At 43.0% G+C, this 57,671-nt stretch carries 42 protein-coding genes (2 of these 42 cut by a window edge); 15 read left to right on the top strand and 27 right to left on the bottom strand.

The annotated features are described in order from the left end of the window. The 3 genes from porN to ACYIB7_RS00440 all read left to right on the top strand — a co-directional run. Positions 1 to 838, top strand: partial view of a type IX secretion system ring subunit PorN/GldN gene (gene porN / locus ACYIB7_RS00450; RefSeq protein ID WP_103983220.1) — the 3' portion only. Its footprint begins 251 nt before the window's first position; 838 of the gene's 1,089 nt are visible here — the last part of the coding sequence; the start codon falls outside the window, past its left edge; the stop codon is at positions 836 to 838. A 553-nt stretch (positions 839 to 1,391) separates the two neighbouring features. Next, positions 1,392 to 2,066: a DUF6261 family protein gene (locus ACYIB7_RS00445; RefSeq protein WP_480337754.1), complete on the top strand. Its 675-nt coding sequence runs from the start codon at positions 1,392 to 1,394 to the stop codon at positions 2,064 to 2,066. Between the two features lie 21 nt (positions 2,067 to 2,087). Next, on the top strand, positions 2,088 to 4,226 hold the full coding sequence (locus ACYIB7_RS00440; RefSeq protein WP_480337752.1) for a hypothetical protein: 2,139 nt from the start codon (positions 2,088 to 2,090) through the stop codon (positions 4,224 to 4,226). A 322-nt stretch (positions 4,227 to 4,548) separates the two neighbouring features. On the opposite strand, the gene ACYIB7_RS00435 is transcribed toward ACYIB7_RS00440, so the two are convergent. From ACYIB7_RS00435 to ACYIB7_RS00370, 14 genes are all read right to left on the bottom strand, one after another. Next, positions 4,549 to 6,405, bottom strand: coding sequence for a glycoside hydrolase family 127 protein (locus tag ACYIB7_RS00435; RefSeq protein ID WP_480337751.1), 1,857 nt, complete (start codon positions 6,403 to 6,405; stop codon positions 4,549 to 4,551). Between the two features lie 18 nt (positions 6,406 to 6,423). After that, positions 6,424 to 6,576, bottom strand: coding sequence for a DUF5989 family protein (locus tag ACYIB7_RS00430; protein WP_099463965.1), 153 nt, complete (start codon positions 6,574 to 6,576; stop codon positions 6,424 to 6,426). Positions 6,577 to 6,588: 12 nt separating this feature from the next. After that, a complete protein-coding gene (locus tag ACYIB7_RS00425) occupies positions 6,589 to 6,957 on the bottom strand; it encodes a hypothetical protein (RefSeq protein ID WP_480337750.1) in 369 nt (122 codons plus the stop codon). After that, entirely contained in the window at positions 6,947 to 8,509 is a 1,563-nt protein-coding gene (locus tag ACYIB7_RS00420; RefSeq protein WP_480337748.1) for a hypothetical protein, read from the bottom strand. Before ACYIB7_RS00420 ends, ACYIB7_RS00425 begins: the two co-directional genes overlap by 11 nt. Before the next feature lie 135 nt (positions 8,510 to 8,644). Then, complete coding sequence (locus ACYIB7_RS00415; protein ID WP_103982791.1) at positions 8,645 to 10,264, bottom strand: RagB/SusD family nutrient uptake outer membrane protein; 1,620 nt, start codon at positions 10,262 to 10,264, stop codon at positions 8,645 to 8,647. Positions 10,265 to 10,276: 12 nt separating this feature from the next. Further along, positions 10,277 to 13,333 (bottom strand): SusC/RagA family TonB-linked outer membrane protein, encoded by a 3,057-nt coding sequence (locus tag ACYIB7_RS00410; protein WP_103982792.1) that lies wholly within the window; start codon positions 13,331 to 13,333, stop codon positions 10,277 to 10,279. Positions 13,334 to 13,757: 424 nt separating this feature from the next. Beyond that, positions 13,758 to 14,207 carry a YqaA family protein gene (locus tag ACYIB7_RS00405; RefSeq protein WP_103982793.1) on the bottom strand — a complete coding sequence of 150 codons (450 nt, stop codon included), beginning with the start codon at positions 14,205 to 14,207 and terminating at the stop codon, positions 13,758 to 13,760. Next, on the bottom strand, positions 14,192 to 15,196 hold the full coding sequence (locus tag ACYIB7_RS00400) for a DUF6427 family protein (protein WP_103982794.1): 1,005 nt from the start codon (positions 15,194 to 15,196) through the stop codon (positions 14,192 to 14,194). Before ACYIB7_RS00400 ends, ACYIB7_RS00405 begins: the two co-directional genes overlap by 16 nt. Positions 15,197 to 15,225: 29 nt before the next feature. After that, entirely contained in the window at positions 15,226 to 16,497 is a 1,272-nt protein-coding gene (gene purD / locus ACYIB7_RS00395; protein WP_480337744.1) for a phosphoribosylamine--glycine ligase, read from the bottom strand. 247 nt (positions 16,498 to 16,744) lie between these two features. Next, positions 16,745 to 18,886 carry a S9 family peptidase gene (locus ACYIB7_RS00390; RefSeq protein ID WP_480338489.1) on the bottom strand — a complete coding sequence of 714 codons (2,142 nt, stop codon included), beginning with the start codon at positions 18,884 to 18,886 and terminating at the stop codon, positions 16,745 to 16,747. 40 nt (positions 18,887 to 18,926) lie between these two features. After that, positions 18,927 to 20,363 carry a THUMP domain-containing class I SAM-dependent RNA methyltransferase gene (locus tag ACYIB7_RS00385; RefSeq protein WP_103982797.1) on the bottom strand — a complete coding sequence of 479 codons (1,437 nt, stop codon included), beginning with the start codon at positions 20,361 to 20,363 and terminating at the stop codon, positions 18,927 to 18,929. Between the two features lie 87 nt (positions 20,364 to 20,450). Beyond that, on the bottom strand, positions 20,451 to 21,344 hold the full coding sequence (locus ACYIB7_RS00380) for a serine acetyltransferase (protein WP_103982798.1): 894 nt from the start codon (positions 21,342 to 21,344) through the stop codon (positions 20,451 to 20,453). A gap of 50 nt (positions 21,345 to 21,394) precedes the next feature. Further along, the gene (locus tag ACYIB7_RS00375) at positions 21,395 to 21,844 is read right to left on the bottom strand and encodes a hypothetical protein (RefSeq protein ID WP_103982799.1); all 450 of its coding nucleotides are present in this window, start codon (positions 21,842 to 21,844) and stop codon (positions 21,395 to 21,397) included. Between the two features lie 21 nt (positions 21,845 to 21,865). Continuing rightward, entirely contained in the window at positions 21,866 to 22,339 is a 474-nt protein-coding gene (locus ACYIB7_RS00370) for a pyridoxamine 5'-phosphate oxidase family protein (RefSeq protein ID WP_099463978.1), read from the bottom strand. Between the two features lie 408 nt (positions 22,340 to 22,747). Here ACYIB7_RS00370 and ACYIB7_RS00365 point away from each other — a divergent pair, with 408 nt between their 5' ends. From ACYIB7_RS00365 to ACYIB7_RS00335, 7 genes are all read left to right on the top strand, one after another. Further along, complete coding sequence (locus tag ACYIB7_RS00365) at positions 22,748 to 23,446, top strand: succinate dehydrogenase cytochrome b subunit (RefSeq protein WP_103982800.1); 699 nt, start codon at positions 22,748 to 22,750, stop codon at positions 23,444 to 23,446. 58 nt (positions 23,447 to 23,504) lie between these two features. Beyond that, positions 23,505 to 25,448 (top strand): fumarate reductase/succinate dehydrogenase flavoprotein subunit, encoded by a 1,944-nt coding sequence (locus ACYIB7_RS00360; RefSeq protein WP_103982801.1) that lies wholly within the window; start codon positions 23,505 to 23,507, stop codon positions 25,446 to 25,448. 25 nt (positions 25,449 to 25,473) lie between these two features. Beyond that, entirely contained in the window at positions 25,474 to 26,229 is a 756-nt protein-coding gene (locus ACYIB7_RS00355; RefSeq protein WP_099463982.1) for a succinate dehydrogenase/fumarate reductase iron-sulfur subunit, read from the top strand. Positions 26,230 to 26,346: 117 nt separating this feature from the next. Next, complete coding sequence (locus tag ACYIB7_RS00350) at positions 26,347 to 27,297, top strand: nitrilase family protein (RefSeq protein ID WP_099463983.1); 951 nt, start codon at positions 26,347 to 26,349, stop codon at positions 27,295 to 27,297. Positions 27,298 to 27,431: 134 nt separating this feature from the next. Beyond that, complete coding sequence (locus tag ACYIB7_RS00345) at positions 27,432 to 29,738, top strand: glycoside hydrolase family 3 N-terminal domain-containing protein (protein ID WP_103982803.1); 2,307 nt, start codon at positions 27,432 to 27,434, stop codon at positions 29,736 to 29,738. 501 nt (positions 29,739 to 30,239) lie between these two features. Next, entirely contained in the window at positions 30,240 to 30,992 is a 753-nt protein-coding gene (locus ACYIB7_RS00340; RefSeq protein ID WP_103982804.1) for a LiaF transmembrane domain-containing protein, read from the top strand. A 4-nt stretch (positions 30,993 to 30,996) separates the two neighbouring features. Next, positions 30,997 to 31,806: a LytR/AlgR family response regulator transcription factor gene (locus tag ACYIB7_RS00335; RefSeq protein ID WP_103982805.1), complete on the top strand. Its 810-nt coding sequence runs from the start codon at positions 30,997 to 30,999 to the stop codon at positions 31,804 to 31,806. Between the two features lie 508 nt (positions 31,807 to 32,314). Here the strand turns inward: ACYIB7_RS00335 and bamJ are convergent. Both bamJ and ACYIB7_RS00325 read right to left on the bottom strand, forming a co-directional pair. Further along, a complete protein-coding gene (bamJ, locus tag ACYIB7_RS00330; RefSeq protein WP_103982806.1) occupies positions 32,315 to 32,839 on the bottom strand; it encodes a BamJ family beta-barrel-assembly machinery protein in 525 nt (174 codons plus the stop codon). Positions 32,840 to 32,849: 10 nt separating this feature from the next. Then, positions 32,850 to 34,394: a glycine--tRNA ligase gene (locus ACYIB7_RS00325; protein ID WP_103982916.1), complete on the bottom strand. Its 1,545-nt coding sequence runs from the start codon at positions 34,392 to 34,394 to the stop codon at positions 32,850 to 32,852. Between the two features lie 164 nt (positions 34,395 to 34,558). Here ACYIB7_RS00325 and ACYIB7_RS00320 point away from each other — a divergent pair, with 164 nt between their 5' ends. Next, positions 34,559 to 36,832: a DUF6259 domain-containing protein gene (locus ACYIB7_RS00320; RefSeq protein WP_480337740.1), complete on the top strand. Its 2,274-nt coding sequence runs from the start codon at positions 34,559 to 34,561 to the stop codon at positions 36,830 to 36,832. A gap of 2 nt (positions 36,833 to 36,834) precedes the next feature. Here the strand turns inward: ACYIB7_RS00320 and ACYIB7_RS00315 are convergent, their stop codons facing one another. Further along, positions 36,835 to 37,353 (bottom strand): GNAT family N-acetyltransferase, encoded by a 519-nt coding sequence (locus tag ACYIB7_RS00315; protein ID WP_480337738.1) that lies wholly within the window; start codon positions 37,351 to 37,353, stop codon positions 36,835 to 36,837. 244 nt (positions 37,354 to 37,597) lie between these two features. Between ACYIB7_RS00315 and ACYIB7_RS00310 the strand changes: the two genes are divergently transcribed. Then, positions 37,598 to 39,037: a Gfo/Idh/MocA family oxidoreductase gene (locus ACYIB7_RS00310; RefSeq protein WP_103982810.1), complete on the top strand. Its 1,440-nt coding sequence runs from the start codon at positions 37,598 to 37,600 to the stop codon at positions 39,035 to 39,037. 322 nt (positions 39,038 to 39,359) lie between these two features. Here the strand turns inward: ACYIB7_RS00310 and ACYIB7_RS00305 are convergent, their stop codons facing one another. From ACYIB7_RS00305 to ACYIB7_RS00280, 6 genes are read right to left on the bottom strand one after another with little or no spacing between them, the layout of a single operon-like run. Beyond that, entirely contained in the window at positions 39,360 to 41,456 is a 2,097-nt protein-coding gene (locus ACYIB7_RS00305) for a glycoside hydrolase family 127 protein (RefSeq protein WP_480337736.1), read from the bottom strand. A 15-nt stretch (positions 41,457 to 41,471) separates the two neighbouring features. Beyond that, positions 41,472 to 42,596 carry an aldose epimerase family protein gene (locus ACYIB7_RS00300; protein ID WP_480337734.1) on the bottom strand — a complete coding sequence of 375 codons (1,125 nt, stop codon included), beginning with the start codon at positions 42,594 to 42,596 and terminating at the stop codon, positions 41,472 to 41,474. A gap of 20 nt (positions 42,597 to 42,616) precedes the next feature. Next, complete coding sequence (locus ACYIB7_RS00295) at positions 42,617 to 45,022, bottom strand: glycoside hydrolase family 127 protein (RefSeq protein ID WP_480337732.1); 2,406 nt, start codon at positions 45,020 to 45,022, stop codon at positions 42,617 to 42,619. A gap of 12 nt (positions 45,023 to 45,034) precedes the next feature. Further along, positions 45,035 to 46,351 carry a sugar porter family MFS transporter gene (locus tag ACYIB7_RS00290; protein ID WP_480337730.1) on the bottom strand — a complete coding sequence of 439 codons (1,317 nt, stop codon included), beginning with the start codon at positions 46,349 to 46,351 and terminating at the stop codon, positions 45,035 to 45,037. A gap of 20 nt (positions 46,352 to 46,371) precedes the next feature. Next, a complete protein-coding gene (locus ACYIB7_RS00285; protein WP_480337729.1) occupies positions 46,372 to 48,441 on the bottom strand; it encodes a pyruvate formate lyase family protein in 2,070 nt (689 codons plus the stop codon). Continuing rightward, positions 48,438 to 49,211, bottom strand: a complete 774-nt coding sequence (locus ACYIB7_RS00280; protein WP_199163397.1) for a glycyl-radical enzyme activating protein — start codon at positions 49,209 to 49,211, stop codon at positions 48,438 to 48,440. Before ACYIB7_RS00280 ends, ACYIB7_RS00285 begins: the two co-directional genes overlap by 4 nt. A 650-nt stretch (positions 49,212 to 49,861) precedes the next feature. Here ACYIB7_RS00280 and ACYIB7_RS00275 point away from each other — a divergent pair. Next, a complete protein-coding gene (locus tag ACYIB7_RS00275) occupies positions 49,862 to 50,839 on the top strand; it encodes a GntR family transcriptional regulator (RefSeq protein WP_099463998.1) in 978 nt (325 codons plus the stop codon). Positions 50,840 to 50,928: 89 nt separating this feature from the next. Here ACYIB7_RS00275 and ACYIB7_RS00270 read toward each other — a convergent pair whose 3' ends face one another. The 4 genes from ACYIB7_RS00270 to ACYIB7_RS00255 are packed head-to-tail and all read right to left on the bottom strand — an operon-like array spanning position 50,929 to position 57,016. Beyond that, positions 50,929 to 52,218, bottom strand: coding sequence for a S28 family serine protease (locus tag ACYIB7_RS00270; RefSeq protein ID WP_480337727.1), 1,290 nt, complete (start codon positions 52,216 to 52,218; stop codon positions 50,929 to 50,931). A 4-nt stretch (positions 52,219 to 52,222) separates the two neighbouring features. Beyond that, complete coding sequence (gene queG / locus ACYIB7_RS00265; RefSeq protein WP_103982816.1) at positions 52,223 to 53,140, bottom strand: tRNA epoxyqueuosine(34) reductase QueG; 918 nt, start codon at positions 53,138 to 53,140, stop codon at positions 52,223 to 52,225. Next, positions 53,141 to 53,752: a polysaccharide deacetylase family protein gene (locus ACYIB7_RS00260; protein ID WP_099464001.1), complete on the bottom strand. Its 612-nt coding sequence runs from the start codon at positions 53,750 to 53,752 to the stop codon at positions 53,141 to 53,143. A gap of 6 nt (positions 53,753 to 53,758) precedes the next feature. Beyond that, positions 53,759 to 57,016 (bottom strand): DUF2723 domain-containing protein, encoded by a 3,258-nt coding sequence (locus ACYIB7_RS00255; RefSeq protein ID WP_103982817.1) that lies wholly within the window; start codon positions 57,014 to 57,016, stop codon positions 53,759 to 53,761. A 243-nt stretch (positions 57,017 to 57,259) separates the two neighbouring features. Here ACYIB7_RS00255 and ACYIB7_RS00250 point away from each other — a divergent pair, with 243 nt between their 5' ends. Both ACYIB7_RS00250 and ACYIB7_RS00245 read left to right on the top strand, forming a co-directional pair. Then, a complete protein-coding gene (locus tag ACYIB7_RS00250) occupies positions 57,260 to 57,565 on the top strand; it encodes a GNAT family N-acetyltransferase (RefSeq protein ID WP_103982818.1) in 306 nt (101 codons plus the stop codon). Positions 57,566 to 57,580: 15 nt separating this feature from the next. Then, positions 57,581 to 57,671, top strand: the start of a protein-coding gene (locus tag ACYIB7_RS00245) for a (4Fe-4S)-binding protein (RefSeq protein WP_103982819.1). It continues 128 nt past the right edge of the window; only the first 91 of its 219 coding nucleotides appear in the window; the start codon lies at positions 57,581 to 57,583; its stop codon lies beyond the right edge, outside the window.

Below are 57,671 nucleotides of genomic sequence, written 5' to 3'. Positions count from 1 at the left end.
CCTGACAAAAGAGCAAAATGCCCCGCTCTACTATCCGGTACGTCCTATGAACGGACAAATGAATCTTTTCTCCGTTATCTTCCAGCTATTGAGCGAGAATAAGATTAAGGCATACGAGTATCTCGATGGCTACGAACAATTTGACGAAGCCCATCAGGTAAACTTCAAAGAATTGTTAGACCGTTTCTATATCCTGTATGAAGAAGTACCGGCTAAAAACGGAGGCGAACCGATGTTTGTTATCAACGAAAGCGACGTACCCTCCGAAGATGTCAGATCCTATTACATAAAGGAAGCCTGGTATTTCGACCAGAACAACTCTGTATTCGATGTAAAGACACTGGCTATCTGCCCGATCCTTACTTCCAACGGAGACATGGGAGAAACTACCATGCCGATGTTCTGGCTACCCTACGAAAACATCCGCCCGTATATCAATACGGCTTACATCATGACATCTAACATAAACAATGCCATGACGTTTACGATGGACGACTATTTCCGCCGCCGCATGTTTGACGGCGAAATCATCAAGACTCAAAACCTGATGAACCGTCCTTTGCAAGCCTACTGCCCTACCCCCGACTCTTTGAAACGCGAACAAGACCGTATCGAGGGCCAGTTGGTAGCATTCGAGAAATCCCTTTGGTTGCAACCCGACACCGCACAAGTAGTAGATGCCAAGGCCGACAAGAAGGCACGCAAAGCATCCGTTCGCGGCAACTCAGGTGCTTCAGCCGAAAAAGCCCCGAAAGCAAGCAAGGAAAAAACAGTAAAGACAAAAGCTCCGAAAGCCGAACGTTCCGCTCCCGTAAAAAGCGTACGCCGCAGACGATAATAATTTATAAATCCCTATCTTTGCCCCCGCAACATCTCATAAACAAGATGAAATACATTCCTTGTATAAGACATATATCTGCGGAACATGTATGTTCCGCAGTCCTTCTTCATGAAGAAGGAAATTTTGCAAAAAAAACGTAACCTTTCCTCCACCCGCCTTTTTCACGTAAAAAACAATCAAAACATAGCAGGCTGCCCTTGCAGCCTGCCGAAAACGTGTGTCCGTACCACACGGAAAACCTCCGTACACCTACAAAAGTATCACCAACACACCGGCGGAGCCTCCGTACACCTACAAAACCATTACCGGAGTAGCTGCGGCCATTTTGTAGGCCTACAAAACCATTACAGACGAGCCGGCAGCCATTTTGTACCCCTACAAAACCCTTGCCGGAGCTCCGGTGATACCTCCGTACACCTACAGAGCCTCTACAGAACAGATTTCTCAATTTTCAACCTAATATTAACTCTTTAAATTCAAAGTTATGGAACAAACAAAAGCGATCGGAACCGTTTCACGCTCACGACTGAGCAACGCGGCACACCTGGGTATGAACGAGGAAATAAACCAACGCCTTACACCTCTAAGCGTGGCAGACACCAAGATCAGCGAAATGCGAAAAACCTACGCCGATGCCATTGCACGGGAACAAGACTGTGTGAACCGCATCACAAAAAGCGCAAGCACAGAACAACTGGAAAAACTGGACGCAGACAGAGACCTCACCTTCCGGTTCATGGTAAACATAGTGGAAGCCTACTGCATCTGCCCCACCGAACAACTGCAACTGGCAGCCAAACGGCTGGATGCCATCTTAGGAGCCTATCACGCACTCAACGAAAAAGCCTTCAGCGAAGAAACAGCCGGGATAGACGGACTGCTGAACGACCTGGGAGGAGATGCTGCGAAAGCGGACATCGAACTGCTGAAACTGGAAAACTTCGTAAGCCTGCTGAGCCAACAAAACCAAGACTACAAAGACCTGGACCGGACACGCACGGACGAATACACGGCACGTGTAAAAGTAGAAACCTCCGAAGCACGCAAAGCAACAGATGAAGCGCTGGATGCGATAGTACGCCGCGTAAACGCCATGCAAGAAATGGAACCGACACCAGAAACCGTAGCCTTTATAGACGCCGTAAACCAGATCTACAAAAAGTACTCGGACCTGATTGCGGCAAAAGCCGGCAAAAACAAGAAGCCAGACACGCCGATTGTATAACCCCCTTTACACACATTTTATATGAAAAAGAACAACAACCCTCGGAACCCGGCCCTCGCGACCGGTTTCCTGATAATGCTGGCAATGCTGCCTGCATTGACCGCATGCAACGACGACGACGAACCGGAAAAAGACCCCACAGCAGGACACACCCTGACACTTACGCTCAAAACCGGCGTAGAAGCCATACCGGAGACGAGAGCGCTGATCCGAGAAGCAGCCCCGAAAAGCGAAGCCGCGCAAGCTGGCTTCTACTACGAACTGGTATCGAGTGATACTGACAGTTGTTCTGCGGATATGCCTTCCACCAAAGCGCCAACAACGCTGAAGAACGTCTACGCCCTCCTTTTTAAAAGTGACGGAACGTTCAACGGCAGAGCCAACATCGGAACCATGACGGCAAACACAAACAAAGTAGTAACCTTTACAAACGTAGCTAATCCGGCAGCAACAAGTTGCCGGCTGGTGATTGTAGCAAACGACAATGCAGCAACAAACAACTACGCCAGCACAGGAGGAACAGGAAACTTTGCGAACTTCACAGGAAACTATGCAACCTTTCAAACACTGGTGATGACGAACAATATAGCCGCAGACGCGGACGTACCCTACGCGGGAACAGCAACGGCCAATCTATCATCCGGTTCTTTTGATGGCGTTGTTTCTGTCTCATTATACCGCACGCTGGCGAAAGTAACGGTGGTGAATCAAACCTTCTCCATACCCTATACCTCACAAGGCGGAGGAAACATACCGCGCACAGGAATCCAACTCGTAAACGCAGGAAAAAAGTGCTTCGGAACAAAAAACAACTACGACGGAACAGGAAGCAACACTAACACCGCAGGAGTGGAGAACTCCACCTCCGTAAATGCTAACACCGTAACCTGGTATGTAGGAGAGAATGTACAATCCGGCTACTCGGCCACTAACGCCACCGAAAGAAACAGGCTGAAAGCACCCGATGCTGCGAGGGTAATGCTGACAGGAAGCAAAACCCTGGCGACAGACGATGCCTACACATGCCACTTCGACGTCTTTATGGGCAAAAGCGGCAGTGTGGAAGACTTCTCGTTACGCCGACACACAAACTACACGCTGACGGTAAACATCAACTCCCCGCTCGAATTCATTAGAAACGAAGTAACAAACTACACCGGTAACTTATACTACAAGAATGACGATCCCCGGATATGGCACAGCGTAGCTTCTGTATGGGTATCGGTTAATCAACCGTTGGCTACGGCTTATAAGGCGAAACTGGAAGCCCTGGGGAAAAAACTTACTTATTACCCTCCATTCAATTACGATGGTGGCGCTCCTTCCGGTACGGGTTCCGATTATATGGGCGTTTCTTCTACCGCTACTGTAAATACGCCTTATTCTTTCGAGGTTGCAAAATCCGATTTGGGTTATGGTCCATATAATACTTATTATAATCAGTGTCCTTCCGGTTGGCGTATTCCAACAATGATCGAGTTGTTCGCAATGTATCAGAATAAGGCGACATTGGAAGCAACAAGCGGCTTCACTGCGTTCATCAGCAAGTACTACTGGAGTAGTTCGGTCACCAATGGTTATGCCGGCACACGCTGCCTACTGGGCTTCAGTGATGGCAGTTTCAATCACGTCGGCACGGACGGCGGTTGGTATGTCCGCTGTGTGCGGGATAACTTGCCTGTGGTCACCATCAACCAGGCCTTGGCCGATGCTTATAAAACTGCCATACCTTCTGGGAAAAACCTTACTTATTACCCTCCATTCAATTACGATGGCGGTGCGGTTTCTGGTACTACAGGTTCCGATTATAAAGGTGTATCTTCTACCGCTACTATAAGTACACCTTATTCTATCGAGGTGTCTAAGACTCAGCCTTCGGGTGCTTATTATTACGGTACTGGTGCAGCTAAGGCAGAATGTACTAAGCTCGGTAGTGGTTGGCGTCTTCCTACTCAGATCGAGTTGTTCGCCATGTATCAGAATAAGTCTAAACTAGAGTCCATATCCGGCTTCGCTGCGTTCATCAGCAATTGGTACTGGAGTAGTTCGGTCTACATTGGTAGTGCCGGCGAACGCTGCGGACTGTACTTCGGCAATGGCGGTTTCGGTGACGGCACCACGAACGGCAGCAACTGTGTTCGCTGTGTCCGGGATATCTGATTGGTAGATAGAATATGGCTTTAGCCTGGTTTCAATTGCCGTCGGTTTTAACCGATGGATAGTAGAGCCATCCTCTTTCAAGGGCTTTAGCCCAACCGGAAAGAAATTTGGCTAAAGCCAACAAGAATGTACATCCCTTAATCCGTCCACTAAAGTAGACGGCAACCGAACTTAGGCTAAAGCCAACAAAGAGAACATACTTTAGGCCGTCCGCTGAAGCGGACGGTAACTAAAACCAGGCTATAGCCGACAGTGAATGTACATCCTTAATTTCGACTTTAGACACACCTTCTTGTCTTCATTTGAATTGTCTACCGGCTACTTACTCCTTATAATCTATCCACACTTTCATCTTACCGGCGTCGCGGTTATCCCAAGTATAGTAAGGAACCAAGCGGATGTTTTCGTTGCCATTGGCAGCCTGGATAGCTACTACTCCATCCAACAGGTTTGCATCGAATCCTTCGGTAAAAGTGGTTGCCGCAGAGACGGCCAATTTATCAAAACCTTGCTTATTGTCGGTTTCTTCCATACAATAAACAAGCGGTCCGCGCTGAATGGCACGTTTGCCAATGTTCTCTTTCACACGGGAATCGGCTTCAACCATTTCGACAGGCATAGCCATATCCAATGTAATGATATCGCCGGACTTCCATTCGTTATCCAACACTGCATATCCCTTTTCTATCGCAGGGCTAACCTGTTTACCATTTACAGCAAGCGTATATTGTTTACACCAACCCGGAATACGCATACGTATCTCTTTCTTCAATGGAGAAGATGTAGAAACCGTAAGTTGTACTTGTCCGCTCCATGGATAGGAGGTTTCCTGTTTCAATACGATATTACCTTTGTCGGTCGGAACTTCGGTGGTATTGCCCATATACAAGTTAACCCATATAGCCTTGTCGGAAGTACCATAAATATAGTTACCGATAGAAGGCAGGAAGCGTGAAATCTGGCTCGGACAACATGCACAACCATACCATGCCTGGCGGTGGTGCTCGCCTTTCGATTCCAACGGATTTACATAGAAGAAACGGTCACCCGCCAATGAAATACCAGCCAGAGCACCGTTATACATCGAACGTTCAAGCACGTCTATATACTTTGAGTCGCCGGTGAACTGGTTCATACGCTGATTCCAGTATACCATACCCACCGAAGCACATGTTTCGCAATAGGCATCCAGATTAGGCAGATCATAGTCTTCGGTAAAGCCTTCGTTATGTCGCGACGAACCTATACCGCCGGTAATATACATATTGCGCAACACCACATCATCCCAAAGGCGGTCTAATGCCTTTATATATCCTGTGTCTTTCTTCAGGGCAGCCACGTCGGCCATGCCGCAATAAAGATACATGCAGCGTACGGCATGTCCGGCAATATCCGTCATCTCTCGCACCGGCATTTCATCCTGGTAATAGTAAGGATTCCATTCACCCTCGCCTCCCATTGTTCCGTGGCCGTGGCCGCGTTCTTCGATCAGCCAGTTGGCAAAGTCGAGATATTTCTCCTCCTGTGTCACCTCATAGAGCTTGACAAGCGCCAGTTCTATCTCCTCGTGCCCGGGAACCCAATGGCGTTTATCAGGGCCAAACTGCGTCATCATGTGGTCGGCCATGCGGATGCAGACATCCAGCAGTTTACGCTTTCCGGTGGCTTTGTAATAAGCAACACCGGCCTCGGTCATGTGTCCGGCACAATACATCTCGTGCTTATCCATATTGGTCCACCGCTTATCCAGTCCGGTGAGGGTGTAGAACGTATTGATGTAACCATCCGGTTGTTGGGCGGCGGCAAACTTGTCGATCCATTCATCGGCTTTCTTTTCAAGTTCGGGATTGGGGTTATTGATAAGGCTGTAAGCTATGCCCTCAAGCGCCTTATAAACATCGGAGTCGTCGAAGAAGATACCGGAGTGCTCCCCTTCACCTTTCGCGGCATTCTCGAAGTTGCGGATGCGTCCCGTCTGGTTTTCGATCTGATCGATACAAACCGGAAGCGTGGCCGATATGTGTTTAGCCAGGCGCGGCGACCAGAAGTTATCCTGTATCTTTACATGTGAGAAGTCTACTTGCTCAATCATCTTAAGCGGCGCTTCCTTTGTAACTTGCTGTTCCTTGCATCCCCACAACGAAAGGCAGGCAAGGGATAATAATACGTACTGTTTCATGCTATTAGAATTAAGTAATTAAAAAATGGTATAAATAAACGGAGCCAAAGCCGTGCCCTGCGTGAGCACAACCAACAACGAAATAAGCAGCAGGATGATAACGAGCGGTATCAACCAATACTTCTTCCGGTGTACCAGAAAACCGAAAAATTCCTTTATAAAGTCTGTCATCTTATCTATGTGTTAATACTGTTTTTCCAAATCCGAAGCTTCATATAGCTTATTGCGCACCACAAACACGCTACCGGTATCTTTCTTAAACTTCCGGAGGCACAAGGCATCTTTGCCCAATATTCTCCGTAACAAGCCAACCGGAGTTACGACAATGCAGAAGATCAGCAAAAGAAGTATTTTGGTAACTACCACATTCAATATCTCGCCCAGACGAAACCACAGCCACGTAAACGGGGTGAAAAGCTTCGGAAAAAGCAACGTGATCAACAGCACTATAATAATAACGGCCGAAAGCTGCAAATCCCTAAACCGGCCGGCAACCAATAATACCAATGCAGCAAGAAGACCAAACTCCATATTCTTCCGTCTATCCGCCATAACCTGCCTGTTTTAAATAATAAGACGCTTTTTCCTGTTGCTGCAAACGAAGAGCCAAAGAGGCCGCCTGTTTCAGGAAAACCTTTTCGTGCGGAAGTTCCAGACACATCTGTTCAACAATGCGAAGGGCACCGGCATAATCCTTATTCTGTATATAGTGATTATTCAACTGCTGCATGGCTTGTCCCCAGTTCAGTTTGCGAACAAAAAACTGTGCAGCTGTTCTGTACTCGCGGTTGTTTTTATCATAATTCAGTTTTGAGGCCGGCTCGTTGAAAGGCCATTGCTGCCGGAGCTTCCATATTACCAGATCGCCGTAGATGGTATCAAAAGAAGTTACCGGATATTCCGTAGCCAAATCGACAGTAGTACCCACCTGTGCAGAAGTTTTGAATGCCGGAAAATCGGCTAGCAAAGCATCATAGAAGGAGTCGGCAATGAGCCGTTGCCCCGCCAGATTAGGATGCACATGTTCTAGCATAAGTTCATTTCCAACAATGCCGTTGGGCGAGTTGGCGGCAAAACGGGCGGCAATATCTGTCACATAAACATTCTGTATCTGTTTACCATACTTGCGAATAATGTCATTGAATGCCTCAGGAGCACGAAAACGCAAGCCGTCATACTCTTTGGCCAGCATATAATGCTGCTGTGCTTCGTGCCATGACGAGTCGGCATACGCCTTTTCCGCCAAATTATATTCTTGTATGGCATTATTTCGGACAGAAACAGAGTCTTTGCTTAATGGTTTTTGTCCTTTCAGATTGCAGGCTAATGTTCCGATAAAAACAGGGATATGATGTTGCTCAAACAAATACAGCATATCACCCAGATTGCGGTCGAACTGTTCGATCCCGTCCTGCCATGCTTCGGATTGGTAAGGAATTTGCTGACGTGCAGCCATACGTTCCATTAAAGTCAGGTCCTGGTCAGTAACAGAAGTATCTTTGGGTTTGAAACTACCGGCCAGTTGAGAAAAGGCTTGTATCAGTTTCAGGTTGCGGGCAGCAAGCATCGTCCGTATTAATAACGGGTTACGGCCTATCCGGCTCGAAGAAGCAATACCCAACGCACCGTAATATTCGTTATGTCCGGCATAAACAAGAACACCGTCGGGTTCATAATCTGCCAACTGTCTGGAGAAGTCGTATAAGGCATATGTATTAATAGCGGTAAGGGAAAGGTTAATGATTTCGATATTGTTCTGTGGAAAACGGAATTGCAGTTTATATTTCAGCATCCGGGCAAAGGAGCCGTTGTGCATATAAGGAAATCCGATGGAGGAAGATGCACCAAGTACAAAGAAGCGAAACGTACCGGCCGGTTTCTTTTTATAGAATGTTTCCCGGTTGCCAATAGTGGCATTCTGGTGTGCGGTAAAGTATTTTTTAGAGATGTCGTGGTTCATCACCCAAAAACGGGCGTCCTGATCGGTAACAAACAAGCGGGTATCATATCCGTAATTAACTATACGCAAAATGATTTCTACCACTGCCACCAGGATGAACGGCAAAAGTATGGCAATCAGTTTATATGTGTGTTGTCTTTTCATACTATGTTTCACTTTGTTTTATGCCTGTGAAACTTTTGTTTCGTCCTAACAAAACTTTTGTTTCATGCCGATAAAACTTTTTTGCATCGGCATGAAACAAAGTTACATTGAATTTATTTCAGAAGCAATCTGCTGTTACTTTGAAGTATAATTCGGATTTTGTGTCAGATTCGGATTGGATGTAAGTACACTTTCCGGAATAGGGAATACGGTACGGTAATCGCCTTGCGGTTCGTGTGACAGCCAACTCTTTTTCGTATAAGTTCCGAAGCGGATCATATCGCGGCGACGGTGGGTTTCCCAAGCAAACTCCCAACCCAATTCGTCATACAGACGTCCGAACTGAACAGGATCGGTATTGCCATCTTTCACAATCTTGTAGTTTTCTACAAAGCCATAGCGATAAGAGGTGTTTGCTTTCAACTGTTCGTCGGTAACGATAGCCTTTTCAGGATTATCCTTAAAGTTACGTTGACGAACTTGTGTTACCAAAGCCCCTGCACCCGGTTTGCCTGTGCGCAACAAACATTCGGCCTTCATCAGCAACACTTCTGCATAACGCATCAACGGGAAGTCGGTATCGGAAGAACCCGGTGTACGTGGCAGAACTTCAAACTTGTTCATACGGTAACCGTCTGTTTCGTTTGTATAGTTTCCGCTCATTACCTCTTTCTGGAAGCTCAGTGGCTGGCCTTTCTTATCGTATGTACACATCAACAGCGTTGTTCCGTCGTATGAATATTGGTCACCCATCAACCATGTGTCCGACAAACGTGTATCGGCAGGATCATAGGTGTCGATAAACTGCGTAATACCCATAGCCGATCCGCTGCCCCAAGGAGTTGCTTCCAAGTCGAACTTCTTCTGCAATTCACCATGCCAAGAAAACATGTGAATGCTTTGGCCACCGGCCAGTGTCTTGTCATACGGAATGGTAAACAGGATTTCTTTTGAAGATTCGGTTCCTGTTGCACGGAACGAGTCTTTGTAATTTGGAGACAATGCGCATTTGCCGCTGTTGATAATATCATCGCACTGAGCAATACAATCATCCCAATGGCTCTCGCCAACATACACTTCTGCATTCAGATATACGTTTGCCAACACACATTTGGCAGCCCATTTATTAAGACGTCCGTACATCTTGCCGCCTTGTTCTTCGCTCAAGTCAGGAATTGCTTCATTCAACTCGCTTACCACGAAATCAAAAATTTCTTTACGTGTTACCTTTCCCGGTAAATCTACGGTAGGTTCGGTAAGCAACGGAGCATCGCCGAAATTATCACAAATCAACCAGTAGAAATAAGCACGCACGGCTCTCAGCTCGGCAATACCTGCTTTTTTTTCTGCATCGGATGCAGCCGGCAATTTGCCTGAAGCAATCTGAGAAAGTACGGTGTTTGACAACACAACGCCCTGATAGAAACTATTCCACATGTGCAACGGATGCTGCTGTTCGGATGTCCATTTATGATAGTGCATCATACGATATGTCCCACCATCATCCCAACCGGAAGAGTTGGGTGGCATAACAATTTCGTCGGAACTGATTTCCTGTGCAGCCCAATATCTCTCGTGGGCAATAAAACGGAAATAACTGTACACACTTGCAACCGTAGGCCCGAAGTCTTTTTCGGTATAGTTATAGTTTTGTTCGGTTACCTTTGAGAATACTTTCTCATCCAGATTATTGCTGCAGCTTACGGCAGAACCCATACAAAACAAAGCAACAGCTAATTTAATATATGTCTTCATATTCTTCACGTATTAAAATTTAACAGATACACCTAACGTATACGTTCTTGCTGCCGGATAACGACTCTTATCATCAACACCCGGAGTAAGGCCACCAATGCTGACTTCAGGATCGATGCCCGAATATCCGGTGATGGTAGCCAGGTTAGAGATTGTTCCGTAAACACGCAAGCTCTTCACCCAGGTATTAAAGTTGAATGTATATCCCAACGTTACATTGTCGATCTTCCAGTAATCACCCTTTTCTACATAATAACTTACATATTGCAAGCCCTGATCGTCGGCCAGAGGAGTTTTGCCATATACTTTATCATAAGAAGTATTGAGGATATTACCACGAGTCAACATGATAGGAGCGCCAAATTGCAACTTAGCGACATTCAGGATGTCGAATCCGAATGCACCGCGCATCGTTACATTCAAGTCGAAGTTTTTCCATCTGACGGTATTGTTCCAGTTCAGATAATGCTTAGGAAGACCATTACCGATTACCTTCTTATCATCGGGAACCTGATCGGCGATAGGTTTCGGATTGCCGTCGGCACCTTCAATAATCCAGTGTCCGGTTTCATCAATATCAATACTCTTATATCCGTAGAAATTACCGATAGGCTGGCCTACTTCAATACGGTGTGTGGCCATCTGCATAGGTTCGGGCAACCATCCCTGATCTGAATAATCATTAGACACATACATATCGCTCGACAAAGAAAGCAACTCACTCTTGTTGGTAGAGTAGTTCACAGATGTCTGCCATTGCCAGTCTTTTGTCTGTACAGGAAGAGCAGAAACCGTTACTTCAATACCTTGGTTACGAACCGAACCACCATTTGCTGTCATATCAGAATACAAATACGGAGGAAGAGGAACTTGGTATCTCCACAACAGGTCGCTTGTTGTACGATGATAATAGTCTACCGTAGCCGTCAAACGGTCGTCCAAGAAACCGGCATCGATACCCACGTTGGCCTCTTTCTTACGTTCCCATCTTAGGTTTGGGTTGGCATTGGAAGCCGGACGGATTGTTTTAATAAAAGAGCCGTTATAATATACATACGTACCGAAATCCAACGTATTCAATGACATATAAGCCTCTTCCGGAGCCGTACCGGTTACACCATAACCCGCACGCAGTTTCAACTGGCTTAACGGTTTAACATCCTCCATGAAATCCTCATCCTTAATGCTCCATGCACCTGATACCGATGGGAATGTACCCCATTTATGGTTAGCACCGAACTTAGAAGAACCTTCGTGACGCACACTGGCAGCCAACATATATTTGCCCTTGTAGCTATAGTTGAAACGACCGAAATAACCAATCAATAAACTTTCGGTTTGTTCAGAATTTTCAGCAGCGCGGCCGTCTTTCAATGCTTGCCCTGTCTGCATACCATTATAGGTGTAATCGTCAGAAGGGAAGTTGAAGTTCTGCATCCAATAGAACTGATAGTTTGTACGCATCCAGCTATAACCTCCCAGTAATGAGAATGTATGATCTTTAAACAAAGTCTTTTTCCAGGAAGCAGTCACTTCGGACAGATCGTCTACTTTACGTTTTGTACCTCTTGAAGCAAAACCGGTTCTGCCGTTTTTATATGAAGCAATATGATTTGTTGTTTCATAATAACCGCGTGTCTGGTTATAAGTATTGGATGATACAAGGTATTTAATATCCAACCCCTCAATCGGAGTCAATGTAGCGGAAGCAAACATACGGAGGTTGGTCGCCTGGTTTTCACCTTCTACCTCTTCCAAAAGAGCCACCGGATTCAAATAGTCTGTTTTTGAAGGGCTTTCAGACCACTTACCATCTTCCCCCCTAACCGGAGTAGTTGGGTTATAAGTAATTGCATTACGGTATACTTCTTTATTATAACCGTTATCATCATCCGAACCGGCAAAATAAGATTGTTTGTATCCGCTCAAACTAGCATTCAATTTCAACATATTGTTAAACATGCGGTGAGTAACTTCCACACGCGGATAATACATCTGGTTCTTGGTACGTTTAATAATACCTTCGATACCACGATATTCGAAACTGGCCACATAATTAGTAGTTTTCGTACCGCCACGCAAGCTGATATTATATATCTGGGTCAGAGGAGTCTGCATTACTTCGTCCAGCCAGTTCGTACTTGAACCGTCATCCTGTGCTCCCGGTTTTCCCTGAGCCACCAGATTACGGTATTCGTCGGCAGTGAAGAAAGGCAGTTTTTTTGTTATCTGCTGAGTGGCAAGATAAGCATTTACATCTACTGATGTAGGCATTTCACCTTTAGCATTCTTTGTTGTGATAAGGATTACACCGTTTGTACCACGGGTACCGTAGATGGCCGCAGCCGAACCGTCCTTCAAAACGTCGATCTGTTCGATATCGTCCGGTGAAACCATATTCATATCACCTGGTATACCATCAATCAGCACCAGAGGTGCTGCACTTTGCAGCAAAGTGTTGGCTCCACGCAATGAAATCTGTGAATTCCCCACCGGGTTAGCATCAGGAGTAACAATGCTCAAACCGGCCACCTGGCCACGGATAAGCTGAGCAGCATCCGAAGTCGGAACCTTCACAAAATTATCAGATTTAATGGTAGAAATAGCGCTGGCTACTTCACCCTTTTTCTGTGTACCATAACCTACAACAACCACCTCATCCAGACTTTGCGTGTCATCAACCAGACGGATAGTCATCACATTTTGATTACCTACAGGAATATCCTGTGTCAAATAACCGATATAAGAGATCTGAAGAATTGCTTTATCAGGAACATCCAGGGCGTACTTTCCATCGATGTCCGTTACAGTTCCGTTTGTAGTACCTTTTACTACAACATTGGCACCAATAACAGGTTCGCCGGATTTATCAACCACAGTACCTGTAATCTGACGAGTTTTTTGCTGTGTAATCATAGGACTCGCTTCGTTCTGTACATTACTGCCATCTGCAGCATATGTACCAGTAGCAAAAATAAAAGGAGCGATTAAAATTAATTTTGCTATTCGTTTTTTTTCGTTGTGCATTTTTCGGAGAGGTGGTAAACTCTCTGTACAAATTCTTTCCATACAATTGTAGTGTTTTTATTTAATACTCAGATTTAAGGAGGAGAGTCTTGTACTGATTTTAAATTAAGTAGTATGACTATTCTCTTTGATTCAAATTTTGTCACTTCCTTACTCCATAGGCTAACAAATTATAAGTTTATATTTATCTCATTTCAGATGAAGCATACATAAATATCATTTGTTCTACAGCGTCCTATTCATTATCATGAATTATGGTTTATCCACAGCAAATCTTTTATTCGTTTAGAACTTTACAAATATAGATAATAATATTCCAAACTGATACGAACTGGTATGATTAATTTACAATGTTATACAACATAGACCAGTTCGTACCTGTTGAAAAGAATAAATTATAATTTTGTAGACTAAAAAGGAAGTTTTATTTTTTCAAAAATTCCACAAAGAAAGGTTAACACTTGATTTACAACATATCTTGCACTTTATATACAAATTCCATCCATACCCAATAACGAATGGCTTTTCCTAAAAACATGGAGATAGCAACAATCCATATATTTGCCCGAAGAAATCCTAAAGCTACTGCAATAAAGTCTCCTATCCCAGGAAGGAAAACAAAAAACCCCATCCAAGAGCCTTTATCTTTTATCCAATTTTGCACTTTTTCAAGTTTCGAGGGATCCAACTTCAAATACTTTTCAATCCACTCTACCTTACCGAGCATACCCAGCCAATAGCAGCTCATACCTCCCAGGAAATTTCCTAAAGTAGCAGCAACCATACAAGGCCAGTATGCGGCTCCGGCAAGCAATACTCCCGTCAGAACAACCTCACTGCTAAAAGGCAATATAGTTGCAGCTAAAAACGAAGCTACAAATACGCCGATATATCCATATTCTATAAGAAATTCCATAAGCGGATAAATAAAAGTGCAATAAACAGCAATACTGTAAAATGAAACAACCAGAATATATATTTGTTATGTACTACAGTAAAGAAATGCGCCATTAATATAGAAGAAGGAACACAGGCCATTTCCAAATATTCTTCAGATGATTGTTCATATATAAAAAACAAGACAAATGACCATATAGCCAAAACAATAACAAAAGACAAAAACTGCCGCGTACGTAAATTATCTTCATACTCATGCGCTAGGATGTTAATGGAAGCAATAATTGTTATCAATGCCACATAGATAAGGCCTATCCAATCTATAAAAGTTCCTTTTATCTGCAAGAAATGTATTTTAAACAATGAAGTAAAAGGAATAATAAATGGTGAAAAATCTTTTTGCCAGACACACCATCCCAAAACAAACCAATAAACAGTACTAACTCCTAAAAAGGATGCCATAAACGTACGGACATTCAACGAACGAAACCGATACATCCCATACCAGAATAATGGCAGAAACCATAATATGTGTATCCAAAGCAGACTACCTACTCCGATTAACAGAGCGGCATTGTATGCTTTATCCATTGATTCCGGATTATGATAAGATGTGAACAATTGATAAACAGCAAAAATCAGACAAAAGACTCCTAAAGAAGTAGATTTAAGAGGGAAAAAGTCCGGGTTTGTACTAATAAGCAAAATAAAAAAAAGAAACGGGAGCAACGTCTTTTCCCTGATAAGCATAAGAGCATAATTAGCTCTATGTAAAAGAAACGCACCTCCAATCATTAACGCCATACCGATTACATAGGTAAATGCCTTATTAGGCAAAAGCTGGCAAATAGCATTCCAGAGAGGAGGAGCAGCTACCTCGCCATATACAGGATAGCCTATTGAATAAACATAGCTCACTATCCAACTGGCTATACATGCAATAAATGCATATAAATAGGCAGTTGGAGTAGCAATTGTATATTTACGATATTGTGACGTTCCTCTCATTTATACAGTATACAGAACTTCCGCCAATTCTATAAGTCAAAACCAATATCACTCCGGAAATATTTCTTTTCGAAGTTTATTGCTTTTGCACCTGCAAACGACCTATTCAAAGCATCCGCTTTATCTTTACCATACGAACTAACTGCAATAACACGGCCTCCGTTTGTCAGAATCTGTTCTCCGGAAGCTTTTGTGCCGGCATGGAAAATTATATTTTCCGACGATACTTTATCCAGTCCGGAAATAACTTTATCCTTTTCATAAGTTTCAGGATAGCCCCCGCTGACAAGCATCACAGTCACGGCTGCACGAGGGTCGTGTACTAATGTGCGCTTTGCTAAATTTCCTTCGGCAATGCCTTCCAACAACTCAACCAGATCGCTCTGAATACGAAGCATTACTACTTCTGTCTCAGGATCACCCATACGGCAATTATATTCTATTACCATCGGTTCGTTCTTTACGTTGATAAGCCCTAAAAAGATAAAACCTTTATAATCGATCTTTTCAGCCTTCAGCCCTTCGATAGTAGGACGGATAATACGTTCGTCCACCTTTGCCATAAATACTTCATCTGCAAAAGGAACCGGAGAAACAGCTCCCATACCACCCGTATTCAAACCTGTATTGCCTTCTCCTATACGCTTATAATCTTTAGCAACCGGCAGGATTTTATAACCGTTGCCATCTGTCATTACAAAAACAGAACATTCTATCCCATCTAAAAACTCTTCAATAACGACAGTCTTACTGGCATCACCAAACATACCGCCCAGCATATCGCCCAACTCTTTCTTTGCTTCATCCAGACTATCGATAATCAAAACCCCTTTTCCTGCTGCCAAACCATCAGCTTTTAATACATAAGGAGCAGACAACGATTCAAGGAATGTATATCCTTCCTGCAGATTTTCAGCAGAAATACTTTTATAGCGAGCTGTCGGGATATGATGACGCATCATAAAAGATTTGGCAAAGTCTTTGCTTCCCTCCAACTGGGCACCTTCTTTACTTGGTCCGATCACAGGAATAGTAGCCAAGGCAGAATCTTTTTTAAAGAAATCGTATACACCTTTTACCAGAGGATCTTCCGGGCCAACAACAACCATATGAATATCATTTGCCAAAACAAATTCTTTAATAGCAGAGAAGTCATCGGCCTTCATATTTACATTCGTACCAACAGAAGCTGTACCGGCATTACCGGGAGCAATATATAACTTATCCGTTTTCGGACTTTGTGCAATCTTCCAGGCTATTGCATGTTCGCGGCCGCCGGAGCCCAATAATAAAATGTTCATATATCCTTTCTTAGCTTTAATAAATTGGGGCAAATGTACAAAATCTATTTTGAATACCCTCTGTTACCGGATAATAAGGTCGGTTGTTACTGTCCGTTTCAGCGGTATCCACAGGATTAATTTGTCGCCGTAGTCTTCCAGGCTCTGATCTGTCATCCAGATATTGTTTTCGCTCACAATTGCCGGGATATATCCTGCACCTTTCCAAAAGATATACTTGATCGGTTTATCAGGGAGCAGTTGCAGACTATTTCTTCAGATAGTCATCGAAATACCGCGTGATTTTCTCATAAAGATGCGGACGGTCTTTTCCGGTTACATTATGAACATGGCGCGGATAAACAAAATAATCAGGATAAGTATCTGCATCCACACATGCCTTCAAGAAACCTAAACTATGCTGCCAGACAACTACCGGATCAATATCACCATGTATCAGCAACAAATGCCCTTTCAGATTTCCTGCTTTCAGTTTCAGATTGGCATTCTTATATCCTTCCGGATTATCCTGCGGACGATCCATATAGCGTTCACCGTACATAATTTCGTAATTGCTCCAATCGATCACCGGACCACCTGCTACTGCTACTTTAAACACGTCTGGATATGTCAGGATCAGGTTTGTCGTCATAAAACCACCATAGCTCCAGCCATGCACACCAATACGGTCAGAATCTACGTAAGACAGACTTTTCAGGAAATCCACACCTTTCATTTGATCTGCCATTTCATTCACTCCTAAATTACGATGGATCACACTTTCAAATACATGTCCACGATTAGCAGAACCCCGGCTATCCAATGTAAAAACCACATATCCGCGTTGTGCCATATATATATCCCAACCACGCACACCATTCATCCATTCCCCTGTTACCAGCTGTGTGTGCGGACCACCATATACATATATAATAGTAGGATATTTCTTTGTCCTATCAAGACCTAACGGTTTTACTAACCGATAATTCAAATCCGTAATCCCGTCATCAGCTTTAATTATACCTGTTTCAATCTCCGGCATTGCATATCCTTCATACGGATTCTTTGCTGACAACAGCGTTTTAACAGATTGTCCGTCCTTCGTCCTGATAACATCTATGTCACGGGGAACAGACGGGGAAGAATTACGATCTATTGCATACAAACCGGAAAGGCTGACAGACACGTTATGCACACCTTTCTTTATATTCAGACAGGTCCGTTTGCTATTCTTCAAATTTACTTTCCAAGCATACACCTCCATCGGGGTCCCGTAACTGAAAGAACTTAACGGGTGCGGAGCTGTTGCGGAAATAAAGATATTTTCTCCTTTTTGATCGAAACCAAGTATATCCAAAACCACCCATTCACCAGAAGTCAGTTGTTTTAGTTGTTTGCCAGTGGTGTCGTATAAGTAAAGATGGTTATATCCGTCTCGCTCACTTTGCCAAATAAACTTGCCCGGATCATTTGGCAAGAAAAGAACCGGATGCAAAGGATCAACATAACGTTCATCCTTTTCCGTAAATAACTCAGCTTCTTTTTCTCCGGTCAGAGCCGAATAGCGGACTAATTGCATATCGTTTTGATCACGATTCAATTCGGCAATATAAATACTCTTTTCATCCGGACTCCAAGCTATATTTGTAAGATATTTTTCTTTGGGTAACCCCGTCTTAAGCCATATTGTATTTCCTGTAGACAAATTATAAACGCCCACTGTTACCTCATGGCTTTTCATACCTGCCATCGGATATTTATGCGGTTCAACCACTGCACAACGGGCATCAATATTAACAAAAGGATAATCGGTAACCATACTTTCGTCCATCCGGTAAAAAGCCAGTGCAGAACCTTTAGGAGACCAAAATGTCCCTTTCACAATACCGAATTCATTCTGATGTACCGACTTACCACAAACAACTCCATCCTGTGTTTCACATGTAACAACACTTACTTCATTATCGGGAGAAAGGATACGAAGATTATTTCCTTCCGTAAAAGCAAGATAACCATTAGCCGGACAAAAGTCATAATTCGCTCCATCCTTAGGCAAACGATAGTCTGCAACTATTTTATTCTCTTTAAAGTTATAACAAATCCGATGTCCTTTACTTTCAAAAGAAACAACCGGCTCTCCGGCATAAGGCAAAGATAACACGGGTAAATTTCCTGTTGTTTGCAAACCTACTGCAACCAAGGCGTTATTCAACTGTTCACGTGTAAGCACTACCTTTTCTGTATTACCAGGAACAGTTCCCAGCAAACTATCACCTTTGGCATATATATACATATCACCACACCACTGCAACTGTTCCAGGTTTCGGGGAACAAAACGATTATACGTCTTTCCTCCTGGAATCAGATCATGTAAGGTAAGAGTATCTTTATTTTGAGCTATAAGCGACATAGATACAGAAACGATCAGCAGACAGACCAGCCTTATTCTTTTAATCATCGAAATCATTCTTTCCTCCCCTTCTAAAAGGTTTTTTAAATGAACGTTTATCATCACGACGCCGACCTTCATCACGATAACGCATTTTTCCAACCTTTTTACCCGGGATAAAATTAGAACGTTCTTCATCATTCTCACCATGAGCTGCTGCAAAACGGCGATCCGGACGATCCATGCGTGCAGTACGGAAATTTGTATTTTTAACCGTTTTCGAACCATCAGAACGCTTCACTACGGGAGAACGGCCGGAACGATCTTCATCTTTTCCTTCATTCAAAGCTTTCTTATAGTCTTTATTCTTTCCATCAAACATTTCATAGCAACGATATTCACATTCCAATGAGCCATTCATCAACTTCATCTTTTCACTCGGACGAAGTCCTATCTTATCAAAACATTCGTCTTTATAGCTCAAGATCCATGCCTGATAACCTGTAAATACATGCTTCAAACGTTCACCTATCATATTGTATAATCCCAGTAGGTCACGAGACGAAATACGTTCTCCATAAGGAGGGTTCATAACCAGTATACCAGGCTGTGGTGCTTCATTATATTGCTGTAAAGGCACTACTTTCAGATCAATATATTTTACTAATCCCGCACTCCGGATATTTTCCAAAGCAATATCTATAGCTGCTTGCGAAATATCGGAACCGTAACACTTAAACGTGAATTCCCTCTCTTTACTTTCATCATTATAAATACGATCAAATAACTCCTGGTCAAAATCGATCCATTTCTCAAAAGCAAATTCCTTACGATGAATACCTGGTGCAATATTAAGAGCAATCATGGCAGCCTCTATCAGCAGCGTACCCGATCCACACATCGGATCAACAAAATTAGATTCTCCTTTCCAACCTGTTTTCATAATCATACCGGCAGCAAGCACTTCATTCAGCGGAGCTTCTGTTTGATCCACACGGTAACCGCGTTTATGCAAACTTTCGCCCGAGCTATCAATAGAGAGCGTACAATCATTATGCGAGATATGAATATTAATATATAAATCAGGATTATTCACACGGACAGAAGGACGCTTCTGCATCTTTTCCATAAAATAATCGACAATAGCATCCTTCGTGCGATATGCAACAAATTTAGAATGGTTAAAATCTTCGGAATAAATCACAGAATCTATTGCAAACGTCTTGTCTAACGACAAATATTTTTCCCATTCTACTTTCTTTACTTCATTATATACGGTATCTGCATCTTTGGCTTTGAAGTGATAGATCGGTTTTAGGATACGAAGTGCCGTACGACAACAAAAGTTTGCCTTATAAAGCAACTCTTTATCTCCTGTAAAAGAAACCATACGACGACCTATTTGCAAATCGTTGGCACCCAAGGCTAATAACTCACCGGCCAAAATATCTTCTAACCCATAAAGGGTTTTGGCCACCATTTCAAATGTCTCGTTCATTTCAATTGAAAGTTGAAAACAGATTCACAAATCTGCATTTTGATTATTTATATTGTTTTTAAATTCATCCATCCAAATCAACAGCCATTAACCAACGATCTGCTGCACTATCGCTCCGGCCGGAACATCTTCCGATATCCATACGTTACCGCATATTGTAGCGCCCTTGCCAATTCGTATCTTGCCAATTAATGTTGCATTCGAATAAATAGTAACATGATCTTCCAATACCGGATGGCGTGCCACACCTCGTATTGCATTGCCATTCTCATCCGGAGGCAATTTTTCTCCTGCCAGACTGACACCCTGAAATATACGAACAAAGTTCCCTATCACACTTGTCTCGCCAATCACTGTACCTGTTCCATGGTCTATTGAAAAATGATGGCCGATCCGTGCTCCGGGATGGATATCTATTCCTGTCTCAGAATGAGCCATCTCTGCAATGATTCGTGGAATATAAGGAACATTCTGTTTGTAAAGCTGATGAGCAATACGATAATTGACTATTGCCCTAAAACCGGGATAACAAAATATAACTTCACCCGGATTTTGCGCAGCAGGATCACCATTAAAAGTAGCTTCTATGTCTGTTGCCAAAACAGCCCGTATTTCAGGAAGATTAGAAATAAATTCTTCAGAATGCTTTTCCGCAATCCGAAACACTTTTTCCTCCGGACAAGTAACACAAGAAGCATCTGCGAAACAAAGTCCGGCATAGATTTGGCGCGAAAGTAAAGCGTGAAGTGTTTCCACATTCACACCCGTATGAAAACGAATGGTTTGTTTGTTAATACGTGCATTTCCATAATATCCGGGAAATAAAACAGACCGGCACAAATCTACGATTTCCTTCAAAACCTCAGCCGAAGGAAGCGCCTCTTCATCCCGGTAAGCATGAAACAATTGCTTGTACGATGCCTCATCCGATAGTTTATCCACCGTGTCACCCAGTACTTTGCTATGCTCCTGCAAATTCATTGTTTCTCAGAATATTCTTTATGCTTCGCAAAGATAACTTATTTTTCAATTCAATAATTCAAGACTACCCTAAATTGCAATTCCCCCGGCGGTACATTAACTGCAAAATCACTATATGTTACATAGAAAGCAATTGACCCCGGCATAAAATCGAAGTTAATAATTTCAGACCATCTTGCATCCTCTGTATTTTCCAAAGGTAATGTATATGGTAATGGGGTTTGCACTTCATTATTTTGTCCCGGATTCTGGATCAGATAAGCAAATACATTTCCGTCCACATAAAGATCGTTTGTAAGCTCCTTTATCGGAACTTCACACATATAATACGGATTACGCCCATCAGGATCAGAATACATCTTCCAATCTTTCTCACGTATTGTATATGTATCTACAAACCAGTACATACCAGAACCATCCTGCCCCGGAGGGCCAGCCGGACCTTCACAAGCCGTAAAGGCAAGCAAGATCATAAAAAAAAGTAAAAAATTTTTCTTCATTATTATCTCTATTTTTATAGTTTACTTCTTATGCGGTGCTCCAAACTCCTTGCAGGTCACTTCGTCCATTTCCACCTTCCATATCTTAACATTCACAACGGCCGGATCACTATACTTGAAAGTCTTATCTGAATATTGTTTCATTATAATATCCAACGCTTCCACTTTCCGGTCAAAATTTTCTTCGTAAGCCACCTTGCCCCAACAGATTACGCTTTTGGAACGCATTCGGTAACTGCATGCCACTTCGGGGTGCTGAAACACCAGTGCATGATCAGTGCTGAAGGTGATACAAACTTTCGGGTTTCTTTCCAGAATAGAAATACTGCGCCCTTCCTGTGCAGAATGCAGATAAACAACACCATCGCGATAGCCAAAATTCATCGGCAAAACATAAGGCGTTCCGTCCGTATCGGCCAGGCCTACGTAGCAAACATCACATTTGCTGATTATAAATTCTATCTGTTCTTTCTCTGTATGTACAAGCGTCTTCATCTCTTATTCCAATTACGCTCACAAACATAATTAAAAAAGTTCAATCCTGTATTTTCTATTTATGCAATTCTTGCGCAGGATTATCTTAATCACACCGGCCAACACCGCTTTTTCCCGGCAACAAAATTCATGTTGATAATTATCAACCGAACGGTTGATAGTCGTCGGCCATACGGTTGACAATTGTCGGCCGCTTGGTCGATAATTATCAACTCAAAACTTGTCCGTCACAAAAACAGATTTCATCACCAGGCCATTTAGAACCGGCAACGTCAGAAATTTTTCATTACAGAAATATTTCCTTATTCTTATTGCTTGATATGCGGATTTAGCATACCTTTGCGTGATAATTACATAGTTTAAGGTTGAAACTTCTAAACACAATTAAATAACTTAAATTATTATCTTATGTGGTTACTTAATTCTTCTATCGGGAAGAAACTGATAATGAGTATATCAGGTATCTTCCTTATTCTGTTTTTATTGTTCCATATGTCCATGAACGTGGCGGCTGTATTCTCCGGGGCAGCTTACGACGCGATCTGTGCATTTCTGGGAGCAAACTGGTATGCCGTAGCTGCTACAATGGTGTTGGCTGCAGGCTTCATTATCCACATCATTTACGCATTCATTCTGACATTGCAGAACCGTAAGGCTCGCGGAAACGACCGTTACGCTATCAATGCCCGTCCGAAAGGCGTAGAATGGGCTTCTCAGAACATGCTTGTGCTGGGTATTATTGTAATCCTGTTCCTGGTATTACACTTCACTCAGTTCTGGTACAACATGATGTTTGCCGAATTAATGGGACACCATGAAGTTATGCTGGGCGATGGTACAGTAGCTTCTCCTCAGAGCGGCGCCACTTTTATTAATTATTATTTCAAAGGCAACATCCTTATTACCGTGTTATATCTGATATGGTATGTAGCTTTGTGGTTCCACCTGACTCATGGTTTCTGGAGCGCAATCCACACATTGGGTTGGAACAACACCATCTGGATGAGCCGTTGGGAATGTATCTCTAAAATCTTTGCAACCGTAGTTTGTGCTATCTTTGCAATTATCACTATTATTTTCTATCTGAATGGTGTTGGCGGTTGCTAAGAAACCGGTTTTCTGCATAAGCTGACAATTAATAATCAATCATTGAAAATAAATTATTATGACTGAAATAAATTCTAAAATACCTCAAGGCCCGTTGGCTGAGAAGTGGAGTAATTATAAAGCTCACCAGAAATTGGTGAACCCCGCAAACAAACGTCGTCTGGATGTAATCGTTGTTGGTACAGGTCTGGCTGGTGCTTCTGCTGCCGCATCACTGGCTGAAATGGGATTCAACGTATTGAACTTCTGTATCCAGGACTCACCTCGCCGTGCACACTCTATTGCCGCGCAGGGAGGTATCAATGCTGCAAAAAATTATCAGAATGACGGCGACTCTGTTTACCGTCTGTTTTACGATACAATCAAAGGTGGCGACTATCGTGCACGCGAAGCCAACGTATACCGTTTGGCTGAAGTATCTAACAGTATTATAGACCAGTGTGTAGCACAAGGTGTTCCTTTCGCCCGCGAATACGGCGGCCTGTTGGATAACCGTTCATTCGGCGGTGCCCAGGTATCACGTACATTCTATGCCCGCGGTCAGACCGGACAGCAATTGTTGCTGGGTGCTTATTCTGCATTAAGCCGTCAGATCGGATTAGGTAAAGTAAAGATGTACACACGCCACGAAATGCTGGACGTTGTTAAAATTGATGGCCGCGCCCGTGGTATCATCGCCCGTAACCTGATTACCGGTAAGGTTGAGCGTTTTGCTGCCCACGCAGTAGTTGTTGCAACAGGTGGCTATGTAAATACCTTCTTCCTGTCTACTAATGCAATGGCATCCAACGGTTCAGCTGCATGGCAGTGCTATAAGAAAGGTGCTTATTTTGCAAACCCATGTATGGTGCAGATTCACCCGACTTGTGTTCCTGTACACGGCGATTATCAGTCAAAACTGACTTTGATGTCCGAATCTCTTCGTAACGATGGACGTATCTGGGTTCCAAAAAAACTGGAAGATGCAAAAGCATTGCAGGCTGGAACAAAGAAAGGTAAAGATATTCCGGAAGCAGACCGCGATTACTATCTGGAACGCCGTTATCCGGCATTCGGCAACCTGGTTCCGCGTGACGTGGCTTCACGTGCAGCTAAAGAACGTTGCGATGCAGGCTTCGGTGTAAACAATACAGGTTTGGCTGTATTCCTTGACTTCTCCGACGCTATCAACCGTTTGGGCAAGGAAGTAGTGAAAGCTAAATACGGCAACCTGTTCGATATGTACGAAGAAATTACCAATGACGATCCATACGAAACACCAATGATGATTTATCCTGCATTACACTATTCAATGGGTGGTTTGTGGGTAGACTATGAATTGATGACTTCCATTCCGGGCTTGTTCGCTATCGGTGAAGCAAACTTCTCAGACCACGGTGCAAACCGTTTGGGAGCATCAGCCTTGATGCAAGGTTTGGCCGACGGTTACTTCGTATTGCCTTATACTATCCAGAACTATCTGTCAGACCAGATTCAGGTTCCGCGTTTCAGTACAGACCTGCCTGAATTTGCAGAAGCAGAAAAGGCTATCAACGCACGTATTGCAAAACTGATGGGCATCCAGGGTAAAGAGTCTGTTGATTCTATCCATAAAAAGCTGGGACACATCATGTGGGAACACATCGGTATGGCCCGTGATGCCAAAGGTTTGGAAGAAGCTATCCAAATGTTGAAAGACCTGAAGAAAGAATTCTGGACAAACGTACATATTCCGGGTAAAGGTGATGACCTGAACGTTGAACTCGAAAAAGCACTTCGTCTGGCCGACTTCATCGAAATCGGTACATTGATGGCTCACGATGCATTAGACCGTGCAGAGTCTTGTGGCGGACACTTCCGTACAGAGCATCAGACTGAAGAAGGCGAAGCCCTTCGTCACGACGATAAATTCATGTACGTATCTTGCTGGGAATACCAGGGTGAAGACAAAGATCCTGTTATGTTGAAAGAAGATCTGAATTATGAATTCGTAGTACCTCAGACACGTAACTACAAGAAGTAATCAACCAATTACAAAAATTAGAATCATGGATAAAGATATAAATATTTCAGTTAAAGTTTGGCGCCAGAGAGGTCCGAAGGAAAAAGGACAATTCGAAACCTATCAGCTGAAAAACATTAACCAGGGTACTTCTTTCCTGGAAATGTTGGATATTCTGAACGAACAGTTGATCAACGAGGGGAAAGAACCTATTGTATTCGATCATGACTGCCGTGAAGGTATCTGCGGTATGTGTTCTCTTTATGTAAACGGCCATGCACATGGTCCGGCTACAGGAGCAACAACCTGCCAGCTTTATATGCGTCGTTTCCACGATGGAGAGACAATCACGATCGAACCTTGGCGTTCTGCCGGATTCCCGATCATCCGCGACTTGATGGTAGATCGTTACGCTTACGATAAAATCATTCAGGCTGGTGGTTTCGTTTCAGTAAACACAGGTGGTGTACCTGATGCCAATTCAATTGCTATTCCTCGTGATGATGCAGAAATGGCTATGGATGCCGCCGCTTGTATCGGTTGCGGTGCTTGTGCCGCTGCTTGCAAAAACGGTTCAGCTATGTTGTTCGTTTCTGCCAAGGTTAGCCAGTTGGCTTTATTACCTCAAGGCAAAATCGAAGCTTCACGCCGTGCAAAAGCTATGGTAGCCAAGATGGACGAACTGGGCTTCGGTAACTGTACAAACACTCGTGCCTGCGAAATGGAATGTCCGAAGAACATCTCCGTCAGCAATATCGCCCGCATGAACCGCGAATTCATTTGGGCTAAGTTGAAAGACTAATATCCGTTATATTCGGATTTATAATACAAAGGGCTGCAGGTGTCATACAAAATAATGACATTATGCAGTCCTTTATTTTTTCAAACCACAATAATACCACATAAAACCTATCACAACATGGAACCACTAAAAATAGCAACTGCCCAGTTTGAAACACGTGACAACGACAAAGCCTATAATCTTTCGGTAATCCGGGAAATATGTAGTAAAGCATCTGGCGAAGGTGCCCAGGTTGTAGCATTCCATGAATGTTCCGTTTGCGGATACACATTTGCAAAAGAGTTGTCAAGAGAAGAACTTTTAGCCATTGCAGAGCCAATCCCTTCGGGCAAAAGTACGCAAACATTAATCAGCATAGCAAAAGAATTTAATATCACCCTGCTGGCCGGATTCTTTGAAAAAGACAGTAACGACAATATCTACAAAGCACAAATTTGTGTAGATGGGAATGGACTGAAAGCAAAATACCGAAAACTCCATCCATTTATCAATCCTCATATTCTTCCGGGCGATCGATATGTGGTATTCGATATAAAAGGATGGAAATGCGGTATTCTGATCTGTTACGATAACAATATTATTGAAAATGTCCGCGCTACAAAATTGTTAGGAGCAGACATTATCTTCATGCCCCATGTAACCATGTGTACACTTTCTCCACGTCCGGGAGCCGGCTTGGTTGATCCTGCTTTGTGGGAAAAGCGCGACGCCGATCCTACCACCTTGCGTCAGGAATTTGATGGGCTGAAAGGTCGTTCCTGGCTAATGAAATGGCTCCCGGCCCGGGCATACGACAATGCCGTCTATGTAGTCTTTTCCAACCCGATAGGAAAAGATTATAATGAAATAAAAAATGGCTGCTCTATGATACTAGATCCGTTTGGTGATATTCTGGCCGAATGCCGGAAACTGGGAGACGACTACGTAACAGCCACCCTTATCCCCGAAAAACTAACACAAGCCGGAGGGCATCGTTACCTCAACGCACGCCGCCCTGAATTATATGCAGACATCATCAGCCAACCTCACACTTCGGTCCAAAAAGTAGCTTGGCTGACAGAGGAATAGGTAACCGATTTTTGCTGCAACCGGATATTGAAAATGCTTTTTACAAAAAGCATTTAAGTTATAAATGAAATATAGTACATTATTATATACATTTGCAAAGTCAATATTTGTCTTACAATCTATACTATTTACTTATGAACGGAAAATATATGTTTATTCTTTTGGCCAGTGCATTTGTCTATACAGCCTATCCACAATTATATAAAGACCCGAAAGCTTCGATAAAAGACCGTGTGGAAGATTTGCTTCAACGAATGACGCTGGAAGAAAAGGTGGAACAATTGTCGATGACTAGCCTTGCCGACTTCCCCAAGTCAAAATCCGTATATGGCGTATGCGAAAGTCCTTTTATCGACATAAAACAAATTGCAGAACTATCAGCCAAAGCAAAAAAACATGCCCGCGAAAATACCCGATTAGGTATTCCTCCCATTCAAATAGGCGAATGCCTGCACGGACAACTGGCCTACGGAGCCACCATATTTCCGCAAGCCATTGCGCAGGGAAGCACATGGAGTCCTTCATTGATAGAAGAAATGGCTTCTGTAATAGCCTACGAAGCTTCGGCTTCAGGAGTAGATCAGGCATTATCTCCGTTATTCGACCTTATCAAAGATCCGCGTTACGGACGAAATGAAGAATGTTATGCAGAAGATCCGTATCTGGTAGGCGAGATGGGATCAGCTTTCGTTACAGGAATGCAAGGCAAACCCGAACAAACACTTAAAGCCATTCCTGAAAACAAACTGATGTGCACAGCCAAGCATTTTGCAGGATACAGCCAACCGATTGCAGGGATCAACCTTGCTCCCTCTTCACTGGGAGAACGCGAAATGAGATCGTTACACCTACCTCCTTTCCAGAAAGTAGTGCAAAAGGCAAACATTTATTCCGTTATGCCATCTTATAATGAGGTAGATGGCATGCCGGCCCACGCAAATCATTTTCTACTGACTCAAATATTGCGTAATGAATGGAACTTCCAGGGCTATGTATTCTCCGATTACGGAGGCATATCCATGCTACATTATTTCCATAAAACAGCCAAAGACAAAGCAGAGGCAGCACAACAAGCCATAACCGCAGGAGTAGACCTCGAAGCAGCCCGGCCGGAGAATTATGCAGAACTGGTGCATTTAGTACAGGAAGGCAAAGTATCGGAAGAACTAATAAACCAATCGGTTCGGCGCATACTGACCGTCAAGTTTAAAGCCGGGCTTTTTGAAAAACCTTACCCCGACATAGCCAATCTGAAGAAAAGAGTTCATCTGCCTGCCCACGTCGAATTGGCGCAGAGGATTGCCGAAGAATCTATTATCCTCTTACAGAATGACAACAACCTGCTTCCGTTGAATCCCGATAAGCTGAAAAGTATTGCCGTGATAGGCCCCAATGCCAATCAGGTACAATATGGCGACTATTCGTATACCCGTGACAACAAATCCGGTGTAACTGTGTTGGAAGGTATCAAACAATTGGTTGGAGACCGTATGCAAGTACACTATGCCAAAGGCTGCGACATATCAGGACTAAGCAAGGAAGGCTTCGCCGAGGCAGTAGAGACTGCTCAAAAAGGTGATGCCGTAGTAGTTGTCCTGGGAGGAACCAGTGTGATTCTTTCCGGTATAGGTTGGGGAAAAGGGCCCGGAGAACAAGAAGCAGGCGATCCTTTCACCTGCGGCGAAGGGTATGACCTGACTGACATCAATCCGTTAGGTGTACAGCGTGAATTAATACAAGCACTGAAAGAAACGGGAAAACCAGTCATCCTCGTATTAATACACGGACGCCCCTGGAGTATTTCGTGGGAGAAGGAAAACATACCGGCTATACTGGAAGCCTGGTACCCGGGCGAAAGAGGCGGTGCCGCCATCGCCAACATACTATTCGGCAAAGTGAACCCTTCGGGCCGGCTAAATGTAACAATACCCCAATCAGTGGGACATATTCCGGTCAGTTACGATTATAAACCTTCCGGCAAAGGTATTAACCGCAAACCGGGCACAAAAGAGAAGCCGGGCAGAGATTATGTATTCTCTTCTCCCGCCCCGCTATTCCCATTTGGTTACGGATTATCTTACACCTCTTTCGCATATTCGGATATGCAAATCTCAAAGAAGACATTTGGTAAAGAAAGCATAGAAGTCTCCGTTAACGTCAAAAATACGGGTCAGTTAACAGGGAAAGAGGTAGTACAACTTTATGTAAACGACCTGGTAAGCAGTACAACTACTCCAGTCATGTCGTTAATACGTTTCCGGAAAATAGAATTAAAGCCGGCAGAAAGCAAACGAATCTCATTCACAATACCTTATCAGGAACTGGGTTTATGGAATGCCCGCATGCAATATGTTACGGAACCGGGACTGTTTGAATTTATGTTTGCCAAATCGGCAGAAGACATCCAATGCCGGGAAATAGCAGAATATAAAGGTAATTAGCCTAAAACGAGGATAAATAATAAAAATCCGAACATAATTACAATTTATTATCTGTTTTACAACACAATTTAGCATTTTAACTATTGATACTTATTGAAAAAGCCATACCTTTGCATTGTGGTTTTTTCATAATAGTATTAGATTTAAGGTTAACAAAGTTTGGTTAGGGCTTGTCGTGAGACAGGCTTTAATTGTTTATAAGAGGCAGAATATTTCAAACAAGTCCGGAATCTACGCATTACAACACCGGAAGCATGTAAGCCTAAATTTATACCCCTTTATGTAAAAAGGAGTCCAAACAAGAAGAAAACACACCCCTGAAAAGGTCAAGGCAGCAACGTAATGTGCAGCCTTTTTTCATCCCTTATCTTAAAATACCATCTCTTTTTATCGGGAATATTCCGTAATTCACCGATATTTGTCTGTAATCAAGCGGTTTTATATTGCATGTACTTTACATCAAACTTACATTTGTATCAAACGAATTTAAAATAAGATATCATGAATACAAATAACAAAAGTGTATTTTGGGCAATTCCGTTCATCTTTGTCGGCATTGTCTGGTTTCTGAAAAACATGGGGATAGTTACATATAGCTTATTTTCCATACTTATTTCATGGCAAGTACTTCTCATATATGTAGGACTGTTTAATCTATTAAGTAAACGTTTTTGGGCAGGATTGATTACCACTGCAATAGGAGTTGTATTTATTCTACCGGAAATAGGTTGGTCAAGCAGTAACTGGCTTCATGTTTATTGGCCTCTTATCTTCGTAATTATTGGTGTATTCCAACTATTCAAACCCCAAAGAAGGCCCAACACAAATTTCCATCAAAAACATTTTCAAAGAAATTTCCAAAAACATTGGAAGGAAGAAGCAAACACATACTCCAACACAGATTATTCCAGTCAGGATGGTTTCGTTATATCCTACAACACATTTGGCTCTGTTCAGCAAATCGTATTAGACCCGGTTTTCAAAGGGGCGGATATCCGAAATACATGTGGCGGAACAGTATTAGACTTGCGCCGAACTAAACTGGAAGCAGCGCAGACCTTCATCGATGTAGAATGTACTTTCGGAGGTATTGAAATCTATTTGCCTGCCGAATGGAATTTACAATCACAAGTCAATACAGTTATTGGCGGATGCGATGACAAGCGTTATCACTCTTCAGCCGAAACAGATCAGGAACATGTGCTGATTATCCGGGGGAAAGTAACTTTTGGCGGTATTGAATTTAAGAATTAATCATATGCAAACACATCCGTTTTTTGGATCAGTCATAAACCGGATGACAGGACTTCTGGCAACGGTAACAACATGGGCAATTTATTCCCTGTTGCTATATTGCTATGGAGGTCTCGAATGGTGGATGGCAGGTATAGATGGATTGATCTCCATTGGGCTTTTAGCCATAGCCGGATATCTGTACGGATACATTTTTGAAGTAATTCATTCATTACAAATGTATCTGTTACTAGGCATTCTGATCCAGATAATCAGTCTGGCGGGTGCGTGGGAAATAGAATTATGGCTACAACAAGAAGCGATCACAGATTTTTGTGCCACCATTCCGCTCCGGCTTACTCTGGGAACCTTAATCTGGGTAATCTTGTCGATGTGGTATCGCATATATAACCTGGAAAAACAAAGCCTGGAAGAATCCATTGAGCCGTCCGAACCGGAATATGCAATTAATGAATTATCTGTTGTAAAAGCTGATGAAGAAACCATACTCGACCGCATTTCCGTAAAAGACGGTTCACGCATACATATTATCCATTTAGAAGAATTGCTCTATCTACAGGCTTGCGGGGATTACGTTACCCTCTTCACTTCCACAGGACAATATGTCAAGGAGCAAACGATGAAATATTTTGAGGCACATTTGCCCCAGGAAATATTTGTGCGCATCCATCGTTCTTGTATCGTTAATATGGAACAAATTCTACGTATCGAATTGTTTGGAAAAGAAAATTACCAGATACGTTTAAAGAACGGTATCTGTCTCCGCGCAAGTTTATCCGGTTATAAACTGCTAAAAGAACGCTTGTCTTTATAAGCTCTAAGAGATGTCTTATCTGTTAATTTTACAATATTTTGATTGGAATGTATTTACTTTTATGTTGAATAACACTTTTTGGCAACATATAAGATATTGCTTAACATATATTATCCGGGAAACTATTGACAAAAGGGATTGACAGGTGTATATTTGCATTGTGGTTTTTTCATAATAGTATTAGATTTAAGGTTAACAAAGTTTGGTTAGGGCTTGTCGTGAGACAGGCTTTAATTGTTTATAAGGGTCTCATTCCCAAACACTCATCTCCTCCTTCATCTTAGTCACGTAAACAACTCCTCTTCGAGTTATCTGCTCCAACTTTTCATAGTCTATATAGGCCGGTTCATAGTCATTATACCATCTTTTGGGATAGAAGGAAGAAAACAGGACTTTTATTAGTAAAACATATATCCTTTTATACCCTGCTTGCTATAAATACAAAAAGAAGGTTGCTTCATTATGGTTTCGAAACAACCTTCTTTTTTATAAACTACTATAGATTTGCCTATTGTTTAACTATTTCTGCAACTTCCAACTCAAATATCAATGTCGTATATGGAAGTATCGTAATCTGACCTGCCGCTTGCGCTTTTTTTCCGCTGGCACCATAGCCTAATTGCTGAGGAATCCAAATTTCCCATTTATCTCCTACATGCATATGTTGCAAAGCAGTAGTCCATCCGTCCACAACTCCGGAAACTTCAAATTTAGATGGAGCTCCTTCTTCAAATGTATGAGATTCAAAAACTGTTCCATCAATAAGGGAGCCTTTATAGTAAGCTTTAACCGTACTTGTATAATAAATAGGTTCTTTACCTTCGCCTTCCTTTATTACTTTATAAAGAATAAAGCCTTCATTACTTTGCGACTTCAGTTGCTGAAAACCCGGAGCAAATATCTGTGCCTGAAAGGCCTCATCATTTTCAATTTTCCACGCTTCATCTACTTCTAATGCATCTTCATTTTTGCTGCAGGAGGAAACCACCAGCACGCAAAACAACATCAGGGCTATTTGCAGGTACTTCTTCATTCTTCGTTTTTTATTCTATTACCTTTTTCAATAAATTCTTCAAACTAACTTTCTCAGAGATTATATCATGCAACTTATCGATACTTACACGTTCCTGCTCCATTGTGTCGCGGAAACGGATAGTTACACAATTATCTTTCAAAGTATCATGGTCTACAGTGATACAATACGGAGTACCGATTGCATCCTGACGGCGGTAACGCTTGCCAATCGAATCTTTCTCATCATACTGGCAACGGAAATCGAAACGCAACATGTTTACAATCTCTTCTGCCTTTTCGGGAAGTCCGTCTTTTTTTACCAACGGCAATACAGCCAGTTTGATTGGAGCTAACGCTGCCGGCAATTTCAGTACAACGCGGGATTCTCCATTTTCCAAAGTTTCTTCGCAATAAGAACCTGCCATAATACTCAGGAATACACGGTCTACACCGATTGAAGTTTCTATTACATACGGTGTATAGCTCTGGTTCAGCTCAGGATCGAAGTATTGTATCTTCTTACCTGAAAATTTCTCATGCTGGCTCAAGTCGAAGTCCGTACGGCTATGAATACCTTCTACTTCTTTGAAGCCGAAAGGCATTTCAAATTCTATGTCGGTAGCCGCATTTGCATAATGCGCCAGCTTTTCATGATCATGATAACGATACTTCTCATTACCCAATCCTAAAGCCTGATGCCATTTCAAACGGGTAGATTTCCATTTCTTAAACCATTCTATCTCTTCGCCCGGACGAACAAAGAATTGCATTTCCATCTGTTCGAACTCACGCATACGGAAGATAAATTGACGGGCTACGATCTCGTTACGAAAAGCCTTACCTATCTGTGCGATACCAAACGGTACTTTCATACGTCCGGTCTTCTGTACATTCAAAAAGTTGACAAAGATACCCTGAGCTGTTTCCGGGCGCAGATAAATCTTGGTGGCTCCATCGGCTGTAGAACCCATATCGGTAGAAAACATCAGGTTGAACTGGCGTACTTCCGTCCAGTTGCGGGTTCCCGAGATAGGACATACAATCTCACAATCCAGAATCAGCTGGCGAAGGTCTTCAAAGTTACCATCGTTAAGCGCTTTCGAAAAGCGTTCGTGTATCTCGTTCCATTTTGCCTGATATTCCTGTACACGTCCATTTGTAGCACGAAACTGGGCTTCGTCAAAAGCTTCTCCAAACTTCTTGGCTGCCTTGGCAACCTCTTTATTCATCTTTTCTTCTATCTTAGCCAGATGGTCTTCAATCAACACATCGGCACGATAGCGTTTCTTAGAGTCTTTATTGTCAATCAACGGATCGTTGAAAGCGTCTACGTGACCGGAAGCTTTCCAGATAGTGGGATGCATAAAAATAGCCGAATCGATGCCGACTACATTCTCGTGCAACAACGTCATACTGTCCCACCAATATTTTTTTATATTATTTTTCAGCTCAACGCCATACTGTCCATAATCGTACACTGCACCTAAACCATCATATATCTCTGATGAGGGAAATACAAAACCGTATTCCTTACAATGCGAAACTAACTTCTTAAAAACATCTTCTTGTGCCATGATAAAATAATTAATGGCGCAAAGTAAGTGATTTTTCATCAAAATACGATACATTTAGAACGCTTCTTTCTGATAAACACTTAATTTACTTTTAAAAATAACAATACAAATCCGTATTTTTATTACATTTACGATTTTTCAACCATGCATTTATTTTTTCATATATGAAAACACCCACGAAAACATTTATCTTCTTTATCTCCATTTGTATATTCCTGGCTTTTACATCAGGTTGTACAAATACTTTACACGGAGACGTCGTATCTATTGACAACGGGAAAATCAAATTAGGTTTTGAACGATCTACAGGAAAGCTGATCTCATTTTCCGACATTGCAACTTCATACGAGTATATAGACTCGGCAGCCGTAGAGGGTTTGCCCTGGCTATTGGATGTTGCCGCCGGAACTCCGGCACCGGAGAAACTGCCAACAAAGGTAAGCTTCCAAAAGCCGGACCCACTCACCCTCAACATTGAATGGCAACAAGCAGACGGAACCAACGGCTTAAAAGTAATAGCATCCGTATCACTCGATAAAGAAAAAGCTTTATCTTACTGGAATATCAAAGTAGAAGGAATGGGAGAACAAAACATTCAGAATGTTAAGTTTCCCGTTATTGCCGGTATCAAAGACCTGGGTAATGAAGAACTGGCTGCAGCTACCTGGCTGGGCAGCCTCATAAAAAACCCCAGGGCAGAAGTAGTAAAACAGAAAACACCGGCAACCTACACATGGAACCACCCGGGACACCTGTCTATGCAACTAATGGCTTTATACAACAAAAAATCGAGCGGCATTTATTTCTCCTGCAACGATACGCTTGCCTATACTAAAAACTTCTCATTGACATTCGATACGAATAACAAACTGGAATACAGCATAACCAACATTCCGCCTTTCGACAATCGGATAGACAGCTATCAACCTGCCTACCAAGCCATACTCGGATCTTTTCGCGGAGACTGGATTACAGCAGCAAAAATGTATCGCAAATGGGGTATCCAACAGAAATGGTGCAGGGAAAGCCGGTTCAAAAACAACTTAACGGCAGAATGGCTACCCCAGACAGGTATATGGGTTTGGAACAGGGGCAAATCACCAAATGTACTGCCTGAAGCTATCGACCTTCAGGAAAGAGCCGGAGTGCCGGTCAATGTCTTTTGGCATTGGTGGCACAATTGTTCTTACGACGATTATTTCCCCGAATACCTCCCTCCGCGTGAAGGAGGCAAATCTTTTATCGAAGCTGTAACCGCCGCCCGGCAGAAAGGGGTACGAAGCATTGTGTATATGAATTCCTTTCAATGGGGAACATCCACCGATAGTTGGAAATCGGAAAATGCCGAACCCTATTGTGCCAAAACCATAGACGGGAAGACATACGAGCATGCTTACAATATATTTACCAACAAATCCATCACCCCGATGTGTATGGCCACAGAGTTCTGGCAAAATAAATATGCTTCCTTGTGCGACAGTGTGATAAACTTCTATCAGGCCAGCGGCGTATATATGGATCAGGCTTGCATGAACTTCCAGTGTTATGACAAAAGTCACGGACACGACCTGGGAGGAGGCAACTACTGGATAAACGGATTCCAGAAGCTAACCTCCCTCATCCGAAGTAAAATCACCGACAAAAAACAATCCATTCTTGCCGGAGAAGGTTCGGGCGAAGACTGGATTTCGAATCTCGACCTCTTTCTGACTTTAGAAACAAGCCGCGAGCGTTATGCCGGTATCAGCAATATCGAATCTATTCCGTTATATCAGGCCGTTTATCACGACTACGCTATAACCTATGGCAGCTATTCTTCGTTGGTATATCCCCCCTACGACGAATTATGGCCGGCCCAATACAGCCCGGCCAATAAAGAAAAAGCATTGCCTGAAGACTTCAACTCGCAGTTCCTGATGGAACAATCGCGTGCTTTCGTATGGGGAATGCAGCCTACCATTGCCAATTACCATGCCTTCTTGGCCAAAGACCGTAAAGAAGAAATAGACTTTTTAATCAAACTGGTTAAAACACGTTATAAGGCACTCGGTTATTTACTTTATGGAGAATACTGCCGTACTCCGGAGATCAACATACCAAATCAGGAAATCGACATATCGAAACTTTCCATCTACGTAGGCCGCACCGGAAACAACGTTTCCAAATTCAAGAAAACAGTTCCTTCGTTATATACCGGAACATGGAAATCACCCGACGGGGCTATCGGAATCGCACTGGCCAGCATAAGCGATAAACAGCTACCGGTGGACTTCACAATCAACCTATCCGATTATGATTTGCCTTCGGAAGGAGAAGTGTATGTAACAACAGACAGTACGCGCCTTCTTTTGCAAACATACGCCCACAGCAAGGCCAACATTCATTTTGACATGCCGGCCCGTGGAGTTTGTGTTCTGGAGTTTATTCCCAAACAATAACATTACATGCTGATCAAACCGCTGATTCCATCCAACGAATCGGCGGTTATTTCCTTAGCCATAACATATTCGACCGGGAAGCTTTCGTGATTAATACCGAACAAATGCGATAATCTATATCCGAAACGTTGGTAGTAATTAGGATCACCTATCAGAAAGGCCGATCCGTATCCCAGCGATTCCGCTATGCGAAATCCCTCTTTCATAAGCGCCGAGCCAACCCCATGGCTTCGATACTCCAACAACACGGATAAGGGAGCAACCAAAAGAGTGTCATACTTGCTGCCGTCCGGTTTTGTTACATACGTTTTCGTAAACATGATATGCCCGATCAGTTTGCCGCCAAACTCAGCCACTAAATCCAATTCCGGAATATACTTATCGCTGTTACGCAAATCTACGGCATAGTCTTGCTCGTTTCCATCACGATGTTCGGCCGTCAGGAAAGCTATCTGTATCAGGTTATATACTGTAGAATAATCCGCTTCTGTTGTTTGTCTTACTGTGAAATCAGTTTTCATCTCTATTATTTTTAAGATGTTATTATATGATATGATTAATAAGTTCGATACGTCCATGTATCAAAAATACGGAGTAGTCCAGCCTGAAAAAGAAGTTATCAGGCTGTATTATGCGGATATCTTATCAGTTTTCTGTTTCACGCCGCAAATATCAATAATATTTTCCATTGAAACAACAAAGCAGAATAAAGAGTTTTTCCTACATTTGTTTGATCAGACTTATTAATATCTAAATAACTATATCATGAAATCAACAGATATTTCACGCCGCCTATTTTTGAAACAAACACTTGCTCTTTCGGCAACCGCCGTTATTCCTTCTATTTGGACGCCGGCTAAAGGACGCACGTTGCCAACTTCTCCGTTTGTCAGTGCAAACGACCGAGTCAACATTGCCTTTATCGGCATAGGCAACCGGGGAGGAGAGATTGCAAAAGAACTATACAATACCGGCCTCTGTAACGTTGTAGCCCTATGCGACGTAGACATGGGCGCTCCGCATACGCAGGAAATCATCTCCATGTTTCCGGATGCACCCCGTTTTCAGGACTTCCGGAAGATGTTCGACAAAATGGCGGATAAAATTGATGCCGTCACGGTAGGTGTACCCGACCATGCCCATTTCCCCATCACCATCGAGGCCATGGCACACGGCAAGCATGTATATGTAGAGAAACCGATGGCACGCACCTTCAACGAAGTGGAGCTGATGATGAAGGCCGAAAAGAGGTTCGGAGTAGTAACCCAGATGGGAAACCAGGGACATTCCGAAGCTAACTACTTCCAGTTTAAAGCCTGGCAGGAAGCCGGCATTATCAAAGATGTAACAGCCATCACCGCCCACATGAACAATCCGCGCCGCTGGCATGGGTGGGACCCGAAAATAACCCACTTTCCGGTAGCCGAACCCATCCCCTCTACGCTGGACTGGGATACCTGGCTTGGTGTAGTAAAACATCACGACTACAATCACGATTTTCATTTGGGACAATGGCGTTGCTGGTATGATTTCGGCATGGGCGCTTTGGGAGACTGGGGAGCACATATTCTGGACACAGCCCACCAGTTCCTCGATCTGGGGTTACCCACGGAGATCAACCCAATCTACCTCAAAGACCACAACCCGTTCTTCTTCCCCATGTCGTCTACCATCCTGTTCAAGTTTCCAGAGAGAGGAACCATGCCGGCCGTAGATGTCACCTGGTACGATGGACTGGACAATATACCGGCCGTACCCGAAGGATATGGCGTATCGGAACTCGACCCGAATATTCCCACCGTGGCAGGAGGAAAAATACAGCCTGCCAAATTGAATCCGGGTAAAGAAATTTACACAAAAACACTCACATTCAAGGGAGGCTCACACAGCAGCACCCTTTCCATTATACCGGAGGAAAAGGCAAAAGAGATGGAACCCCGGTTGCCGGAAGTACCGCAAAGCCCTTCCAACCATTACGCAAACTTCTTACTGGCTTGCCAGGGAAAAGAGAAAACGCGTTCGCCATTCTCTGTTGCAGGTCCGTTAAGCCAAGTCTTTTGCTTAGGCGTACTTAGCCAGCAACTAGGAGAAAAGCTGATATTTGACAGAGAAACCAAACAAATCAGCAATAACAAGTTAGCCAATCAAATGCTGGTAGGTGAACCTCCACGAAAAGGTTGGGAAGAATATTACAAAATAAGTTAGCCTACCAAACAAAGGTGGCTTGCAAGATTTAAAATCATCGGGATGTTTTAGAAAAATGATCCCGATGATTTTCTAAAAACACCCTGATGATTTTCTGAAAGGACCAGGGAAAGCCGTATTCGACAAGCTGCCCGACATTGCCAATGTCAGCAAGATACAGTCAATATCAAACCATTTTATAATTTAAGGACAGCCCCGAAGATGGTGGCAGAAGGTGACAAAGTAAAGAATATCTAATCAATTTAAAGGATACTAAAAAAAGACCGGAAGAGGTGCCTCTCTCCCGGTCTTACACACAATCCAAATCCTTGAAAAGTACTTATTACTTGCCTTTAACAGGAAGCCAAACTTTATATGCATCTCCCTCCGTACGGTTTCCTACCGCATAATACGGAATGGCAGACACGGCAATCTCCTTCTCATCCTTATCGAATGCTTTGCCTTCTATCACATTAATCCCGCTCAAAAGGTCGCTGCGATAGTTCAAAGACATAGGAGATCGGGTATCAAACCTGATATCTTTCAGGTCTGTATTATCGCAACCCTCCAGACAATACACCAGCGGACCCGAAGCAAGGGCTACCATACTATTCAGGTCGGTAACAGATCCATCGGCAGTGATGATACGGGGTTGCATCGGCAACGACAGTTCTACCTTATCGCCTTTAGCCCATTTACGATTGATCTCAGCATAGCCTTTTACAACGTTCATTTGCACCGGCTCGCCGTTCACCTTCAGTTCTGCAGGAGAGTTTACATCTGACTTATAAAGTCCATAGGGATTCTCGACGCCTTGTGCCCATCCGGGTATGCGTACACGCAATGCGAAATCGGCCGGCTTAGCCGGATCTACCGTCAGCGTAACAGATCCGTCCCACGGATATCGCGTTTCTTGCTTAACGGCTACAGACAGGTTTTTGCTAAGGTTAACGGTAGCTTCACTGCCGATAAACAGATTCACAGAGATTGTGTTGCCCTGATGTGAATAGATAAAGCCGGGAACGGCCGAAACCATCTTCAGGAACATGGGCGGGCAGCAGGGACATTCGTGCCACTCCCAGCGTGCATGCTTTTCGGCATTCAGGGGGTTCTGATACGTATAATGATCGCCGGACAGAGAAATTCCGGTCAATACGTTATTGTAGAGGGAACGCTCAAACTCATCCATATACTTACCATCTCCGGTGAGTTCGTTCATACGCTGGCTAAAGAAGCCTGCACCAACAGCAGCACATGTTTCCAAATAAGCATCCGTTGGTAAATAATAGTCGGGGCCGAATTTTTCGTCGAAATGAACGGCTCCAACACCACCGGTTACGAACATACGCTTACCCACCATGTTATCCCACAAACGGGTTACGGCAGCAATATAATCAGGGTTCTTATTTTCCAGAGCAGCGGCAGCAACACCTGTTGTAAAGAGGGTGGCACGAACGGCGTGTCCTTCCATTGTTTGTTGCTGGAACAGGGGAAGAGAATCTTGCGCATAGTCGCCGAAAGAAGGGCGCGAATGATTGCCGAACTGAAGATCGGCATATTTATTATCGCGGATCCACTGCTCGGCAACCGGATTACCCCAAGTCAGCCACAAAGGCTGTCCGCAGTTATGGCCACGGTTCTCGATCCAGAACGTAGCCAAATCAAAATAGGCTTGTTCGTTTACCGGAACACTTACTTTTTGTTTAAGGTCCGGATTATTCTTGTATAACCAATACAGTTTAACAAGCGGTTCTTCCGAACCGGAATGAGCCGGAACAATGTTCTTTTTAGGATACGGCCCCATGTAATCGCACATATGGTTGGCAAAGCGGGTAGCCACTTCCAGTAATTTAGTCTTACCTGTAGCATTATAATAATGCACACCTGCCTCAACAAGCATACCGGCATTATATACATCATGCTGCCAACGGAGCATACCGCCGTTTTCACCCCAGCGATGATTGTCTTCCATCAGCTGGGTATAAGTGTTGATAAAGCCGTCGGGGTCGGAGGCCTGTGCCTTGGCAATACGGTCGATATAACCGTCCACACGCTGTTCGAGAGCCGGATTAGACTGTTGGGCAATAAGGTCGGAAACGCCACGGATCGTCTCATATACCAAACCGTCAAACCATGGCATACCGGCATGGTCTCCCACATTACGCTCGCCATTAGCCACACGGTCGAAGTTTTCGAACGTATTGTGCATCTTCTTAGGGTCCGGGTTATGAAGGTGTTTGCCTTCAAACTTGTCGAACACATCGTTGGTGGTAACCTTATTCCACTGTTCAAATTTAGGTTTCCAGAAAGCATCCTGAACCTTTACCTGATTTACTTCCAGAAAATGAATACCTGTATCCGTATTCTCCTGCTCGCCCGGAGAGCAAGCAACGGCTCCCAACAGAAGGCAAGCCGGTAATGTGAGTGCATGTAGTTTCATATATCCTGTTATTTATTATTTCACTCCGAATTTATATACGCAAATATGTTTATACTGTTCCCCCGGTTTCAATACGGTAGAAGGGAAGTTCGGATGATTCGGACTATCGGGGAAATGTTGTGTTTCCAAAGCCAGCGAAGCCCTGTAATTGTACTTTTGTCCGCGTTTGCCAATCATCGAACCGTCAAAGAAGTTGCCTCCATAGAACTGGATGCCCGGCTCGGTAGTCCAAACTTCCATATATCTGCCCGAAACGGGTTCGTGAACGGAAGCAGCCAGTTCCAATTCGTTGGCTGTCTTGCGCTTTAGTACCCAGTTATGGTCATATCCATGTCCGAAGGCAAGTTGCTCGAAATTGTTGTCTACCCGCTCACCGATAGGGGTTGCCTTGCGAAAATCCATCGGGGTATCAGTTACATCAGTCAGTTCTCCGGTAGGAATCAGCACATTATTCACCGGTGTAAATTTATCTGCATTAAGCATCAATACATGGTCGTTGATCGTACCGTTGCCTGCGCCATGCAGATTAAAGAAAGAATGATGCGTGAGGTTGATTACGGTATTCTTGTCGGTGGTAGCCTCGTGCGTGATAACAAATTCGTTGTCATTGGAAAGGTGGTAGGTCATCTTCACCTTCATGGTTCCAGGATAGCCCTGCTCGCCATCTTTGGACACATAAGACAGCACCAATGTCTGGGGGTTTGTTTGATCCGCATCCCATACTACCATGTCGAAACCTTTGTCGCCACCATGCAGACTGTTAGGCTTATCATTAAGAGGGAGCTGATAATCTTTACCGTCCAGCGTAAACTGTCCCTTATCGATACGGTTGCCGTAGCGGCCGATCGTTGCACCGAGGAAACGTTCGCCCTTGTAGTTCGCGTAAGCGTTTACATTGTCGTGTCCCAGCACAATGTCTGCAAACTGTCCGTTCTTGTCGGGAGCCCATATCTCCACAACCCGGCCTCCGAAGTTGGTAACGGCAATCTCTACCCCGTTTTTATTTGTCAGATAATATAAGTCGGTCTGTTTACCGTCTACCTTTGCCTGAAAGTCTGCCCTGCCCAACCTGGAGTGGCGGGCTTGTCCGTCTTGTATACCCATCATAGATAAAAGAATTAAGAATAATATTTGTTTCATGTTTTCCTGATTAAAGATTATTACTTTGTTACATATCGCATCTTACAACCAAAGATCCCTCCGGCTATATTGCCGGGAAGCGCTTGGAGTTTCACAGTAACCTTTTCTCTCCCCCGGGTAAGCACTTCGGGAAGAAGATAAGGATGATCAATAAACAAATCAAATGTTTCGGTGCGGAGGCTTTGCTCTGCTATCTTGGTGTCACCCACCCATATCTCAAACTGGCGGTTGCCGCCATCGGTGCTATGATAGGTCAAAACCAGCTCCATCGGTTTGTCGGGAAGTACTTTCAGGTCGTATGAGAACCATCCGTCCTGTGCATCGCGCCAGCCGCCCGATTTGTCGGCCCGCGTATTCTCTCCCCGAAGGTTATGAGCAGCCTCCGACTTTTCCTGTCCGATCAGCACCTCATCTACCACGCGCAGTTCCTCCTGCAGGCTAGATACGATCTTTTCGCCGTTCCGAGGTAGCCAGACTTTCATTTCGCCGGCTCCGCAATAAGCCCGGGCATAGTAGGGAATAAAAGTAATACGGGTATCCTCAGACTGTATTTCTTTCCCTCCTGCCTTAGCGGTATACTTCTTTCCGGCAGCTATAATCGTATAAATACCATTCATCAGGTCGGGACGCTTTTTCACTTCATACGAAGTCTTTCCGGGCAGCGACAGATTACGGACTTCGCCATTATTATCGACAAATTCTGCACAATAAACCAGCGGACCCCGTTCTACGGCAACAAGTCCATTATTTGTCTTAACGGCATCATTGGTTATAACCTGACGCGGTTCCATTGGAAAGGAGACGGTTACTCTATCGCCTTTTTTCCATTTATTTGTAATGATGGCATAGCCTTTTTCCTGCTGGTACTTGTATGGCTTACCATTCAAGAATATCTGCACATTGCCCTTCTGCTTTCCAACGAAGCTATACAGGTCGGAAGGAACAACACTTTCTTTGGCCCATCCCGGAATACGTATTTTCAGATCAAAGGAATTTGTTTCTACCGGATTCACCGTGATAGCCACATCACCACTCCAGGGATAATCGGTTTGCTGTTCAAGCAATACCTTACGGCCATTAAACTGTACCTCACCCGAACCGCTTACAAAAAGATTGGCATAAATAGATTTATCGTCTACCGCATAGATATATCCCGGAACGGCGGGGATAAACCGGGACAAGTTGGTAGGACAACAAGAGCAATCAAACCACAGGCTGCGTTCCTGTCCGTTTTTATTTGTCTCCAACACATTCGGATAAAAGAACATATCACCACTTATGGATATACCGCTCAAAACAGTATTGTAGAGCGAACGTTCCAGTACATCTATATATTTGGCATCGCCGTGAAGCTTAAACATGCGGAGATTGAACATGCAGTTGGCAATAGAAGCGCAGGTTTCGCAATAGGCAGTTGCATTAGGCAGTTCATAGTTCTTGCCGAAAGCCTCGTTATTGGCTGTCGATCCCAATCCTCCGGTCAGGTACATCTTCTTGCCTACTATGTTGCTCCAGATAGAATCGATAGCGTTCAGATAGGCCTTATCCTGCATGTGCAAGGCTATGTCGGCCATCCCGGAATAAAGGTAGAGGGCACGTACGGCATGTCCCACAGCCTCGCGCTGTTCGGTAACAGGCAGATGATCCTGCCAATACATACCGTTTTTACGTATATCGGCCGAGGTTTTATCAAAAACTTTATGCCCGCGGCTTTCAAGGAAATAACGGCATTGTTTGAGGTATTTCTCATCACCGGTTGCTTCATAAAGCCTCACAAGAGCCATTTCGATAACTTCATGTCCCGGGGCTATCTTCAGACCTCCCTCACGGAATACACTGCAAATCAGGTCGGCATTCTTAATGGCCACATCCAGCAAAGAGCGTTTGCCGGTTGCATAGTAATAAGCTATGGCAGCTTCATAAAGTTCGCCGGCATTAAATGTCTCATGACTCAAATTCCAATCCTGAACCCATCTCTCCTTTCCAACCCACGGGTGGAGCGGATTATTGATGGTATGGTTCGTGAAGAGGTAGCCATCCGGTTCCTGCGCCGAAGCTATAATAGCAATAATGCTATCCATATATGCTTCCAGTTCCGGATCTTTCTTTACAGTCAACAGGTAAGAAGCTCCTTCGGCTATTTTATATACCTCGGCATCATCAAAAGGAAAGGCCGATTGGTATTTTCCTTGCTTCAAACCGCCGGCTATAGCGAAATTATCTATATATCCGGCCTTTTCACTACGTTTGAAAGCGTATGGAATTGTTTTTGTACGGATTGTATCGATCCGGGGTGCCCAGAAGTTATCCGTACAATGTACAGAGGTAAAAGGGACTTCATGTATTTTACTTTTCCCTTCATTTGCGGCATACCCACTGAAAACAGAGAGCAGGGTAATGACAAGGATTGTTATTGTCTTTTTCATGATTATATGAAGTTATGTAAGTTCTTTCTGAATCTGTTCGAGCGACTTATTACGTGTCTCCGGCAACTTAATGGCAAACACAAGGCTTCCCAGGGCAATAACCGAGAAGAATCCGAAAATATAAGTTCCCCCTATGGAGAGGAAAATCGGGAAGAACCACGACAACAGAGCCGACCATACCCAATGCGTCATACTTCCGAACACCTGTCCTTTAGCACGCACACTATTAGGAAACACTTCCGAGATTACCACCCAGATAGTAGCTCCCAATGATACAGCAAAGAAAGCAATGTACCCCATCAAGCTCAACATCATATAGTAGCCTTCAAACTTCTCAAGATAGAACCCTCTGGCTACAAGAAACAACGACAAGAACATGCCGATAGATCCAAAACCTATCAATTTTTTTCGCCCTACTTTATCTATCAACAGCATGCCGATCATTGTAAACGTCAGGTTAGTCAGCCCGATAACAATGGACTGCATCATCGCACCTTCACGGAATACACCAGACAATTCAAATATACGCGGAGCATAATAAAGGATCGCATTGATGCCTGTAAGCTGGTTGAAAGAAGAGATAAGAAAGGCTATCAATACGGGATAAAAGTATTTCTTCTGGAAAAGATTTTCGCCGACAACTTCCGTATCTTCAAGGGATTCTTCAATAGATTTCACTTCTCTATCCACATCCGGTTCGCCAATCTTACGAAGCACCATGCGGGCTTTATCCACAAGGTTTTGTTTGATAAACCAGCGGGGACTTTCGGGTACGGTCATTAACAGCAACCCGAACAGAAGGGCCGGAATGGCTTCTATGCCAAGCATCCATTGCCAGTCGTGAGGTATACCTACAATATTATAATTCGCAACGTATGCTATCACAATGCCCAATACGATATTAAACTGGAAGAAAGCTACAAAACGTCCTCTCCAGTGTGAAGGAGATACTTCGGCAATATACATAGGTCCTACAACAGAAGAGGCTCCCACTGCAAGTCCACCCATAAAGCGGAAAAACATAAACGAATACCAGTTCACAATAACAGCACTGCCTATAGCCGAAACGAGGTAAAGGTACGCAATCACAATAAGTGACCAACGGCGTCCGTATTTCTCGGCAGGTTTACCGCAGATCAAAGCACCGATAATAGTACCGATCAGCGCCGTAGCAATTGTGAAGCCGTGGGCAAAATCCGAAAGGTTGTAGACGGCCTGGATTGACTTCTCGGCTCCCGAAATAACCGCCGTATCAAATCCGAATAAAAGGCCGCCCAACGATGCTACAAAAGCGATGTAAAACATAAAACCTTTCACTGTAGTTTTCATAATAATATAGAGTTTAAAGATTAAAGTCCAAATTCAATCCGGTTGATTACATGATCCTGGTAACATTCGTCCAGCTCCACAAAATAACCGCTCCATCCCCAGACACGGACAATCAGGTTGCGATAGTTCTCCGGATGCTTCTTTGCATCCAACAGTTTCTCCTTGCACACAGTATTCAACTGGAGTTGATGACCGCCTAAAGTAATAAAAGTTCTGACAAGCATACCCAGCTTGGCCACACTTTCATCGTTGCGGAATACAGATTGATCGAATTCCAGGGTGAGAGGTCCACCGTTAACCACATTCTTTAAATCGGGCTTTGCAAACGATTTAATAACGGATAACGGCCCCTTTTGCTTAATATACAAGCTGGGAGAATAATTAGCCGGAATTTTCTCATCGGCACTTCTACCGTCGGGAGTAGCTCCCAACTCCGTTGCATGGAATATATAGTACATAGCTGTTCCGGTTCCGGCGCGGTAAACGCCTCCTTTCTCATTGATCCGGCCTTGCAGTGCCCGATCGAAAGAGTTTAGAAGGTCTCTGGCAATCAAATCGACATAGTCGTCGTCCTGCCCCATCTTGGGAGCTTCTTTACGAAGCAACTCCTGCAGTTCTTTTTCTTCTTTGAAGTTATGGGTAAGCGCATTCATCCAAGCACTATAATCCACCTTCTGCTCCTCATAATAATATTTTTTGATGGCAGCCAATGAATCGGCAGCCGTAGCTATACCTGTTCCATGGATTCCGTAATTACTATATTTGCCGCCTTCAGATATATCTTTTGCCCGCTCAATAGTTCCGTCCATAAGTAATGACATCATAGGAGCCGGAATCATATAAATGTTATGATGCTTTTTACACATCGCATCCAACCGGTTTGCCATTTCTTTTTCTATCAAACTGTAGAAAGAGGCATAATCCGGACAGTCTTTCAGTTGTTCCATGCAATCTCTTACACACTCTATTAAAGACAAAGCGTCAATATTAGGTATGTCCATAGCTACTCCGGGAATAATAAACTCCCAGCAGGCCGCCACTACATAATTATAGGCGTCTTCTTCAGCATATCCTTTCCGGATCAGGCCGGGGATAACAACATCGTCATTACTGTATTGCGGGAAACCCAACCCTATCTTGGTAAGTTGTGAACCCAGTTCGTAAATTTCGGCAGGAGTATCTCTGTCTACGCGGATATTGATTTTAGGATCGATCAGTTCCAGTTCGTAGCTTGCCTGCAAACACATACGGGAGAGTTCGTTAAACAGGTATTCACCCGTCATGCTTCTTCCGCCCAACACCATGCTCTGCCCATTGTCTCCTTGCTGCATGCCCGGATACAGATCGCTGTCTTTATTACATACCAGGAAGAACTCTTCCAACAGATCAAATGCGTCTTCTTTCGTTAACACACCGTTCTCAATATCCCGGATATAATACGGATACATATACTGGTCGAAACGGCCTAACGTATTATGATAATTGCCGGCCTCCCAAATAGAAAAATGAAGAATACGCAGCAATTGAAGGGCTTCGCGGAAACTGGTAGCGCCGTTACACTTAATAGCCTGCAAAGTCGTCGCAATCTCTGTTTCTCCAACCGACAACGCATATTGCGCATACTTTTCGATACAATCCTGAAGAGACACAAGACTGCTATAGGCAGAAAGCAGAAATTCTTTTTGATCCTTTGTCAGGCCGGCATCTTCCAGTCTTTTGCTTATTTCTTCCTTTCGGGCTTCAAGGCCGTATGTTAATGTATAGGCATAATCGGGAGAAATATTGCAAACATATCCCTTCTCATGTATATAATGACTCGTTTTAATAGCATCCCATTCCTCTTTTGTAAACACTTCGGGCACTTCTGTAACCGTACGTGTAAAGACTATCTTTTCTCCCGGTAAGATAACAGGCTGTTCTTTCTCAAGCATAGCAGAGAAGCAGGCGGCAGAACGCTTTACCGGAGAAAATCCGCTTGCCTTATATTCGTCACTCAGGTTTTGTATTCCCAACTCACCGGGAGTTCTGCGAAACTGATGGTGCTTCTTGTCCAGTAAATACTCCCGTAGATTTTTTATTCTTTCATTCATAAGACTATCGTATTTATATTATTATCTTCAAAGACATTATAAACTCGTGGAGGTATTTCCGGATCAAACGGAGGATTATATTCTTTGCCTATCATGGAATACTTGGCACCGGCCATTTTATGGTAACGGAGTATTTCTACTCTTTGTAATGACTTTGCATCCCTGATTATATCCAGAACAGCAAGCATATTTTCTTTTGTATCGTTTATTCCCGGAATCAGGGGTATGCGTATAACAAAGTCTTTACCGGAGGAGCACAAACATTCCAGATTTTTACGTATTAACTGGTTATCCACCCCCGTATATTTCTTATGTATCGCAGGATCTGTATGTTTGACATCAAACAACACTAAATCCAGTAAAGGAAGAACTTCACGAAAAACCTCCTCCGAAGCGAAGCCACTTGTTTCAATTGCCGTATGTATTTCAGGCTTTATCTTACGGAGTACATTCAGCAAGAAACCGTATTGCAACAAAGGCTCTCCTCCCGTAAAAGTGACCCCGCCTTTATTTAATGAATAAATTTCTTTATTCTTCAAAAGCCGGCTTGCCAGTTCATCTGCAGTAATCCGATAACCACATACAGTTGTTTCATCCTTCTTCATCATATACTGTGGCTCAGGAGAGATTCCTTCCGGATTATGGCACCACACGCAATGCAACGGACAGCCTTTCAGAAAAACGGTAGTCCGGATACCTGGCCCGTCATTGACGGCAAACTCTTCAATGCTAAAGATTGTTCCTTGTTGTATGGAGTTCAAACTATTCATGCTATATCAGATTGGTATTAGACTTAACACCGCAAATATAGAGAATAATATTCCAACTGATACGAACTGGTACGATGTTTTTATCATGTTATTAAACATAGACCAGCTCGTACCAGTTAGCAAGGTTTCCACACTCAAGTTTAAGGATTCGGAGCTGCTCTATTTATACCTCATAATCATAACTACGTTTTTTTCAATTCATAATTATAATTTTCAAAAACCATAGTTATGGTTATTTTTACAACCGGATAACCTTATATCCGTTAAAGCTATTCATTGCTTAACAAACTTCATAACAACATATGAATGAGAAGGAAATTCATAATCCATTTTGTTATCTCCCAAAAGATTTCATGATTCACATCCTCAATGCAAGCTCCGTAAAGATATGCAGGGATCTCATTCATAACTTTGGAAGCATCTACAGTAATCTTAGAATTTTGAGCAAATACCTCACATGGAATGTTTGTCTATCTTCATGGTATCATAATAAATGGTTTTCAATACAATTGGGTCATCGCAACAAATATAAACAAATCATTCACACTGGTACGAACTAGTCTATTATTTTTGTCTGTGTTATTAAACATAGACCAGCTCGTACCAGCCAGAACTAATTAACCATATCTTTGTACAATAAAATAAGAGAAATGAGAGTTAACGAATCAAAGTACAAGTTAGTGGTAAACCACGTTATAGAAGGTATTAATAACGGAACATATAAAAAAGGAGATTGGATTCCTTCTATAAATGAATTCAGGAAAAATTATACCTTATCCAGAGATACCGTTTTTGCCGGATTAAGCGAACTAAAGTCAAAAGGTATAATCGATTCCAATCCCGGAATAGGTTATTATGTGACAAGTACAAGAATAACCCAGAAACACAACATATTCCTATTGTTCAATGAACTTAATGAATTTAAAGAAGACCTGTATAACTCATTCATGGAGTCAATAGGAAAAGTTGCCACTGTAGATATCTATTTTCACAATTATAACAGGAAAGTATTCGAAACGCTTATTAACGAAGCAAACAATAAATATACTACTTATATCTTAATGCCCGGAAAATTTGCAGGCATCGATCCTTTACTCCAAAGCTTATCAGGTAATGTATTTTTACTAGATCATTTCCATTCGGAACTAAAAGGGAAATACTCTTCTGTTGCACAAAATTTTGAAAAAGACACGTACGAAGCACTTGTCCACGGTTTATCCCATATAAAGAAATATCACCATATAATTATGGTCCAGAAAGAAGAGAAAGAACCGGTTGAACGTTATATAGGACTCTGTTCGTTTTGTAAAGACTATAATTTCACGCACGAGTATATTGGTTCCATCAAGGACAGAAGCCTTAACACAGGTGAAATCTACATGGTAGTAAACGATCGTGATCTGGTAGACCTGTTAAAACAGGCAACCAAACAAAACTTCATTCCCGGAAAAGACTTCGGTATCATATCTTATAATGACACTCCTTTAAAAGAGATTCTGGCAGGAGGTATCACTACGCTATCTACAGACTTTAAGCTTATGGGTCAAACAATGGCTTCCCTGGTTAATAAAAAAGGAATCGAAACCATTGAAAATCCATGGCAACTAAATTTAAGGAATTCATTATAACTGAGAATATCCAATACCATGAAATAAAGAAAAGGCGAATAATTTTGAATTATTCGCCTTTTCTTTATTTACACAAGCAGATAAAAACTCTACTCAGCTAACCATTTATTTATCTGCCTCAGTATTTTTTCTTTCATATCCTCCGGCATGTTACTTATACGGGCACGATGGCTTCCACCGGGCTGGATATAAATCTGTTCATTCTTTTTTCCTTTGAAAGAAGGAACGCGAGTTGCACTCCACGGGTCAACTTCACCATAAATGAATATCATCTTGGGATCATTTTCTTTCAGAAAGTTATATACCTTTTGATAAAGCCCGGGGCGGAATTCTATCGTTCCGGCACTTTCGGGCAGCATAATACGGCTTAAATAACCATCACTGTTCTTAATTGTCAGATACTTTTCAAATGGTTTCGTATCGTAGCCATAATAACCCAGTTCGCGAGCTGCTTGTACAAAGAAAGAGGTATTGGGTTGGTCTTTCGCAAAATAATCGGGACCGCTGATAGAAACCAGATGTTTAAACAGTGTCTCCGTATCTGTTGATAAGGGAGGGATAGTCTTTACGGAAGTTCCCCACTGCCAAAGGGCAAAAGGATATTCCAATACGCAATAATCCAGAACTTCCTCCACCGGTATGCGGAACTGCAAGTTATTTTCCTTACAGAACGATTCTAACATGGAAACAATCTCCATTTTACGTTTCAGCACCTCTATTTGGAAACTTTCTATTTTAGCACGTTCAGCTTTTGTTCCCACTTTACGAAGAAACGGCTCATGGCGCCCATCTTCTACTGCCCGGTTTAAAGGTGCAACATAAGGAACCGAAAAATCTACATCATCCGGGAAAAATGCACGATATAATATAGTAGTCTGACCGCCCTTGCTGATCCCTGTACTTATCCATTTCCCCGTATTATATAGCTCACGGAAAGTCTGGTTCACATGATGCAAATCATATGCCGAATTTTCGGCTGTCAGATAATCCCAGTTCAGCGGATCGGGGGTTGACTCAAGGAAATACCGATATTCCACAAATATCAGATTTGCATTCAGCAGCCGGGTTAATTCTTCTTGATAACGGGGATTCAGGGCATAGGCTGCACCATATCCTTCGGTAACAAGAACCGTAGGACGGTCAAAACCCACATGTCCTATAATTACGCGCTGAGTAAATGTTCCAAGTTCAGGATGTTTCGGATCTAGCGGTTGGGTAATACGTACCACATATTTTTCAGGATAGCAGTCCGATTTCAATTGTTCAACACTTTCAATGCCTTTCAGTGCTTCCAGTTTTTCTTTTAAATCTTCGGAAGCAGCCATTGTGACTGCCGAATAGCAAAACAGCAGTACCAGCAGATGGATCATTTTCTTCATGGATTTATTCTTTTAAGTATTTTATTGTGCGCAACAAACCTTCATATTTTGCCCTTTTCACAGCAGAATAAGCAAATATACAATTATATTCCTCTTTCGTCAGCATACGCAATTGTTCTTTATTAAGAGACAAAAATGCTTCGGTAGGACAAAACTGTTCCTCTTGCGTCGGGGTTGCAAAGCGGTTCCAGGGACAAACTTGCTGACAGGTATCGCAGCCATATAGACGATTGCCCAATCTGGCTGCCTGTTCCGGTGGTATTTCTCCTTTGTGTTCTATCGTCAAATAGGATAGGCATCGGGATGCATTCAGATGCCGTTCGGATTCCAACGCGCCGGTAGGGCAAAATTCGATACATCGGTTGCAGTTTCCACAACGGTTCTTTTGGGGCGTATCGTACTCATCGACTTCCAAAGTAGTAACAATCTCTCCGAGGAAGAAATAAGAGCCTTTGCCGGGAATAATCAGGTTGGTATTTTTTCCAATAAAACCAATGCCGGCCCTCCATGCCCAATAGCGTTCAAGGATAGGAGCCGAGTCGGTAAAAAATCGGGCTTCATGCGTTTTATCCAACGAAGATGTAATGCTTTCCCACAACAAGCGAAGTTTATTTTTCAGTACAATATGATAATCCTTTCCATAGGCATAATAGGCAATATGAGGCATATCCGGGGAAAGCTTTTTCCCTGGATAATAATTTAAGGCAACGGAAATAACGGAACAAGCTCCTTCTACTAATCCGGAAGGGTTGAAACGGATATCCCGGTAATTTTCCATATACTTCATTTCTCCGTGGCAGCCGTTTGCAATCCATTGATCCAGATAAACAATCTCGGTATCAGCAGGTTCCACACGGGCAATACCACACGCGCCGAATCCGTGTTTGCAGGCTAGTTCTTTTATTTTGGAAGAAACAAACATTTACTCAAAGACCTTAAACTCATAGCCCTGCTGCAGCAACCATTCGACGGCGCGAGGCATGGCTTCACGCATATTTCCTTCCGCTTTCAAAGAATCGTGGAAAACGATTACCGAGCCATTACGGGTATAGTTCTTCACTACATTGAAAACCCCGTTAGGCGTCATGTGCGGACTATAATCACGCGTAACTACATCCCACATAATTATTTTATAATGCTGGCGAAGCGTAAGTATCTGCGGCAAACGCATGTGCCCATGCGGAGGGCGGAACAAATCTGTTTTTATATACTCGGCCGCCTTTTTTACATTTGCCAGATAATTATTCGTCCAATATTGAATACCCTGGATATGGTTATACGTATGGTTCCCTACACGATGGCCTCTATCTATTACCATCTGATAGATATCCGAATATCTACGCACATTGTCTCCTACCATAAAAAAGGTGGCTTTTACCCCATATTTATCCAGTATATCTAAAACCCAAGGGGTAACCTCGGGAATAGGGCCATCATCGAAGGTAAGATATACACACTTCTTCTCAGCCGGTATTCGCCAGATTACCCCGGGAAACAGAACCCTGTATAACCAGGGAGGTTGTTCTATAAACATATTTCGTTATTCTGCATTTTGAGGAACACCGTAAGCCATACGGTAGTTGTCAAACTCTTCCTGATACTTCTTAGCAAACTCAGGGTTGTGCTGCTTGTTTACACGAAGCACTTCCTGCAGTACTGCCAGATTGTGTCCGAGTTCGTTCTCTACAGACGACAGTTGTCCGGGTTTCAAGCGGAACAACCAATTCAGATTACGAACTGCATTATCGGCTATTCCGGTATATATTCCTTCTGCTTTTTCTTTTTGGCCAAGCACATAATAAAGCTCACCAATTGAAAGGGCACTGTAATCCAAAGGAATATTTTCGGCAGGAAGAACCTCCATTGCCTTATCAAGTACTGCTAACGCTTTATCATTCTTCTGTTCGTTAACCAACGCAGCCGCCAACTTAGCAAACAATACAGAGCGGTAGCTCTTGCACATACGCATTACGTTTTCATCCAGATAAACGCCCTTCGTATTTACGCCGCCCCATTTGAACTTGTTCATCACATTATCGTACATCTTTTCGGTATTAACCTCCTTAACAGTACCTTTCACCTGCATCGGGACAATCTGGTTAGCCAGACCTGTCTGCTGGAAATATGGGTCAAGCTTCACCCATTGATCGCTTGCAACTGTTACAGCATAATACATCGGACGTTTCCAGTCATTAGTCTGCAGCATATCCAGAATCATCAACTCCTGTTTACCAAGAACATCTTTACCCTTCAAATCAATAGTCATATCCTGCACATACCGGATATCAGCCGTATCAACTACACCGTTATTCACAGCCGAATTAACATCTACCTTATATACTAAGCTCTGCGAAGGTATATAATCGAGTTCCTGACTTATATTCGGAATCTTTTTGTATTTCGGATCGTTACTACGGACAAAGTCCAATGCTGTTTTCAAATCAATCGACTGATCAGTCAGAGGGAATATAAAAGCAGCATCACGCGTACCCTGTATATAATCTGCACGGTTCCACGAAATAGGCAGTGGCTGCGATTCGTATGCCTGTTTCTTCATCTGGTCGATATACCAATCTGTTTGCAGATAACTGGTGTTGCATACGCGAACATCGGTACGTATACCCTCAACTTCCTGGGCATACCACAGCGGGAAGGTATCGTTATCTCCATTTGTGAAGATGATAGCATTCGGCTCGCACGATTCCAGATAATTTGCTCCAAAATCGCGGGCAACATAGCGGTTCGAACGATCATGATCGTCCCAATTCTGCGCACCCATCTGCATAGGAACGAATAAACAAACAACGGAAGCAATAGCTCCTGCCGCTACAGCAGGCAACTTACCATATTTTTCGAGGCCTTTTGCCAAAGCCGCCACTCCGAATCCGATCCATATACAGAACGCATAGAACGAACCGGCATACGCATAGTCTCGTTCACGCGGCTGATAAGGTGTTTGATTCAAATACAATACAATTGCAATACCCGTCATAAAGAACAGGAAGAACGTAACCCAGAATGCCTGAATACCCTTCTTTCCTGCATACGCCTGATACAACAGACCTAAAATACCCAGTAAAAGAGGCAGCATATAATAGACATTATGCCCTTTATTATTTACAATATCAAAAGGCATATCTTCCTGAGGACCTACCAAAGCCTCATCTATAAATGGAATACCTGTTATCCAGTTACCATTCAGCACTTCGCCGTTTCCTTGAATGTCATTCTGACGTCCGGAGAAATTCCACATAAAATAGCGCCAATACATGAAATTAAGCTGGTAAGCAAAGAAGAAACGCAGGTTTTCCATGAAAGTAGGTTTCACCACAGAAACCATTTCACCACAGCGGTTAAATTTAACAGGTTGTCCTTTTACCTGTGCCCATTCCTTATAGGCGGCTATATGGCGTGCATCATTGCTATACATACGTGGAAACAACATATCCAGTTCGTCCACATATTTATATTCCGTCTCATGACGGGAAACATAATAGCGATCTTTCTCATTTTTATCCTTCTTGATAACACGGCTCCAGGTAGGTGCTCCCTCTTCAGTAACAGGAACACAGGCACCATCCTTAACCTCACGCAATACTTCCGATGCATAAGTCTGACCATACAATAACGGAGTTTTACCGTATTGCTCGCGAGCCAGATAGGTACGCAAAGTAAAAATGTCGCTCGGAGCGTTCTGGTTCATTGGGGTATCTGCCGAAGCGCGAATCAACGTCAGTGCATATGAAGAATAGCCTACAACAACTACCATCAGGCAAATCAGGATTGTATTCAGCATCTTGATATTTACCTTCTTACTCATAAACAAATAAGCCGTAAGGGCAGCAGTAAGGATCACAGCCAGTACATATCCGCTACCAATAAAAGGAATACCTATCAGCACTATAGCCAATATAAAAGCAATTTTCATACGTAACGGATTGATCTCGTCGCGCATAGTTTCCCAAATCGACCAAATCAACACTCCGGCTAATACTATAACATAAGCAAAAACACCCGAATTATAAGGCATTCCCAGTACGTTAACAAACAGAAGTTCAAAGTAACCGCATACTTCAACCAAACCCTGTACCACACCGTACATCATCAACGCAACAATAGCAAAAGAAACCAAAAGGGCTATTAACGTTCCCTTCATGGTAGGATTTTCAAACTTCTTATAATAATATACCAGTACAATAGCCGGAATACACAATAAGTTCAACAAGTGGACACCAATACTCAATCCCATTAAATAGGCAATCAATACAATCCAACGATCGGCATGAGGTTGGTCTGCCATATCTTCCCATTTCAGAATTAGCCAGAATACAACAGCCGTAAACAAAGAAGAAGAAGCATATACTTCACCTTCTACCGCACTGAACCAAAATGTATCACTGAATGTATATGCCAACGCACCCACAACGCCACTGCCCAGAATAGTAATCATCGTTCCGAGCGGCATATCATAACTATCCCCTACCATAATCTTACGGGCCATGTGCGTAATACTCCAGAACAGGAATAAGATTGTCAGTCCACTAAAAAGAGCAGACATACTGTTCACCATCATGGCTACTTTAGAGGGATCGGAAGCAAACTGTCCGAAAAGGTTAGCTACTAACATAAAGAAGGGTGCTCCGGGAGGATGTCCTACTTCCAGTTTGAATGCTGAAGAAATGAACTCACCGCAATCCCAAAAGCTGGCAGTAGGTTCGATTGTCATCAAATAAACGGTAAAAGCGGCTGCAAAAACAATCCACCCCAACGCGTTGTTGATTAATTTATACTTTCCCATGTTGTATAAAGTGATATAATTAGTTTCATATAAACTACCCTTACGCGGGCAATCGGGCGCAAAGGTAAGCATTTACGTTTAATACGTAACGTTCAGATTCCTTATAAATTGTAATTACAAAATTAGAAATATATTAAAGAGAAGGCAATTACACAAAAATCACACACTTTTTTTATATAAACAAAGCTGTATTCAAAACTGTTCTATATGCGTACGGACATTAAAAATTAAAGATTAAAGATTATGGCTGAAGACTACGAATTAATAGACAATGAAACACATCATCAATATGAATTTCATGTCGACAAATATATTCCAAAGATTGAATATATAAAATCTAAAAACGGAGAAATCTATTTAACCCATACCGAAGTTCCAATAGCTCTTGAAGGTAAAGGTATCGGATCGCAGCTTGTAGAAAAAGTTTTAAAAGATATAGAGAAACAAGAGCTACGACTGGTTCCCCTTTGTCCTTTTGTTGCAGGTTATTTGCAAAAACACCCTGACTGGAAGCGTATTGTTATGAGAGGAATTAATATTCAGTCATAAATTAAGAAAAATACAATGGCAGAAAAAAAAGAATATTCAAATGGCGAACTGACCATCATTTGGCAACCCGGATTATGCCAACATGCAGGGATCTGCGTAAAAATGT

The sequence above is a fragment of the Parabacteroides sp. KHUB-03 genome (assembly GCF_056640975.1).
This window is presented reverse-complemented; position numbering and strand designations above follow the sequence as displayed.

Coding starts and splice junctions, on each gene's coding strand:
- ACYIB7_RS00445 (WP_480337754.1), top strand. CDS start 1,392: ATGAACGAGGAAATAAACCAACGCCTTACACCTCTAAGCGTGGCAGAC.
- ACYIB7_RS00440 (WP_480337752.1), top strand. CDS start 2,088: ATGAAAAAGAACAACAACCCTCGGAACCCGGCCCTCGCGACCGGTTTC.
- ACYIB7_RS00435 (WP_480337751.1), bottom strand. CDS start 6,405: ATGAAACAGTACGTATTATTATCCCTTGCCTGCCTTTCGTTGTGGGGA.
- ACYIB7_RS00430 (WP_099463965.1), bottom strand. CDS start 6,576: ATGACAGACTTTATAAAGGAATTTTTCGGTTTTCTGGTACACCGGAAG.
- ACYIB7_RS00425 (WP_480337750.1), bottom strand. CDS start 6,957: ATGGCGGATAGACGGAAGAATATGGAGTTTGGTCTTCTTGCTGCATTG.
- ACYIB7_RS00420 (WP_480337748.1), bottom strand. CDS start 8,509: ATGAAAAGACAACACACATATAAACTGATTGCCATACTTTTGCCGTTC.
- ACYIB7_RS00415 (WP_103982791.1), bottom strand. CDS start 10,264: ATGAAGACATATATTAAATTAGCTGTTGCTTTGTTTTGTATGGGTTCT.
- ACYIB7_RS00410 (WP_103982792.1), bottom strand. CDS start 13,333: ATGGAAAGAATTTGTACAGAGAGTTTACCACCTCTCCGAAAAATGCAC.
- ACYIB7_RS00405 (WP_103982793.1), bottom strand. CDS start 14,207: ATGGAATTTCTTATAGAATATGGATATATCGGCGTATTTGTAGCTTCG.
- ACYIB7_RS00400 (WP_103982794.1), bottom strand. CDS start 15,196: ATGAGAGGAACGTCACAATATCGTAAATATACAATTGCTACTCCAACT.
- purD (WP_480337744.1), bottom strand. CDS start 16,497: ATGAACATTTTATTATTGGGCTCCGGCGGCCGCGAACATGCAATAGCC.
- ACYIB7_RS00390 (WP_480338489.1), bottom strand. CDS start 18,886: ATGTCGCTTATAGCTCAAAATAAAGATACTCTTACCTTACATGATCTG.
- ACYIB7_RS00385 (WP_103982797.1), bottom strand. CDS start 20,363: ATGAACGAGACATTTGAAATGGTGGCCAAAACCCTTTATGGGTTAGAA.
- ACYIB7_RS00380 (WP_103982798.1), bottom strand. CDS start 21,344: ATGAATTTGCAGGAGCATAGCAAAGTACTGGGTGACACGGTGGATAAA.
- ACYIB7_RS00375 (WP_103982799.1), bottom strand. CDS start 21,844: ATGAAGAAAAATTTTTTACTTTTTTTTATGATCTTGCTTGCCTTTACG.
- ACYIB7_RS00370 (WP_099463978.1), bottom strand. CDS start 22,339: ATGAAGACGCTTGTACATACAGAGAAAGAACAGATAGAATTTATAATC.
- ACYIB7_RS00365 (WP_103982800.1), top strand. CDS start 22,748: ATGTGGTTACTTAATTCTTCTATCGGGAAGAAACTGATAATGAGTATA.
- ACYIB7_RS00360 (WP_103982801.1), top strand. CDS start 23,505: ATGACTGAAATAAATTCTAAAATACCTCAAGGCCCGTTGGCTGAGAAG.
- ACYIB7_RS00355 (WP_099463982.1), top strand. CDS start 25,474: ATGGATAAAGATATAAATATTTCAGTTAAAGTTTGGCGCCAGAGAGGT.
- ACYIB7_RS00350 (WP_099463983.1), top strand. CDS start 26,347: ATGGAACCACTAAAAATAGCAACTGCCCAGTTTGAAACACGTGACAAC.
- ACYIB7_RS00345 (WP_103982803.1), top strand. CDS start 27,432: ATGAACGGAAAATATATGTTTATTCTTTTGGCCAGTGCATTTGTCTAT.
- ACYIB7_RS00340 (WP_103982804.1), top strand. CDS start 30,240: ATGAATACAAATAACAAAAGTGTATTTTGGGCAATTCCGTTCATCTTT.
- ACYIB7_RS00335 (WP_103982805.1), top strand. CDS start 30,997: ATGCAAACACATCCGTTTTTTGGATCAGTCATAAACCGGATGACAGGA.
- bamJ (WP_103982806.1), bottom strand. CDS start 32,839: ATGAAGAAGTACCTGCAAATAGCCCTGATGTTGTTTTGCGTGCTGGTG.
- ACYIB7_RS00325 (WP_103982916.1), bottom strand. CDS start 34,394: ATGGCACAAGAAGATGTTTTTAAGAAGTTAGTTTCGCATTGTAAGGAA.
- ACYIB7_RS00320 (WP_480337740.1), top strand. CDS start 34,559: ATGAAAACACCCACGAAAACATTTATCTTCTTTATCTCCATTTGTATA.
- ACYIB7_RS00315 (WP_480337738.1), bottom strand. CDS start 37,353: ATGAAAACTGATTTCACAGTAAGACAAACAACAGAAGCGGATTATTCT.
- ACYIB7_RS00310 (WP_103982810.1), top strand. CDS start 37,598: ATGAAATCAACAGATATTTCACGCCGCCTATTTTTGAAACAAACACTT.
- ACYIB7_RS00305 (WP_480337736.1), bottom strand. CDS start 41,456: ATGAAACTACATGCACTCACATTACCGGCTTGCCTTCTGTTGGGAGCC.
- ACYIB7_RS00300 (WP_480337734.1), bottom strand. CDS start 42,596: ATGAAACAAATATTATTCTTAATTCTTTTATCTATGATGGGTATACAA.
- ACYIB7_RS00295 (WP_480337732.1), bottom strand. CDS start 45,022: ATGAAAAAGACAATAACAATCCTTGTCATTACCCTGCTCTCTGTTTTC.
- ACYIB7_RS00290 (WP_480337730.1), bottom strand. CDS start 46,351: ATGAAAACTACAGTGAAAGGTTTTATGTTTTACATCGCTTTTGTAGCA.
- ACYIB7_RS00285 (WP_480337729.1), bottom strand. CDS start 48,441: ATGAATGAAAGAATAAAAAATCTACGGGAGTATTTACTGGACAAGAAG.
- ACYIB7_RS00280 (WP_199163397.1), bottom strand. CDS start 49,211: ATGAATAGTTTGAACTCCATACAACAAGGAACAATCTTTAGCATTGAA.
- ACYIB7_RS00275 (WP_099463998.1), top strand. CDS start 49,862: ATGAGAGTTAACGAATCAAAGTACAAGTTAGTGGTAAACCACGTTATA.
- ACYIB7_RS00270 (WP_480337727.1), bottom strand. CDS start 52,218: ATGAAGAAAATGATCCATCTGCTGGTACTGCTGTTTTGCTATTCGGCA.
- queG (WP_103982816.1), bottom strand. CDS start 53,140: ATGTTTGTTTCTTCCAAAATAAAAGAACTAGCCTGCAAACACGGATTC.
- ACYIB7_RS00260 (WP_099464001.1), bottom strand. CDS start 53,752: ATGTTTATAGAACAACCTCCCTGGTTATACAGGGTTCTGTTTCCCGGG.
- ACYIB7_RS00255 (WP_103982817.1), bottom strand. CDS start 57,016: ATGGGAAAGTATAAATTAATCAACAACGCGTTGGGGTGGATTGTTTTT.
- ACYIB7_RS00250 (WP_103982818.1), top strand. CDS start 57,260: ATGGCTGAAGACTACGAATTAATAGACAATGAAACACATCATCAATAT.